General features: G+C 76.1%; 56 protein-coding genes (1 of these 56 cut by a window edge). 29 read left to right on the top strand and 27 right to left on the bottom strand.

Annotation, left to right across the window (positions count from 1 at the left end):
* Positions 1-166 carry the start of an ABC transporter substrate-binding protein gene (locus tag ACYQBY_RS12690; RefSeq protein ID WP_459644211.1) on the bottom strand. It extends 821 nt beyond the left edge of the window, so 166 of the gene's 987 nt are visible here — the first part of the coding sequence; its start codon is at positions 164-166; the stop codon falls past the left edge of the window.
* Between the two features lie 303 nt (positions 167-469).
* Here ACYQBY_RS12690 and ACYQBY_RS12685 point away from each other — a divergent pair, with 303 nt between their 5' ends.
* The 8 genes from ACYQBY_RS12685 to ACYQBY_RS12650 all read left to right on the top strand — a co-directional run bounded on the left by ACYQBY_RS12685 (position 470) and on the right by ACYQBY_RS12650 (position 12325).
* Complete coding sequence (locus ACYQBY_RS12685; RefSeq protein ID WP_459644210.1) at positions 470-3016, top strand: alpha-L-arabinofuranosidase C-terminal domain-containing protein; 2547 nt, start codon at positions 470-472, stop codon at positions 3014-3016.
* 11 nt (positions 3017-3027) lie between these two features.
* A complete protein-coding gene (locus ACYQBY_RS12680) occupies positions 3028-4500 on the top strand; it encodes a family 43 glycosylhydrolase (RefSeq protein ID WP_459644209.1) in 1473 nt (490 codons plus the stop codon).
* Between the two features lie 206 nt (positions 4501-4706).
* Positions 4707-6425, top strand: coding sequence for a methyl-accepting chemotaxis protein (locus ACYQBY_RS12675; RefSeq protein WP_459644208.1), 1719 nt, complete (start codon positions 4707-4709; stop codon positions 6423-6425).
* A 3-nt stretch (positions 6426-6428) separates the two neighbouring features.
* Positions 6429-6857: a chemotaxis protein CheW gene (locus tag ACYQBY_RS12670; RefSeq protein WP_459644207.1), complete on the top strand. Its 429-nt coding sequence runs from the start codon at positions 6429-6431 to the stop codon at positions 6855-6857.
* Positions 6854-9046, top strand: a complete 2193-nt coding sequence (locus tag ACYQBY_RS12665) for a hybrid sensor histidine kinase/response regulator (protein WP_459644206.1) — start codon at positions 6854-6856, stop codon at positions 9044-9046. The genes ACYQBY_RS12670 and ACYQBY_RS12665 overlap by 4 nt, the downstream gene beginning before the upstream one ends.
* Entirely contained in the window at positions 9043-10065 is a 1023-nt protein-coding gene (locus tag ACYQBY_RS12660; RefSeq protein WP_459644205.1) for a CheB methylesterase domain-containing protein, read from the top strand. Before ACYQBY_RS12665 ends, ACYQBY_RS12660 begins: the two co-directional genes overlap by 4 nt.
* Positions 10062-11132, top strand: a complete 1071-nt coding sequence (locus ACYQBY_RS12655) for a CheR family methyltransferase (protein ID WP_459644204.1) — start codon at positions 10062-10064, stop codon at positions 11130-11132. The genes ACYQBY_RS12660 and ACYQBY_RS12655 overlap by 4 nt, the downstream gene beginning before the upstream one ends.
* Positions 11129-12325, top strand: coding sequence for a hybrid sensor histidine kinase/response regulator (locus ACYQBY_RS12650; RefSeq protein WP_459644203.1), 1197 nt, complete (start codon positions 11129-11131; stop codon positions 12323-12325). Before ACYQBY_RS12655 ends, ACYQBY_RS12650 begins: the two co-directional genes overlap by 4 nt.
* On the opposite strand, the gene ACYQBY_RS12645 is transcribed toward ACYQBY_RS12650, so the two are convergent.
* The 10 genes from ACYQBY_RS12645 to ACYQBY_RS12600 form a co-directional block, all read right to left on the bottom strand.
* A complete protein-coding gene (locus ACYQBY_RS12645; protein WP_459644202.1) occupies positions 12283-12540 on the bottom strand; it encodes a PspC domain-containing protein in 258 nt (85 codons plus the stop codon). The two genes, ACYQBY_RS12650 and ACYQBY_RS12645, sit on opposite strands and share 43 nt — an antisense overlap.
* 145 nt (positions 12541-12685) lie before the next feature.
* On the bottom strand, positions 12686-13261 hold the full coding sequence (locus ACYQBY_RS12640) for a hypothetical protein (RefSeq protein ID WP_459644201.1): 576 nt from the start codon (positions 13259-13261) through the stop codon (positions 12686-12688).
* A gap of 194 nt (positions 13262-13455) precedes the next feature.
* Positions 13456-13713 (bottom strand): hypothetical protein, encoded by a 258-nt coding sequence (locus ACYQBY_RS12635; protein WP_459644200.1) that lies wholly within the window; start codon positions 13711-13713, stop codon positions 13456-13458.
* 84 nt (positions 13714-13797) lie between these two features.
* On the bottom strand, positions 13798-14151 hold the full coding sequence (locus ACYQBY_RS12630) for a DUF4913 domain-containing protein (protein WP_459644199.1): 354 nt from the start codon (positions 14149-14151) through the stop codon (positions 13798-13800).
* The gene (locus ACYQBY_RS12625; RefSeq protein ID WP_459644198.1) at positions 14148-15935 is read right to left on the bottom strand and encodes a type IV secretory system conjugative DNA transfer family protein; all 1788 of its coding nucleotides are present in this window, start codon (positions 15933-15935) and stop codon (positions 14148-14150) included. The genes ACYQBY_RS12630 and ACYQBY_RS12625 overlap by 4 nt, the downstream gene beginning before the upstream one ends.
* Positions 15932-17437, bottom strand: coding sequence for an ATP/GTP-binding protein (locus ACYQBY_RS12620; RefSeq protein WP_459644197.1), 1506 nt, complete (start codon positions 17435-17437; stop codon positions 15932-15934). The genes ACYQBY_RS12625 and ACYQBY_RS12620 overlap by 4 nt, the downstream gene beginning before the upstream one ends.
* A complete protein-coding gene (locus tag ACYQBY_RS12615; protein ID WP_459644196.1) occupies positions 17434-18936 on the bottom strand; it encodes an SCO6880 family protein in 1503 nt (500 codons plus the stop codon). The genes ACYQBY_RS12620 and ACYQBY_RS12615 overlap by 4 nt, the downstream gene beginning before the upstream one ends.
* A complete protein-coding gene (locus ACYQBY_RS12610) occupies positions 18923-20365 on the bottom strand; it encodes a TrbL/VirB6 family protein (protein WP_459644195.1) in 1443 nt (480 codons plus the stop codon). The genes ACYQBY_RS12615 and ACYQBY_RS12610 overlap by 14 nt, the downstream gene beginning before the upstream one ends.
* Entirely contained in the window at positions 20365-21132 is a 768-nt protein-coding gene (locus ACYQBY_RS12605) for a hypothetical protein (protein WP_459644194.1), read from the bottom strand. Before ACYQBY_RS12605 ends, ACYQBY_RS12610 begins: the two co-directional genes overlap by 1 nt.
* A 46-nt stretch (positions 21133-21178) precedes the next feature.
* Positions 21179-21484 (bottom strand): hypothetical protein, encoded by a 306-nt coding sequence (locus tag ACYQBY_RS12600; protein WP_459644193.1) that lies wholly within the window; start codon positions 21482-21484, stop codon positions 21179-21181.
* A 455-nt stretch (positions 21485-21939) separates the two neighbouring features.
* On the opposite strand from ACYQBY_RS12600, the gene ACYQBY_RS12595 reads away from it, so the two are divergent.
* The 3 genes from ACYQBY_RS12595 (at position 21940) to ACYQBY_RS12585 (ending at position 24753) form a co-directional block, all read left to right on the top strand.
* Positions 21940-22542, top strand: coding sequence for a hypothetical protein (locus ACYQBY_RS12595; protein WP_459644192.1), 603 nt, complete (start codon positions 21940-21942; stop codon positions 22540-22542).
* The gene (locus ACYQBY_RS12590; RefSeq protein ID WP_459644191.1) at positions 22539-23669 is read left to right on the top strand and encodes a M23 family metallopeptidase; all 1131 of its coding nucleotides are present in this window, start codon (positions 22539-22541) and stop codon (positions 23667-23669) included. Before ACYQBY_RS12595 ends, ACYQBY_RS12590 begins: the two co-directional genes overlap by 4 nt.
* 148 nt (positions 23670-23817) lie before the next feature.
* On the top strand, positions 23818-24753 hold the full coding sequence (locus ACYQBY_RS12585) for a LysR family transcriptional regulator (RefSeq protein ID WP_459644190.1): 936 nt from the start codon (positions 23818-23820) through the stop codon (positions 24751-24753).
* Between the two features lie 21 nt (positions 24754-24774).
* Here the strand turns inward: ACYQBY_RS12585 and ACYQBY_RS12580 are convergent, their stop codons facing one another.
* Positions 24775-25428 carry a LuxR C-terminal-related transcriptional regulator gene (locus tag ACYQBY_RS12580; protein WP_459644396.1) on the bottom strand — a complete coding sequence of 218 codons (654 nt, stop codon included), beginning with the start codon at positions 25426-25428 and terminating at the stop codon, positions 24775-24777.
* 32 nt (positions 25429-25460) lie between these two features.
* On the bottom strand, positions 25461-26762 hold the full coding sequence (locus ACYQBY_RS12575) for a PspC domain-containing protein (protein WP_459644189.1): 1302 nt from the start codon (positions 26760-26762) through the stop codon (positions 25461-25463).
* Between the two features lie 114 nt (positions 26763-26876).
* Here ACYQBY_RS12575 and ACYQBY_RS12570 point away from each other — a divergent pair, with 114 nt between their 5' ends.
* From ACYQBY_RS12570 to ACYQBY_RS12560, 3 genes are read left to right on the top strand one after another with little or no spacing between them, the layout of a single operon-like run.
* Positions 26877-28589 (top strand): PspC domain-containing protein, encoded by a 1713-nt coding sequence (locus tag ACYQBY_RS12570; protein WP_459644188.1) that lies wholly within the window; start codon positions 26877-26879, stop codon positions 28587-28589.
* Positions 28586-28846: a hypothetical protein gene (locus ACYQBY_RS12565; RefSeq protein WP_459644187.1), complete on the top strand. Its 261-nt coding sequence runs from the start codon at positions 28586-28588 to the stop codon at positions 28844-28846. Before ACYQBY_RS12570 ends, ACYQBY_RS12565 begins: the two co-directional genes overlap by 4 nt.
* A gap of 43 nt (positions 28847-28889) precedes the next feature.
* On the top strand, positions 28890-29990 hold the full coding sequence (locus ACYQBY_RS12560; RefSeq protein ID WP_459644186.1) for an aldose epimerase family protein: 1101 nt from the start codon (positions 28890-28892) through the stop codon (positions 29988-29990).
* 25 nt (positions 29991-30015) lie between these two features.
* Here the strand turns inward: ACYQBY_RS12560 and ACYQBY_RS12555 are convergent, their stop codons facing one another.
* Positions 30016-30960: an oxygenase MpaB family protein gene (locus ACYQBY_RS12555; RefSeq protein ID WP_459644185.1), complete on the bottom strand. Its 945-nt coding sequence runs from the start codon at positions 30958-30960 to the stop codon at positions 30016-30018.
* Positions 30961-31166: 206 nt separating this feature from the next.
* Entirely contained in the window at positions 31167-31544 is a 378-nt protein-coding gene (locus ACYQBY_RS12550) for a RidA family protein (RefSeq protein WP_459644395.1), read from the bottom strand.
* Between the two features lie 162 nt (positions 31545-31706).
* Between ACYQBY_RS12550 and ACYQBY_RS12545 the strand changes: the two genes are divergently transcribed.
* A complete protein-coding gene (locus tag ACYQBY_RS12545; protein ID WP_459644184.1) occupies positions 31707-32075 on the top strand; it encodes a winged helix-turn-helix transcriptional regulator in 369 nt (122 codons plus the stop codon).
* A gap of 128 nt (positions 32076-32203) precedes the next feature.
* Complete coding sequence (gene arr, locus ACYQBY_RS12540) at positions 32204-32629, top strand: NAD(+)--rifampin ADP-ribosyltransferase (protein WP_459644183.1); 426 nt, start codon at positions 32204-32206, stop codon at positions 32627-32629.
* Positions 32630-32643: 14 nt separating this feature from the next.
* On the opposite strand, the gene ACYQBY_RS12535 is transcribed toward arr, so the two are convergent.
* Positions 32644-33114 carry a VOC family protein gene (locus ACYQBY_RS12535; protein ID WP_459644182.1) on the bottom strand — a complete coding sequence of 157 codons (471 nt, stop codon included), beginning with the start codon at positions 33112-33114 and terminating at the stop codon, positions 32644-32646.
* Positions 33115-33253: 139 nt separating this feature from the next.
* Here ACYQBY_RS12535 and ACYQBY_RS12530 point away from each other — a divergent pair, with 139 nt between their 5' ends.
* Positions 33254-33853: a GNAT family N-acetyltransferase gene (locus ACYQBY_RS12530; protein ID WP_459644181.1), complete on the top strand. Its 600-nt coding sequence runs from the start codon at positions 33254-33256 to the stop codon at positions 33851-33853.
* 12 nt (positions 33854-33865) lie between these two features.
* On the opposite strand, the gene ACYQBY_RS12525 is transcribed toward ACYQBY_RS12530, so the two are convergent.
* Together ACYQBY_RS12525 and ACYQBY_RS12520 are read right to left on the bottom strand one after the other, a co-directional pair.
* Positions 33866-34372 (bottom strand): N-acetyltransferase family protein, encoded by a 507-nt coding sequence (locus ACYQBY_RS12525; protein ID WP_459644180.1) that lies wholly within the window; start codon positions 34370-34372, stop codon positions 33866-33868.
* A gap of 47 nt (positions 34373-34419) precedes the next feature.
* A complete protein-coding gene (locus ACYQBY_RS12520) occupies positions 34420-34617 on the bottom strand; it encodes an NAD(P)H-dependent oxidoreductase (protein ID WP_459644179.1) in 198 nt (65 codons plus the stop codon).
* Between the two features lie 3 nt (positions 34618-34620).
* On the opposite strand from ACYQBY_RS12520, the gene ACYQBY_RS12515 reads away from it, so the two are divergent.
* Positions 34621-35133: a MarR family winged helix-turn-helix transcriptional regulator gene (locus tag ACYQBY_RS12515; RefSeq protein ID WP_459644178.1), complete on the top strand. Its 513-nt coding sequence runs from the start codon at positions 34621-34623 to the stop codon at positions 35131-35133.
* Between the two features lie 43 nt (positions 35134-35176).
* On the opposite strand, the gene ACYQBY_RS12510 is transcribed toward ACYQBY_RS12515, so the two are convergent.
* Positions 35177-35881: a helix-turn-helix transcriptional regulator gene (locus ACYQBY_RS12510; RefSeq protein WP_459644177.1), complete on the bottom strand. Its 705-nt coding sequence runs from the start codon at positions 35879-35881 to the stop codon at positions 35177-35179.
* A 90-nt stretch (positions 35882-35971) separates the two neighbouring features.
* On the opposite strand from ACYQBY_RS12510, the gene ACYQBY_RS12505 reads away from it, so the two are divergent.
* Together ACYQBY_RS12505 and ACYQBY_RS12500 are read left to right on the top strand one after the other, a co-directional pair.
* On the top strand, positions 35972-36418 hold the full coding sequence (locus ACYQBY_RS12505) for a hypothetical protein (RefSeq protein ID WP_459644176.1): 447 nt from the start codon (positions 35972-35974) through the stop codon (positions 36416-36418).
* 32 nt (positions 36419-36450) lie between these two features.
* Positions 36451-37110, top strand: coding sequence for a GTP cyclohydrolase II (locus tag ACYQBY_RS12500; protein WP_459644394.1), 660 nt, complete (start codon positions 36451-36453; stop codon positions 37108-37110).
* Positions 37111-37171: 61 nt separating this feature from the next.
* Here ACYQBY_RS12500 and ACYQBY_RS12495 read toward each other — a convergent pair whose 3' ends face one another.
* Together ACYQBY_RS12495 and ACYQBY_RS12490 are read right to left on the bottom strand one after the other, a co-directional pair.
* Complete coding sequence (locus ACYQBY_RS12495; protein WP_459644175.1) at positions 37172-37732, bottom strand: AAA family ATPase; 561 nt, start codon at positions 37730-37732, stop codon at positions 37172-37174.
* Positions 37733-37829: 97 nt separating this feature from the next.
* Positions 37830-38303 (bottom strand): grhN, encoded by a 474-nt coding sequence (locus ACYQBY_RS12490; protein WP_459644174.1) that lies wholly within the window; start codon positions 38301-38303, stop codon positions 37830-37832.
* Between the two features lie 142 nt (positions 38304-38445).
* On the opposite strand from ACYQBY_RS12490, the gene ACYQBY_RS12485 reads away from it, so the two are divergent.
* Both ACYQBY_RS12485 and ACYQBY_RS12480 read left to right on the top strand, forming a co-directional pair.
* Positions 38446-38886 (top strand): protein-tyrosine phosphatase family protein, encoded by a 441-nt coding sequence (locus ACYQBY_RS12485; RefSeq protein WP_459644173.1) that lies wholly within the window; start codon positions 38446-38448, stop codon positions 38884-38886.
* An 89-nt stretch (positions 38887-38975) separates the two neighbouring features.
* Positions 38976-39392, top strand: a complete 417-nt coding sequence (locus ACYQBY_RS12480) for an ankyrin repeat domain-containing protein (RefSeq protein WP_459644172.1) — start codon at positions 38976-38978, stop codon at positions 39390-39392.
* A gap of 33 nt (positions 39393-39425) precedes the next feature.
* Here ACYQBY_RS12480 and ACYQBY_RS12475 read toward each other — a convergent pair whose 3' ends face one another.
* The 3 genes from ACYQBY_RS12475 to ACYQBY_RS12465 form a co-directional block, all read right to left on the bottom strand.
* Entirely contained in the window at positions 39426-40085 is a 660-nt protein-coding gene (locus tag ACYQBY_RS12475) for a response regulator transcription factor (protein WP_459644171.1), read from the bottom strand.
* Between the two features lie 88 nt (positions 40086-40173).
* Positions 40174-41376, bottom strand: a complete 1203-nt coding sequence (locus tag ACYQBY_RS12470; protein WP_459644170.1) for a serine hydrolase domain-containing protein — start codon at positions 41374-41376, stop codon at positions 40174-40176.
* 176 nt (positions 41377-41552) lie between these two features.
* Complete coding sequence (locus ACYQBY_RS12465) at positions 41553-42776, bottom strand: sensor histidine kinase (RefSeq protein ID WP_459644169.1); 1224 nt, start codon at positions 42774-42776, stop codon at positions 41553-41555.
* A 169-nt stretch (positions 42777-42945) separates the two neighbouring features.
* Here ACYQBY_RS12465 and ACYQBY_RS12460 point away from each other — a divergent pair, with 169 nt between their 5' ends.
* Positions 42946-45195 carry a rhamnogalacturonan lyase gene (locus ACYQBY_RS12460; RefSeq protein WP_459644168.1) on the top strand — a complete coding sequence of 750 codons (2250 nt, stop codon included), beginning with the start codon at positions 42946-42948 and terminating at the stop codon, positions 45193-45195.
* Between the two features lie 130 nt (positions 45196-45325).
* Here the strand turns inward: ACYQBY_RS12460 and ACYQBY_RS12455 are convergent, their stop codons facing one another.
* From ACYQBY_RS12455 to mobA, 3 genes are all read right to left on the bottom strand, one after another.
* Positions 45326-46294, bottom strand: a complete 969-nt coding sequence (locus ACYQBY_RS12455) for an aldo/keto reductase (protein ID WP_459644167.1) — start codon at positions 46292-46294, stop codon at positions 45326-45328.
* Between the two features lie 170 nt (positions 46295-46464).
* On the bottom strand, positions 46465-47442 hold the full coding sequence (locus ACYQBY_RS12450) for an NAD(P)H-quinone oxidoreductase (RefSeq protein ID WP_459644166.1): 978 nt from the start codon (positions 47440-47442) through the stop codon (positions 46465-46467).
* Positions 47443-47511: 69 nt separating this feature from the next.
* Positions 47512-48390, bottom strand: a complete 879-nt coding sequence (gene mobA, locus ACYQBY_RS12445; RefSeq protein ID WP_459644165.1) for a molybdenum cofactor guanylyltransferase — start codon at positions 48388-48390, stop codon at positions 47512-47514.
* Between mobA and ACYQBY_RS12440 the strand changes: the two genes are divergently transcribed.
* The 6 genes from ACYQBY_RS12440 to ACYQBY_RS12415 all read left to right on the top strand — a co-directional run bounded on the left by ACYQBY_RS12440 (position 48389) and on the right by ACYQBY_RS12415 (position 56429).
* Positions 48389-51790, top strand: coding sequence for a sensor histidine kinase (locus ACYQBY_RS12440; RefSeq protein ID WP_459644164.1), 3402 nt, complete (start codon positions 48389-48391; stop codon positions 51788-51790). The two genes, mobA and ACYQBY_RS12440, sit on opposite strands and share 2 nt — an antisense overlap.
* A 90-nt stretch (positions 51791-51880) precedes the next feature.
* Complete coding sequence (locus ACYQBY_RS12435) at positions 51881-52330, top strand: roadblock/LC7 domain-containing protein (protein WP_459644163.1); 450 nt, start codon at positions 51881-51883, stop codon at positions 52328-52330.
* A gap of 5 nt (positions 52331-52335) precedes the next feature.
* On the top strand, positions 52336-52821 hold the full coding sequence (locus tag ACYQBY_RS12430) for a DUF742 domain-containing protein (RefSeq protein WP_459644162.1): 486 nt from the start codon (positions 52336-52338) through the stop codon (positions 52819-52821).
* A complete protein-coding gene (locus tag ACYQBY_RS12425) occupies positions 52802-53416 on the top strand; it encodes a GTP-binding protein (RefSeq protein WP_459644161.1) in 615 nt (204 codons plus the stop codon). Before ACYQBY_RS12430 ends, ACYQBY_RS12425 begins: the two co-directional genes overlap by 20 nt.
* A 138-nt stretch (positions 53417-53554) precedes the next feature.
* Entirely contained in the window at positions 53555-55990 is a 2436-nt protein-coding gene (locus ACYQBY_RS12420; RefSeq protein WP_459644160.1) for a chemotaxis protein CheA, read from the top strand.
* Position 55991: 1 nt separating this feature from the next.
* Entirely contained in the window at positions 55992-56429 is a 438-nt protein-coding gene (locus tag ACYQBY_RS12415; RefSeq protein ID WP_459644159.1) for a chemotaxis protein CheW, read from the top strand.
* Positions 56430-56451 lie beyond the last annotated feature (22 nt).

Raw genomic sequence — 56451 nt, 5'->3', positions numbered from 1 at the left:
TGCGCCAGCCGCTCTCGGCGCCCACCTGGGCGAAGCCCATGGTGATCTTGTCGCCACCGCTGCTGTCTCCACCGCTGCCCTGCGTGGCGGCCTCGCCGCCACCGCACGCGGCCAGGGAGCCGATCAGCACCGCGCTCGTGGCCACGGTCAGGAACTTCTTGAGCACTGTGTCTCCTCCATCGCAGATCAGGGCGTGCTCCGGCGGGGCGACCGTGCCGCGCCGGCGGACCCGTCCGGGTCCCCCTGAAGGGGAGGTCCGGGCCGCACCACCTGATGAGGAGTGTGAGCGTTAACAGAGAGACGAGTCAAGCCGTTCACGCAGATGGCGGTCGCCTTGACCATCTCGTGATGTGCCACCTATGTTCGCGCTCACAACCGGCCGCCGGGCCGGAAGCACGTGGCAGCGCTGCCATCTCGACCGGGTGGCGTACGGACCTGCCGCGTCGCCATGATGTCGAGGAGGACATGCATGCCCGCCCCACGCGCATTTACAACGTTGGCAGCTTTCTCGTTGCTCGCCGCTCCGCTGTGCGCGGCGGCGCCGGCCGTGGGCAAGCCCGCCCCGCCGGCACCGGAGTACACCGTCACCGCCGACCCCGCCGCCAGGGGCGCGGAGATCGACGACACCATGTACGGCGTCTTCTACGAGGACATCAACTACGCCGCCGACGGCGGCCTGTACGCCGAGCTGGTCCGCAACCGCTCCTTCGAGTTCCTCCCCGTCGACCGCGCCGGCTGGAACGGCCTGACCGCCTGGACGCCCACCGCGGCCGTCGGCGGCTCCGGCACCGCCACGACCGTCGACGACGCCGCCCGGCTGAACGAGCGCAACCGCACCCACCTCAAGCTCTCGCTCACCAGCCCCGAGGGCGGCTGGTACGGGGTCTCGAACTCCGGCTACAACACCGGCGTGCCCCTGAAGGCCGGCGCGAGGTACGACTTCTCCGTGTGGGCGCGCACCGACGCCCCCGCCGGCACCCCGCTGTCCGTGACGCTGCGCGGCACCACCGGCGCGCTCCTGGCCGACCCGCTGAACCTGAAGGTCACCGGCGACGGCTGGGCGAGGTACAGCGGCACCCTCACCGCGAACCAGACCACCGACGCCGGCCGCCTGCAGGTCCTCGCCGGCGGGAAGGGCACCGTCCGCCTCGACATGGTGTCCCTCTTCCCGCAGGACACCTACAAGGGCCGCGCGAACGGCCTGCGCCGCGACCTCGCCGAGAAGGTCGAGGCCCTGAACCCCGGCTTCGTCCGCTTCCCCGGCGGCTGCATCGTCAACGTCAACAGCATGTACGGCTACGACGCCGCCTCGAACTGGGAGCGCGCCCGCTCCTACCAGTGGAAGGACACCGTCGGGCCCGTCGAGACCCGCGCGACGAACTCCAACTTCTGGGGCTACAACCAGTCCTACGGCCTGGGGTACTTCGAGTACTTCCAGTTCGCCGAGGACGTCGGCGCGATGCCGCTGCCCGTCGTGCCGGCCCTGCTCACCGGCTGCGGGCAGAACCGCGCCACCGTCGACGAGGCGCTGCTGGGGCGGCACATCCAGGACACCCTCGACCTCATCGAGTTCGCCAACGGCCCCGTCACCTCCACCTGGGGGAAGCTGCGCGCCGACATGGGCCACCCCGCGCCCTTCGGCCTGACCCACATCGGCGTCGGCAACGAGGAGAACCTCCCCGACGAGTACGCCGCGAACTTCGTGAAGTTCCGCGACGCCATCAAGGCGAAGCACCCGGGCATCACGGTCATCTCCAACTCGGGCCCGGACGACCAGGGCGCCGTCTTCGACCGGCACTGGGAGCACAACCGGGCGAACCGTGTCGACATGGTCGACGAGCACTACTACAACAGCCCGGCCTGGTTCCTCCAGAACAACAGGCGGTACGACTCCTACGACCGCAACGGGCCGAAGGTGTTCCTCGGCGAGTACGCCTCCCTCGACAACACCCTGTTCAACGGGCTCGCCGAGGCCGCGTACATGACCGGCCTGGAGCGCAACGCCGACGTCGTCAAGATGGCGTCCTACGCGCCGCTGCTGGCCAACGTCGACAACGTCCAGTGGCGCCCGGACATGATCTGGTTCGACAACGACGAGTCGTGGAACTCCGCCTCCTACGAGGTGCAGAAGCTCTTCATGAACAACGTCGGCGACCGCGTCGTGCCGTCGAAGGCCACCGGCAAGGTGCTCCAGCCCACGCCGATCACCGGCGCCGTCGGCCTGTCCACCTGGGCCACCACCGCCAAGTACGACGACGTGAAGGTCACCACCCCCGAGGGGCAGGTCCTGTTCAGCGACGACTTCGCCGACGGCAACGCCGACGGCTGGACCCCGCTGGCCAACCGCGGCACGTGGTCCGCCGCCGACGGCACCTACACCCAGTCCGACCCCGCCGCGACGGACACCCTCGTCAAGGCCGGCGACATCCGGGCGACGAACTACGACATCACCCTCAAGGCCACCAAGACGGCCGGCGCGGAGGGCTTCCTCATCGCCTTCGGCGTCAAGGACTCCGGCAACTTCTACTGGTGGAACCTCGGCGGCTGGAACAACACCCGCACCGTGGTGGAGAAGGCCACCAACGGCGCCAAGGAGACCGTCTTCGCCCGCGAGGGCCACTCCATCACCTCGAACAAGGCGTACGACGTCAAGATCTCCGTGCGCGGCACGAAGGTGGAGCTCTTCCTCGACGGGCAGCCCTTCGGCAGCTTCTCCGACGACGCCGTCACCGAGCCGTTCGCACAGGTCGTGACGAAGGACGACGCCACCGGCGACCTCATCGTCAAGGTCGTCAACGCCCAGAGCACCCCCGCGGTCACGAAGGTCGACCTCGGCGGCGTGCGGGTGGCGGGCAAGGCGCAGATGACCGTCATCACCGGCGACCCCGCTGCGCAGAACACCCGCTCGGCGCAGCCGATCAGGCCGGTCACCACCACCGTCAGCGGCATCTCGTCCTCGTTCACCCGGACCTTCCCGGCGAACTCCGTCACCGTCCTCCGCATCGCGACGAAGTAGGGATGAGACACATGACCTCCGACCTGAACCGTCGTTCCCTGCTCACCGGCGGCCTGGGCGTCGCAGCGGTTAGCCTGCTGGCCGGTAACCCGGCCGCGGCTGTCGCGGCACCCAAGCCCGGTGGAGGAACCTTGACGGACGCCCAGATCTACGGCGTGACCACCCCCGACCTGCTCGTGGAGCAGCGTGCGGACCCGTTCATCACGCGGCCCACGGACGGGATGTACTACTTCACCGGGTCCGTCCCCGAGTACGACCGCCTCGTCGTCCGCGGCGCGCCGACCATCGCCGGGCTGCGGACCGCCACCGAGACGGTCATCTGGCGCCGCCCCACGACCGGCCGCACGGGCGGTCACATCTGGGCCCCGGAGCTGCACCGCATCGACGGCCGCTGGTACGTCTACTTCGCCGCCGGCGACTCGGACAACGTGTTCGCCATCCGCATGTACGTGATGGAGTCCGCCCTCGCCGACCCGCGCGACCCGGCCGGCTGGGGCGCCCCGCAGGAGGTCACCACCCCCTGGGGCTCGTTCAAGCTGGACGCCACGACGTTCGAGCACCTCGGCCGCCGCTACTACGTGTGGGCGCAGGCCGAGCCCGAGATCGCCGTCAACACCAGTCTGTACATCGCGGAGATGGCCTCCCCGTTCGCGATCAAGGGCAGCCCCGTCCGCATCTCCACGCCGACCCTGCCGTGGGAGATCCGCGGGTTCAAGGTCAACGAGGGCGCGGCGGTCCTGATCCGCAACGGCCGGGTCTTCATGACCTTCTCGGCCAGCGCGACGGACGACCGCTACTGCATGGGCCTGCTCACCGCCGACGCGGACGCGGACCTGCTCGACCCGGCGTCCTGGCACAAGAACCCGCAGCCGGTGTTCGAGACGAACGTGCAGACCGACCGCTACGGCCCCGGGCACAACTCGTTCACCGTCGCGGAGGACGGGGTGACCGACGTCCTCGTCTACCACGCGCGGGACTACGCCGGGTACCAGGGCACCGACCCCCTCTACGACCCCAACCGCCACGCGCGCGTGCAGAAGGTGTACTGGCACGCCGACGGCACCCCCCTGTTCGGGGTGCCCGTGGGGAACGGCGGGCCGATCGTGCGGCTGTCCCCGGCCGACGACGCCGCCGCCTTCGTCAGGCACTCCGGGTACGTCCTGCGCGTGGACCGCGACGTGCGCGAGCTGGCCGACAGCCAGTTCCGCTTCGTGCCGGGGCTGGCGGGCGCGGGCACGGAGTCGATCCGGTCGGTGAACTTCCCGGACCGCTACGTGCGGGTCGCCGCCGACGGCACCGTGCGCATCGACCCGCTGGAGGAGGGCGCCGCCTTCGCCGGGCAGGCGAGCTTCCGCCGCACCGCCACCGCCAAGGGGATCTCCCTGCAGCTCGCCTCGAACGCCGCGACGTACCTGCGGCACGACAAGGGCCGGCTCACCGCCGGGCCCGCCGCGGGTGCGCGCAGCACCTTCCGGCTGAGCTGACCGCACGGCGGTCGCACGGCGGCCCCTTCGCCGGGGTGCACACCCCGGCGAAGGGGCCGTCCCGCGCTCCGGCCCCGCCCGCCGGGGCACCTGCGCCCGGATCCGTCCCCCGCGCGGCTCAAGTCCGGCACCGGATCGGCCGAATGGGTGAGCGAGGCATCACCCGTGCGGCGGTACGGGCCTCGACGGGGAGTGAGGGATCGACCATGAACAGCTGGCGGCGTGCCCTGCTGCGACGCTACCGGGCCCGGCTCGTCCTCGGGCTGCTCGTCGTCACGGTGCCCGTCCTGGTGCTCATCGTCACCCTGCTGACCTGGGCCGCGGGCACCCACATCCGCACGGAGACCGAGACGGTCGTCGCCAACCGCGCCACCGCCGTCGCCGGCGCCCTGGACGACTACCTGGCCGAGCGGCGCCTCGACATGGCCGTGGTGGCCACCGCCGTCGCGGACCACCCGCTGGAGGAGGCGGGCGCCCAGCTCGCGGAGTTCGACCGCCTCAACGACTCCTTCGACGGGTTCGCCGTCGTCGGGCTCGACGGGCGCACCCTCGTGCGCGGCGACGGGGAGACGGTCGCCTTCGCCGACCCCGAGGCCACCTGGTTCCGCGACGCCGTCGCCGGCCGGCAGACCCTCAGCGAGGTCTTCGAGCGCGACGGGGCCGTGCACTGGTACGCGGCGCACCCCGTCCTCGGCCCGGACGGGCGGGTGCAGTCGGTGCTCGTCGGGCGCCTGCTCGTCGGCTCGATGGGCTCCCGGCTCGCCGCCGTGAACTTCGGCCGCACCGCGGAGGTCGTCGTCGTCGACCGCGAGCGCACCCTCGTCACGAGCTCCCGGGCCGGTGCGGACGCCACCGAGGAGGCGCTGCTCGCCTCGGGCAGCACCCGCACCCGGGCCGACACCGTGCAGGTCCGCGGCGCCCTCGCCGGCGACAGCGGCGCGCTGGCCTCCCCGGACTACCGGGGCGTGGAGGTCTACGCCGGCTACGCCCCCGCCGCCGAGGGCAGGTGGGCGGTCGTCGCGAAGAAGGACCGCGCCGAAGCCATGGAGGCCGTCCGGCAGCAGGGCCGCAGCGGCCTGCTCCTCGGTCTCCTCGGCGCCGCGATGATCGGGTTGTTCGGGTACCTGTTCGCCCGCCGGGAGAGCGCCTACCTGCGCCACGTCGTCGACGGCCTGGGAGCCGTGGGGAGCAACGTCACCACCAGCGCCACGGAGCTGTCCTCGGCCTCGGAGGAGCTGGCCGCCACCACCGCCCAGCAGAGCGCCGCCGTCACGCAGACGTCCGCCACGATGGAGGAGCTCGCCCGCACCTCCGCCGTCATCGCCGAGACCGTCGAGCGCGTCGCCGGGCAGCTCGTGAAGACCCGCGACCAGGTCGAGCTGGCGCAGGCCGGCATCACCGCCACCAGCGAGCGCACCCACTCCCTGAGCACCCGCGTGTACGAGATCAGCGGCATCCTCGGGCTGATCCGCGAGATCGCCGACCAGACCAACCTGCTGGCCCTCAACGCCTCCATCGAGGCCGCGCGCGCCGGGGAGAACGGTCGCGGCTTCGCGGTCGTCGCCGACGAGGTCCAGCGCCTGGCGGAGCGCTCCAAGGCGTCCGCCGCGCAGATCGAGAAGATCGTGCAGTCGGCGCAGGCGGAGAACTCCTCCACCGTCCTGGCGATGGAGAACGGCACCCGCCAGCTCTCCGAGAGCCTCGCCCTGATCGAGGCCGTCGCGGTCGGCGGCGACCAGGTGCGGCTCACCACGCAGCAGCAGCGCATGGCCACCGAGCAGGTCGTGACCTCCATGGAGCAGATCAACGCCGGCAGCCGCCAGGTGTCCACCACGGCACGGCAGATCTCGGCCGCCGCGGCCGCCATGACGGGCGCGGCCCGCGACCTCGGCAACGCCGCGGCCGAGACCCGAGAGCGGTTCTGAGCCGTGCAGTCGATCCTGCTGCCGGTGGGCTCCGAGACGGTCGCGGTGCCGATCGGGCAGGTGCGCGAGGTGCTGACCGCACCGGTCGTCACCCCTCTGGCCACCCCCAGCCCGGCGGTGCTTGGCCTGGCCAACCTGCGCGGCGACGTCCTGCCCGTGCTGGACACCGCCAGGCTCGTGGGCGTGACGCCGTGCGGGCGCACCGACATGCTGGTGGTCGTGGACACGGCGGCGGGGCCGGTGGCGCTGGCGGTGGCGGGCAGCGTCTCCAAGGGCGTGCTCGGCCGGCGCGTCGACGGCTGCGAGCTGCCCGGGCGGGAGGGCGTCTACGCCGGCGCGGACGGTGCCGTGGTGCTGCTGGACCTGGCGGCCGCGCTGGACGCGGCCGGTCTGGGCGCCGGTGCGGCGGGCGTGGAGGGGACCCCCGCGTGAGCGGGAGCGGGCGCGCCGGCACGGACCACTTCCTGCGCATGTTCGAGGTGGAGGCGCGCGCCGCGCTGGACCGGCTGGGCCGGGACCTGCTGGTCCTGGAGGCCGGGGGGGCGGACGGCGACCTGGTGGCCGGCATGTTCCGCGACGCGCACAACCTCAAGGGCGGCGCGGCCGTCGTCGGCCTGGTGCCGGTGCAGCGCGTCGCGCACGCGATGGAGGAGCTGCTGGAGCCGGTCCGGGCGGGCACGGCCTCCGCCGGGCCCGTGGTCGTGGACGCCCTCCTGCACGCGGTCGACGCGCTGGCGGCGGCGCTGCCGGGCCTGGTCGCGGGGTCGGGCGACGGCTCGGGCCTCACCGCCGTCGAGGCCGAGCTGGCCGCGGTGTCGCGGGAACCCGGCGCGGAGCAGCCGGGCGCGGAACGGCCGGGCGCGGAACGGCCGGGCGCGGAACGGCCGGGCGCGGAACGGCCGGGCGCGGAACGGCCGGGCGCGGAGCAGCCGGGTGCGGAGCAGCCGGGCGCAGGAGGACCCGGCGCGCGGGGGACCGCGCCGGCCACCCGGACCGCGCCGGCCACCCAGGCCCTGCCGGCCGCCCAGACCCTGCCCGTCCCCGTCGCCCGGCTCGACGACCTCATCCGGCTCGTCGGGGAGGCGGCCGCCGCGCAGCTGCGGCTGGGCGCCTACCTGTCGGGGAGCACGGACGTCGACCCGGTGCAGGTCTCCGAGTTCCGCGACCTCTCCGCCATCGTCAACGAGCTGCAGGAGAAGACCTCCGGAACCCGGATGGTCCCCGTCTCCACCGTCACCGACACCCTCGCCCGCGCGGTGCGCGACCTCGCCCGCTCGCAGGGCAAGCAGATCCGCTTCGAGGTCCGCGGCGGCGACACGGAACTCGACCTCGCCGTGCTCGCCAGGCTCGTCGACCCCCTCGTGCACGTCGTCCGCAACGCCGTGGACCACGGTGTGGAGAGCCCCGACCGGCGCACCGCGGCGGGCAAGGCGGCCACCGGGGAGGTCCGGCTGCACGCCATGCGGCTCGGGGCCGAGGTCGTCCTCAGCGTCCGCGACGACGGCGGCGGCATCGACGTCGCCGCGCTGCGGGAGCGGGCCGGCGCCGGGAGCCGCTCCGGCGCGGGCGACTCCGACCTGGCGCTCATCTTCCGCACCGGCCTGTCCACCGCACCCGCCGTCAGCGAGGTCTCCGGCCGGGGCGTCGGCATGGACGCCGTGCGCGCCAACGTCGCCGCCGTCCGCGGCCGCGTGGACGTGCGCTCCGAACCCGGCGTCTTCACCGAGATCCGCATCTCGGTGCCCGTCACCCTGGCGGTGCTGCGCTGCCTGCTCGTCTCCGCGGGCGGCGTGCGCTACGCCCTGCCGATGACGTCGCTGGTGACGGCCCTGCCCCCGCAGGCCGAACCGGAGGTCGTCGACGCCCGCGCGGTGCGCTGGGTGACCGGCCGGCCCGTTCCGGTGCGCCCCCTCGCGGAGGTCCTGGCCGTGGGCACCCGGGCCTCGCGCCCCGCCGGTCCGGTGGTGGTGGTCAGCGGGGTCACCCGCCGCTTCGCGTTCGAGGTGGACGAGCTGCTCACCCAGCGGGAGGTCGTCGTCAAGGGGCTGAGCCCCCTGCTGCCGCGCCTCGACGCGTTCATGGGGGTCAGCGCCGAGGCCGACGGCTCGGTGCTGCTGGTCCTGGAACCCACCGGTCTCATCGACCGCGCCCGCGGCGACGGCGGGCGCCACGGGGACGCCACCGCCGCCCTCCCCGCCCTCGCTCCCGCGCCTCCCGCGACCGCCGTCGCGCCCCCGCGGGCCCCCCGCGTCCTCGTCGTCGACGACGCCCTGACCATCCGCGAGCTCCAGCGCTCCGTCCTGGAGGGCGCCGGGTACCACGTCCTCACCGCCGAGGACGGCCGCGCCGCCCTGGACGTGCTGCGCACCGAAGCCGTGGACCTCGTCCTCACCGACGTGGAGATGCCGCGCATGGACGGTTTCGCCCTCACCGCCGCCGTGCGCGGCGGGCGGGGCCCGGAGGGCGGCGAGCCGCCGCGGGTCGTCATCCTCACCACCCGCGACGGGGAGGCGGACCGCAGCCGGGGCCTCGCCGCGGGCGCCGACGACTACATCGTGAAGAACGGCTTCACGGAGAGCGCCCTGCTGTCCACCGTCGAGCGGCTCGTGGGTCCCGCATGAGCCGGCTCACCGTGGGCCTGGCCTGCGCGGACGGCGTGCACGTGCCGATCCGCCGGGCGCTGGAGGCGGCCGGGGACGTGAGCGTGGTGGCGCTGCGCGCCGGCCCGGCGGGGGCTCCCGTCGCCGGGGACGTCGCCCGCGTGGACGTCGTCGTCGTGGACGTCGCCTCCCTCGGGGAGGCCGGGTACGCCCTCGTCGAGCAGGTCATGGCCGCCCACCCCCGGCCCGTCCTCGCGCTGGTGCCCGGCGCGGACGGCGCGGCGGCCCGCCGCGCCCTCGCCGCCGGCGCCGTCGACGCCCTGCCCCGCGCGGCGGACCGCCCGCCCGGTGCGGCGGACGCCGTCGCGCTGCGGCAGCGCGTCGGGCTCGTCAGCGGTGTGGCCGTCGTCCGCCGCGGCCGCGGCGGCGCCCGGCCCGTGCCGGTGGACGAGGGGATCGGCGGGCACGGCGGGCGCGGGGTCGTGGCGATCGGCGCCTCCACCGGCGGGCCCGGCGCGGTGGCCGCCGTCCTCGCCGGGCTCGCCGGCCTGCCCGCCACCGTGCTCCTCGTGCAGCACCTGCACGAGGACTTCGTGCCCGGGTTCGTCACCTGGCTCGCGGCGCTCAGCGCCCTGCCGGTCCACACCGCCGTCCCGGGGGTGCGCCCCGAGCCCGGCCACGTCTACGTCGCCCCCGCGGGCCGCCACCTCGCCCTGTCACCGGGGCACGTGCTGGTGCTGCCGGAGCACCCCGTCACGATCCACCGGCCCTCCGTCGACGTGCTGTTCACCTCCGTCGCGCAGACCGCCGGGCCCCGCTCCGTGGGTGTCCTGCTCACCGGCATGGGCGAGGACGGAGCCGCGGGGATGCTGGCGATGCGCACCACCGGCGCCCTCACCATCGCCCAGGACGAGGAGACCTGCGCCGTGTACGGCATGCCCCGCGCCGCCGTGGAGCGCGGCGCGGCCGAGCGCGTCCTGGCGCTGCCGAGGATCGCCGGCGCCGTCCGCTCGGCCGTGGTGGGCGGGGTCGCGCGGTGAGCGGCTACCAGGTGGCGGCCACCGTGCTGGAGGAGGCCGTGGGGATGCGGACCGACGGCTCGCTGCGCGACCGGCTGGTGCGCTGCGTCGACGCGGCCGCGGCCGCCGCCGGGACCACCCCCGAGCGGTACGCGGCGGGGCTGCGCAGGGGCAGCGGCGCCCTGGCCGCCCTGGTGGAGGCGATGACCGTCCACGAGTCCTCGTTCTTCCGGCACGCCGGGCAGCTGGAGGCGCTGGCGGACGCGGTCGCCGGGCACCCCGGGCCGCTGACCCTCTGGAGCGCGGGCTGCTCCCGCGGGCAGGAGCCCTGGTCGCTGGCGGTGCTGCTGAGCGAGCGGGGCCGCGGCGACGCCCGCGTCATCGCCACCGACGTCTCCTCCGCCGCCCTCGCCTCCGCCGAGCGCGGCCGGTACACCCCCGGCGAGCTGCGCGGGCTGTCCCCGGAGCGGCTGGAGCGCTGGACGGTCCCGGCCGGCGACGGCGGGCGGCGCGCCGTGCGCGACGAGCTGCGCCGGATGGTGCGGTTCACCCCGCACAACCTCGCCCTCGACGACCCGCCGTTCCCCGAGCGCACCGCGCGGGCCGTCCTGTGCCGCAACGTCCTCATCTACCTGGTGGACGGGGCCGTGGAGGCGGCGGTGGAGCGCATCCACCGCTGGCTGCCCGGAGGTGGGTACCTGTTCCTCGGCGAGGCGGAGACGCTGTGGTCGGTGAGCGAACGGTTCGAGGTGTGCCGGTTCGCCGACTCCTTCGCCTACCGCCGCGGCGAGGAGCGCCCGCGGTCCGCGCCCCCGGCCGGTGGTGCGGGCGGTCCCGGTGCGGCGGGTGGTGCAGGCGATCCCGGTGCAGGCGGTCCCGGTGCGGGCGGTCCCGAGCCGCTCGCCCTGCTGGAGGCGGCGCTCTCCGCCGCCGCCTCCGGCGAGGAGGACCGGGCGCGGCACCTGCTCCTGGCGGCGCGCGGGGCGCTGCTGCGGCCGGGGGCGCGGGGCGGCGTCGAGGGCTACGACGTGGCCTCCCTGCTGCGGCTGGTCGACGCCCGCCTCGCCGGCCCGGGAGGTGGACGATGAGGGGGGAGGTTCCCGTGGCGGACGTGCAGGTGCTCGTCGTCGACGACTCCGCGCTCATCCGCGCCGTCGTCCGCTCCCACCTGGAGGAGCACGGCTACGTGGTCGCGGAGGCCCCCGACGGCCGGCACGCGCTGGCCGCGGCCGCCGCCCGGCCGCCGGACGTCATCGTCCTGGACATCGAGATGCCGGACGTGGACGGGCACGAGGTCCTCGCGGCCCTGCGGGGCGAGGAGGACCTCGCCCACATCCCCGTGATCGTCCTGTCCGGGCGCTCCGACGTCGGCCACGTCGTCGCCGGCCTGGAGTCCGGCGCGCACGACTACCTCGGCAAGCCGTTCGAGGCGGGGGAGCTGCTGGCGCGGGTCCGGGCGGCCGCACGGGTCAAGCGCCTGAACGACGAGGTGCGCGAGCGGAACCTCGACCTGGAGCGGACGGCGGCGCAGCTGGCCGAGCGCAACGCCGCGCTGACCGAGGCGAACACCGCGCTGAGCGCCGCGAACCAGCTGAAGCTGGACCTGATGGGGATGCTGAGCCACGAGATCGGCCGGCCCCTGACGCTGATCCTGGGTTACGCGGAACTGCTGCAGGAGATGGTCGGCGGGACCGACCGGGACGTCGGCGGCTGCACCACGATGATCATGCGGGGTGCCCGGGAGCTGGGCCGCATGCGCGAGGAGATCCTCGCGATGTGCGCCCTGGACACCGGCAGCCTCGTCGCGGAACGCTCCCCCGTGCGGGTCGCCGACGCGGTCGCCGACGCGCTGGCCGCCACGGAGCAGGACGTCCCGGTCGTCGGGGACACCGGCGCCGTGGCGCTCGTGAACCCCCGCCACCTGGAGCACGTCGTCGCCAACTTCCTCACCAACGCCGCGAAGTACGCCGGCGGCGCCACCCGCGTGGAGGTCGAGGCGTCCGGCCGCGAGGTCGACGTGCGGGTCGTGGACGCAGGCCCCGGGGTTCCCGAGGGCCTGCGCCCCAGGCTGTTCGACCGTTTCGTCCGCGGTGAGGACGAGACCAGCCGGCGCATGGGCACCGGGCTGGGCCTGTACATCGTCAGGGGCCTGGCCGAGGCGAACCGCGGGACGGTCCGCCACGAGCCGGCCCGGCCGGGGGGCAGCGTGTTCACGGTGCGGCTGGAGCAGGTGCCCGCTCAGGCGTACGGCGCGGGCGGCTCCTCGGCGGCGGGGACGTAGGAGCCGCGCTCCTCCGGCATCAGCAGCCACAGCACCGGGTAGATGACGAACTGCGTCCCGGGCAGGACGGCCAGGCTCACCACGAACAGGGCGCGCACCGCCCACGGGTCCATCCCGAAGCGCCGGGCCACGCCGGCGCAGGTGCCGGTGAGCAGGCGGCCGTCGGTGGGGCGGACGAGGCCCTGGCGGGCGAAGTTCTCGTGGACGACGTTCACGGTGCGCTCCTTCTCGGTTCCCGGTCCCGACCCCGTGTCGATCCGGTACCCCGAGGATGGCCCCGCCCGGCCCCCGGGCACATCGGGGTCCGACCCTGAGCGGACCCCGATCCCGCCCCCGGGACCACCCCCGGCGGAGGGTGGCTCAGGCGGCGTCCTGCGCCCACAGCAGCTGCCCGCCGCCGCGCGTGAGGAGCCGGTGCATGTCCAGGTCCAGGTAGGTGCGCACGAGGTCCGGGGCGAGACCGCGCTCGTCCTCCAGGGCGCGCACCGCGGCGCCGAGCGTGCCCTGGTGGCCCTCCCGCAGCACGGTCAGGGTGGTCGCGCCGATGCGCAGCTCCGCACCGCCGGGGGTCCGCACCCGCCGGGTGGCGGGGCGGGCGTCGTCGGGGCCGAGGTCGGTGAGCTCCACGACGAGCCGCAGGCGGTCGAGGTGCCCGGGGTCCAGCGCGGGGTCGAGGACCACGAGCCCGCGCTCCACCAGCCACCCCACGACCTCGTCGGTGTCGTCGCCGAGGTGGGCGCGCAGCTCCGGCAGGTACATCCCGCCGGCGAGGGCCCGCAGGACCGGCTCGTCCCGGGCGTCGCACTCGACGACGCGGCCGCCCTGGTCGACGAAGCACCGGGCCTTGCCGGGCGGGGTCTGCGCCCCGGGCGGGCCGGTCTCCTCCTCGCCCACGACCGTCCCGACCAGGTAAGCCATCATCGCCGTCCGCTGCATCCCGACCTCTCCGCCCCGTTGTGCGGCCAGTATGCAGACGCGCCGGGGAGAGGCCGCGGCCCGGTTGCCCCACCTGGCCCAGTTCCCCGCGCGCCGCTGACGCGCTGTGACGCCCGGGTTCCGGTGGGTCCCGACCTCCGGGTTCCGGCGGGTTCCCGCGGGTTCGCGGCGGTCCGGGAGGTCCTGCGGGGAGGTCAGAACAGCATGCCCGGTTCCGCCTCCGGCAGGGCCCCGGCCGCGGAGGCGGCCGCGTTCAGGCAGCGGTGGCACCGCTCGCGGTCCGGCTCCTCCCCGGCGGGGCGGTGGCGCAGGTCGACCTGCACCCACGTCCCGCACAGCGCGGGCCCGGACGGGGGCGGGCCGGTGCCGGGGTGGGGCAGGGCGTGCAGGAGGCGGCCGCGGTGGCTGCGCTGCCACACGACCTCCTCCGTGCGCCCCCGTCCGGTCGCCACCACCGGCCCTCAGCGCACCGCGGTCCACCCGCTCATCCCCCGAGCCTGCCAGCACGACCGCCGCCGGGGAAGCCGGGCCGCGGGTCAGGACAGCGCGCCGGGTGGCGGGTCGCCCACCGGCAGCGGTGCCAGCCGTTCCTGGTGGCCCTTGTCGGGCGAGCACCCCCGGAACGGGCCGTCCGGGTCGAACAGCACCGCCATGTGGTGGTCGGCGTGGTCCCGGAACCACACCGACACCCCGGTCCCGGGGTCCGCCTGCAGCGCCTCGAAACCCCGCCACAGCGCACCGAGCCGCGCGACCGCCTCCGGGTGCTCCCACCAGTGGGGGCACCACGTGCGGTTCCTGCCGTCCACGGGGCGGCGGTACACCTGCGCGAGGTAGTTCCGCACGAAGTCCGGCAGCGACCCGTAGAGGGGTTCGCAGAACTCCCCGCTCACCGGCGCCACCACCTCGCGCGCCGGTCCGCGCCCACGGCGGGCAGCGGTTCCACCGGCCCCGCCGCACCCGCGCCGCCGGCCGGGTCGTGCGCGCGCAGCGACGCCCGCACCGCCGCCGCGTGCGGCCCCTGCGTCCACGGCAGCGTGCGCGCCAGGGTCGGGGGCGTGCCGGAGGCGACCACCACGGCACGCCCCCTCGGCAGCGCCCCGAGGTCCGCCACGTCGAGGACGCGGTCCCGGCGCGTGGAACGGCTCACCGAGCGCCCGCCCCTGCCGGAGGAGACCGACACCGCCCCGGCGTCGAACTCCCCGACGAGCTGGGACAGCTCCGACAGGAACTCCACCTCCGACACGCCCCCGCCGTACACCTTCACGTTCGCCGCGGACCACAGCTTGCGCATCCCCTCCCGGCCCCACACCTCCACGCCCTGCGACCACGACTGCAGGATCGTCATGACGCAGATCCCGCGGGAGCCGTAGTGGCTGTACAGGTTCGGCAGGTCCTTCCAGCGGCACACGTTCGCGGCCTCGTCGAGGACGGCGACCAGCGGCACCGGCAGCCGCCCGCCCGGGGAGCGCTTCGCCAGGTCCTCCGCGGCCTCCGTGACGGCGACGGTGAGCGCGGTGACCAGCGGGCCGGCCGAGCCGCTGCCCTCCCGGGAGAGGCTGTAGAGCGTGGAGCGGGTCCGGACGAACGCGTGCGGGTCGAACCGCGCCCGCGGGTCCGCGGGGCCCGCCGGTGTCACCCACGCCACCGCCCTGCGGTTGGTGAGGAACGCGACGAACTGCTTGGCGGTGCCGTACACCCCGGCGCGCTGCTTCTCCGGGGAGTTCACCGCCTCCGCCACGGACGCCGCGTTCAGCGGGAAACCGTGCCGCCGCAGGATCTGCACCGGCTCGTCCTCGGTGGGGTCCGTCAGCCACAGCAGCACCTGCGTCAGCGGGCGGCCGTCCAGCGCCGCCGCCAGCAGCACCCCCGCCAGCAGTTCGCGCCCCGCGGGCTCGAAGAACGCGTCGGTGCGGGCGCCGGGCTCCCGGCCCGCGCCGGCGAACACCTCCGCCAGCGCCGCCGCCCGCACCTCGTCGGTGACGTACGTGAGCGGGTCCCACCACCAGCCCGCCGGTTCCTCGGCGATCCCCTGCGGGTCGAACACCCACACCTGCCCCGAGGCGGCGCGCGGGTCGCGGGTCGCGTCGACGAGGTCGCGCTTGTTCGACGTGGCCAGCACCGCCCCCGGTGCCTCGAGGACCGCCGGGATCGCCCGGGACGTCGTCTTGCCCGTGCGCGGCCCCCAGATGTCCACGGACACGTCCTCCCAGGAGGAGTACAGGACCTCCCCGTCGGCGAGGGACACCGCCACGGGCAGGCCCGGTGCGCCCCGCACGCCGAGGCGCTCGGCCGTCGCGGTGGCCCCGCGCCGCGTCAGGTGCCGCAGCTCCCCGGCCCGGGCCATGCGGCGCGCGGCGCGGTCCACCCGCGAGCCGCCCGCCCGCACCCGCCGCACGAGCGCCCACACGCCCGCCGCGGCGCCCGCCGCGAGGACGGCGAGCGCGGCGAGCACGTACGTCGCCGTCGCGGGCCACGGGACCTCCCCCCGGAACACGGCCACCGTCAGCGCCACCGGGTTGGCCGGCAGCGCCCCGGGGACCGCGCCGAGGGCGGCGGCACCCCGCAGGGCGGCCGTCACGGCGCCCGACACCACGACCACCGCGCCCACCGCGCCGAGGGCCAGGACCGCCTGGGGTTCCGGCCCGGCGCGCTCCCCGCGCCCGGTGGCGCTCACGCCGCCCCCTCCGCGCCCAGCACACCCGCGCGGGACGCGCTGTGCCACAGCTTGTTCGTGTCGTTGATGCTGCGCTCCGCCGACGTCAGCGCCACCTGCACCGGGATGCCCGGCCTGCCACCGACCTTGACGAGGAACTTCCCGCGCCCGGGTGGCTCGGCGTCCCGCCCGGCGGTGGAGTCGAACGCGGGCGGGTCCTGCCAGCCGATGAGCAGGTCCTGCTCGGCGCGGGAGAACGGGACCGCCGTGTTCAGCATCGGCATCTCCGCCGCGGGCAGCCCACCGCAGATCACCATGCCCGAGCGCTCCACGAAACCCCTCGCCTTCATGCGGTCCTCCTCGCCGGGGAGGGAGAGGAGGTCGCTCATCGTGTGGGTGATCATCGCCATGCCGACACCCCGCTGCCGGTTGAGGCGGGTGAGGGCGTCGACGCGGTCGACGATGCCGCGCCCGGCGCGCAGCGCCCGCCACAGCTCGTCGAGGATGACGAAGTAGTGCCGGCGCGGCTCCAGCCCGGCGTCGGCCAGGGCGTGCGCGACGTTCACCGCGCCGAACCCGTAGGACCAGCACGCCAGCAGCACCGCGGCCTGCAGGTCCATCTCGGAGTCGTCGATGCTGCTGACGTCGAACACCACGGGGCGGTCCCGGCGCATCGGGACGCTCGTGGGCCGGGAGAAGATCTCGCCCAGGCGGCCACCGCCGGCCAGGCCGATGAGCGTGGCCTCCAGCCCCTCGGTGATCTCCTGGTAGCGCGACAGGTCCCCCCGGTCCAGGGCGACGTGGCGCACGTCCTCCGGTGCCTCCTGCACCACCCGCAGCAGGTCCCCCAGCACCGGGACACCGTCGTGGCGCTCGTCCAGCACCCGCAGCGCCCGGTCGAGGATGGTCTCCTCCCGGTCGGTCGGGGGCGCCGAGCGCATGATGGTGACCAGGGAGGACACCATGGCGTGCCGCCGGCCGTGCGCGTCGGCCAGGACGGCGTGGCGCGCGGAGCCGGTGAGCCGCTGCGCGGCGGCGCCCGCCTCCCCGGGGTCCAGGACGTTCAGGTGCCCGCGCCCCCGCCCGAGGCTGATGACCTGCCCGCCCACGGCCTCGACGAGGTCCACGTAGTCGGGTTTCAGGTCCCCCAGGACCAGGGGCAGCACGCCGTACCCGGTGAGCCCCAGCGCCATCCGCCGCACGATGGTGGACTTGCCCAGCCCCGGCTTGCCCAGGACGAACGCGCTGGGGTTGGAGATGAGCTTGGCCCGCTGGAACCAGGAGATCGGGTCGCAGCACAGCGTCGAGCCCGACAGCAGGTTCCGCCCGAGCGGCACGCCCGTCATCGGCGAGCCCGTGCCGGCCGCGAACGGCCACAGCCCGCACACCTGCACGGTGGTGCCCCGCCACTCGTCGGGGGCCTGCACGTACGTCGAGGAGCCCCCGCCGCGCCCGGCCCAGCCGCGCGGACCCGGGACGGGGGCGCTGCGCGGGCGGGCCTTCCCGCGCCTGCCGGTGCTCACAGGGACTCCCTGATCTCGGAGGGGACCCTCAGGTGGGCGGGCAGCACCAGGCCCAGCGGCAGCGCCGCGGCGAACGCGCTGTCCTGCGAGCCGTAGACCGGCCGCACCACCAGCCGTGCGGTCGCCGAGAGGTTGTCCACGGCGGCCACGGCGTCGGGGAGGCGCCCGACGTCGTCCACGGTGGCCGTGACGAGCATCCCGAAGTTCACGAGGTTCGCGCCGCGGGCCTCCTCCTCGGCGGTGGCCGCCGCCGACCGGGCCGCGGCCAGCGCCCGCGCCGAGGGCCGCTCCGACGTGGTCGTCCTGAAGTCGGCGTCGCGCTTGTCCTGCTCCGCGATGCGCGCGGAGCGGGCCGGGTCGAACGGCCGGTACAGCATCGTCACCCGCTTGCGGTCGACCTCCGGGTGCGGCGCCAGCAGCTGGGACAGGACGGAGGAGTGGACGGAGCCGCGGGGGGCGGACGTCATGGACCACGTCACGGACACCGCCCCGTCGTGCCGGTAGTGGTCGTGGCGGGCCTCGGCGTAGGTGGGGCCGACGTCGCCCCAGTCCAGGTCGGGCGCCTGCCCGGCGGCGTGCGCGGCGTCGACGAGCCGGGCGGCGTGCGGGTCGTAGGCGACGCGCACCACCTCGCACAGCTCGCGGGCGGCGACGGGGCGGGCCGCACCCGCCCCGGTGGAGTGCAGCCCGTGGGTGAGCCCCGGCAGGCGCGAGGCCAGTTCCCGGCCCATCTCGGGGGTGTCCCGGCGGCGCCCACCGGAGCGGGCGGTGGAGGAGAACGTCAGGCTCACCCACGCGCGGACGGTCGCGGAGCCCTCGGGGTAGCTCTGCAGGACCTCGGCGAGCATGGCGCGCGCCAGGGCGGGTGCGTCGGGGTCCACGTTCGCCGTGACCTCCCGGTGCAGGCGTGCCCCGGAGTCCGGTGCGGTCTCCACCGTGACGGCCGCCGCCACCAGGCCCGGCTCGCTGCCCAGGGCGTTCAGCCACCCGCCCCAGTGCGCCACCCAGGAGTCCACCTGCTCGGTGTCGACGAGGGACGCCCCGTCGGGTTCGGTGGCGATCACCACCGTGTGGTGCCCGGTGGCCGGCACCCGCAGCAGCGCGAAGGGGCGCCCGTAGGAGTCCTGCCACTCGCTGAGCTCGGACGCCGCGGCGAGGCCGGGGAGCTGGAAGGTGCCCCAGGGGGTCCGCCCGAGCGGGCCGGAGCGGTACAGGTTCGCCCCGGTGGCCCGCGCGTGGCGGCTGCCGAGGAACGCGCCGATGCGCTGCAGCAGGCTCCGGCCGTGCCGGTCCCGCACCACCAGCGTCCCGAGGAACAGGGCCGTGACGGCGGCGACGGCCACGGCCGCCACGATCCCGGCGAGCATCGTCGTGACGATCGTGGCGACGAGCCCGGCGAGGAGCAGCAGCGTGCCCAGGGTCCCGAGCTGGCCCAGACCGGCGGACTGCGGTCTGCGCCAGTTCCCGTAGGTGCGTGCGGGTCGTTCAGCGACTGCCACTGGGTCCCTCCCCGGTCGTGTCCCCGACGGCCGCCTCGCTGACGGTCCGTGCGCTCTCGTGGGCCTTGTGCGCGGCCTGCGCGGCCTTGGCGGCGACGGCGGCGGCCGCCCCGGCCGGTCCGGCGGCCGCGGCCGCCCCGCCGGCGGCGGCACCGGTGGACGCGCCGGCACCCGCGGCGCCGGCGGAACCACCGCCCGCAGCCGCGCTGCCGGCACCGGACGTGGCACCGGACGTGGCACCGGACGTGGCACCGGACGTGCCGCGGGACGTGCCGCGGGACGTGCCGCGGGACGCGGCGGGGTTCGCACTGCCGGATGCGGCGACCCGCCCCGAACCGGAGCTCGAACCGGAGCTCGAACCGGAGCTCGGACCGGGGTTCGGGCCGGGGCCGGAACGGGAGCCGGGTACGGGTGGGGCGCTGCCGGAGGGGCCCTTCCCGGTGTCCTTCGCCCCGTCCGGCAGCCACGAGCCGACGGCGCCGGAGACGGCGGCGCCGGAGCCACCGCCCGCGGTGGCCGAGACCACCGGCACGACGAAGCGCATGAGCGCGGGCAGCGCGAACAGCGCGAGGACCATCAGGGCGATGCCCGTCACGACGTCCGTGAAGCCGTCCGCCGTGACCCGCGTCATCCCCGACCGCGGGTCCACGACGCCCAGGCCGTCCTGCGTCCCGACGAGCGCGAACGCCGTCGCGTAGACGATCGCCGCGGCGGGCTTGTACAGGATGAACGCGACCAGCCAGCCCACGCACCGCTGGAACCACTGACGTCCCACCTCGGTGTTCGTGAAGGACGCCGCCAGCGGCAGGATCCCCACCAGCAGCACCAGCATGGCCCCGCGGACCACCATGAGCAGGATCTGCAGGAGGCCGGCCAGGAACGCGAGCCCGCCGAGCAGGATGACGACGAGCGGCGTCAGCTGCGGGGCCGCACCGTGCGTGAGCAGCAGCAGGGCGAGCACGTTCTCGCGGAAACCCGTCGAACCGACGGCCTGGTCGATGAGGTGGACGGAGAAGCTGTCGGCGGCCCTGACGGCCAGGCCCGCCCCCACCGTCCCGGCGGCCGTGGCCACGACCATGGTGATCAGGGACCGCAGCAGTTCCCGGCCCGGTTCGGCGCGCTGCTGCCACGCCATCCGCATCCCCGCGATGATGATCGACAGCACCGCCATCGCGCCGGCCCACCAGGACAGCTCGCCCTGCAGGAAACCGACGGCCGGCGACAGGTCCTCGCCGCCCGGCGTGCGGGTGATCTGGACGCTGGGCGCGTGCACCCAGAAGGTGCCCAGGCTGGCCAGCGCCGTCCCGAGCGCCTCCACGACGGCGCCGGCCATCGACTCCAGGGCGTCGCCGACGACGCCCTGGAGCTTCTCGGAGATCTCGGCCTGCACGTTGCACCGGAGCTGGTACCAGGCGCAGTCGTCCGCCATCACAGGCCCGACCAGTACACGTAGCCGGTCAGGTCCGGCAGACCCTGGACGCCGGCGGTGAACTCCCCGGCGTCGTCGAGGACGAGCTTCCAGTCGCCGTCCTCCCAGCGCAGGGTGGCCGGCCAGCTCACGTACCCGGTGCGGCCTCCGCCCTCCCGCACGGCGAAGGCGAGGTCCACGGTGGCCTCGGCCGCCGTGTAGGCGAGCACCTGGAAACCGGTGACCTGCACGCCGGGTCCGGAGGGTTCCGGCCGGACGCCCTCGGCGGCCAGGCGGCGCAGCGCGGCGTCGCGGCCGGGCCCTGCGGCGGTCAGCTCGCGCATCATCGGCCCGACGAGGGAGGGGACCCCCGTGGTGGCGAACACCCCGGCCGCTGCCAGCACGGCACCGGTGGGGGAGTGCGCGTAGCAGGTCCGCAGCCCGTCGGTCACCCTGCCCGGCCCGAAGGTCCGCGGTGCGCTCGGGACGGCCGTGCCGTCCAGCAGTTCCCACGTGACGCCCTGCGGTGCCTGGCGCGGGAGCACCTGCGGACCCTCGGGCAGGCCGCAGGTGCTCGGGTCGGCGGCCGGGGCGGTGTCCGCCGGAGCCGGAGCCGACGGTGCCGGTGGCGCCGGCGCGGGTGCCGCCGTGGCCCGCCCGGGGTCCGCGCCGCCCGTGAGCACCAGCGTCAGGCCGCCCGCTGCGACCATCGCCAGGAAACCGGCCGAGGCGAGGAAACCCGGCTGGTGCCAGGAGGGACCCGTCCCCCCGTCTGCCGTCCTGTCCACCACGTGTCCCTCCCGTCGTGCCGTCCGTCCGGGCTCTCGGCGCTGCTCAGACGAAGGCGCCGACGAGACCCGAGGCGGAACCGATGACGACGCAGCCGGCGAGGACCCACAGCAGGCGGGTGCCGTGCTCGCCGCCCCGGCCGTCGCGGGAGGCGAGGGCCATCATGGCGCCGGTCGTGATGACGCCCAGGACGCAGACGGCGAACCCGAGCCACGCGGCCCAGCCGAGGATCTTGACGAGCTCGGCCGAGCCGGGAGGCGCGGTGCCGGCGCCGGGGTTGGGGACCTCGGCCGCCAGGCCGGCCACCGGGGCCATCGCCACGGCGGCGTCGAGCGCGAGCTGGGTGAGCATTCCGGATCTCTCCTTCAACGGGTGCCGCGGATCACGGCGAGGGTGGGAACCAGCGCCCGCACGTCCCGGACCTGGCGGCGGAACTGCTCCCGGGCGGCCGGTGACCCGGCCGGCCGGAGTTCGGTGGGGCTCACCTGTGCCGTCCTCCGAGGAGTGCGTCGACCCTTCAGGCGTGACCGTGGGTCACAGGAGGGGGAGGCCTCGGCAACGTTAGGACAGGTCAGGGAACTCCCGCAGCCCTCTGCCTCCGGATGGCGTAACGCAGAGTCACAAGGGTGAGAGGCGCTGGCCTGTTCGGGGGACCGGTGCGGGCTTCCCCTCCGCCGCGTCGGCGCGGGCTGTTACGCAGAGGGGGAGGGGATCCGCCCGAACCCTCCGGAACCCGGTGCGAGGCCGGGGCGGACCCGGGACGGGACCGGGGCGGCGGGTTCGGCGGGCAGCCGAGGAGGAAGACCGTGCGAGGGCGACACCGGCAGGTGGTGGCAGGGGCGGCGGCGCTGCTCGCCGTCCTCGCGGCGGCCTGCGGAACCCCGGACGGCGGCGCGGCGGAACCCACCGCGCCCGCCGGCACCGCGGGCGTCCCCGCCGACGAGCACGACCACGACCACGGTTCCGGCCCGGAGACCCTCGAGGAGTTCGCCGGGGCGGTCGAGCAGGGGACCGACGCGTACTCCGCCGTCCACCCCGGTGCCGCTGTCGGGGACGGCGGAGCGGAACCCGTCTGGGACGACGCCTCCCGCGCCGGGGCCGTCCGGGTCGCCGGGGACCTGCTGCGCGCGTTCGCCCGCCGGGACCTGCCGGCCGGGGAGTGGTTCGACGGGATCTCCCCGATGCTCTCGCCGGTGGCCGCGCAGGACCACCTCGGCACCGACCCGGTGAACGTCCCGGTGGGCGCCGTCACCGGTGAGCCCGTCGTCACCGACTCCTCCAGCGTCTGGCTGGCGCGGGTCTCCGTGCCCACCGACGTCGGTGCCTACGAGGTGCTGCTGAGCCGGACGGGGCGGGGCGCGCCCTGGTTCGCCGAGCGCATCACGCCGCCGGGGGGAACCGGGCCGTGAGAGCGGTCCTCGTCGTCCTCGTCGTCCTCGTCGCGCCGTTCCTCCTCCTCGGTGGTTGCGGTGCGCTCGTCCTCCTCAGCGTCGTCACGGCCCCCGCGAGCGGCTGCGGGGCCTCCGCGGTGGCCGTCCCGGTCGACGTCTCCGGCGTTCCGCAGGGCCCGGTCGGCGAGGGCGGCTGGCGCGGCGTGCAGCTCGTCAACGCGGCCCACGTCATGAACGCCGCCGCCGCCCTGGGACTGGACCGGCAGGCCCAGCAGATCGGGGTGATGACCGCCATGGGCGAGTCCACGCTGAGGGTGGTGGACCACGGGGACCGCGCCGGCCCCGACTCGCGCGGCCTGTTCCAGCAGCGGGCCAACGGCGCGTGGGGGTCCTACGCCGACCGCATGGACCCCTTCACCTCGGCCACCAACTTCTTCAGGGCGCTGCAGCGGGTGGCGGGCTGGCGCAGCCTGCCGCCGACCCTCGCGGCGCACCGCACACAGCGCAACGCCGACCCGGACCACTACGCGAAGCACCACGCGGACGCGGTGGCGGTCGTGGCGGCCCTGTCCGCCGCCGGGGTCGGGACCGGCACGCAGCCCACGGCACTCCCCGCCGCCGCGACACCCGCGGCGGGCCCCGCGGCGCCGCCCGCGGTGGTCCCCGCGGGCCCGGACGGCGCCGTTCCCTGCCCCGGCACCGACCCTGCGTTCGGGCCACCGGCCGACCTGCCCGCGGGGGCGTGGGTCCTGCCCACCGACGGGCCGGTCACGAGCTCGTTCGGCATGCGGCGCCACCCCATCTCGGGGGTGGTGAAGGTGCACACGGGTACCGACTACGGACCCGGCTGCGACGCGCCGATCCGGGCCGCCGCCGCCGGCACCGTCGTCCAGGCCGGGCCTGCCAGGGGCTACGGCAACCTCGTCGTCCTGGAGCACGCCGGCGGCGTCCTGACCCGGTACGCGCACATGTACGCGCGCGGCGTCCTCGTGCGCGTCGGGCAGCAGGTCCCCGCCGGGCACGTCGTCGGCCTCGTCGGCAGCGCCGGCTCGTCCACCGCCTGCCACCTGCACCTCGAGGTCAAGGTGGGCGGGGACTTCACCGACCCGGTGACCTTCCTCCGCGGGCGCACGAGCACCGCCTGAGGCCCACCGCGGGACACCCCGGGGGGGACCGCTCCGGCGGCCGTCCGCGGGGGGCCGGGCATAGAGCGGGGGGAGTTCTGCTTATGGTGAACGGCGGTCTGCACGGCCACGGAGACGTGGTGCGGGCCCCGGTGACCCAGGAGACCAGTTGGATCTGCAGCAGTTGCGCTACTTCGCGGTCCTGGCGGAGGAGCTCCACTTCACGCGTGCTGCGCGTCGGCTCTACCTCGACCAGAGCACGCTGTCCGCAGCCATCCGCCGCCTCGAGCGGGACTTCGGCGTGCAGCTCTTCGACCGCAGCAGCCGCCGGGTCTCGCTCACCGAGGAGGGCAGGGCGCTCGTGCCGGAGGCCCAGCGACTCCTGGCCGCCGGCGACCGCTTCACCGCCGCCGTCGGGCGGGCCCGCTCCGGCCCCGCCAGGCACCGGCTCGTCCTCGGCCTCTTCCTCGGGCCCCGGGCCGCCGCGGAGCTGACCGGGCCCATCGTGCACGCCTTCCGCGCCCGCCACCCCGAGCTCGCCCTCGACGTGCGGCCCCTGGACATCGAGGACCCGTTCGGGGCCACGCACCCCGACATGGACGTCGTCCTCGGGCGCGGCCCCGGGCTGCCCGGCGACGTCGTCACGCCCCTGTTCAGCGAGCAGCGGGTCGTCGTCGTCTCCTGCGACGACGACCTCCCCGGTGCCGGGGAGCTGGCGCTCGACGACCTGGGCGACCGCCCCTGGGTCGGGTACGAGCAGTGGCCGGAGCACGCGCAGCCGCTGCTGTCGACCGTCGACCTGCGCGCCGACGGCATCGACGTGCCCCGCAAGGAGCTGGAGGTGCAGCCCTTCGCGCAGGTGGTGGTCACCGCGGGCCAGGAGGGCCTGCTCGGCGCCAGCGTCGGCTCCGCGATGCGGCTGGCCCACCTGCCCGGGAAGGTGGCACGCCCCGTGCCCGAGCTCGGCCTCATGTCGACGTGCGTCTACGCCCGCCGTGACGACATGCGCACCCGCGCCTTCACCACCGTCGCCGTCGAGATCGCCGGCACCCTGCTCGCCCTCGTGCCGGAGGCGCAGGCCCCCGGCCGGGACGGCGGCCGCTGAGACCCCGCGGCGGCGCGCCCCTCACAGCAGGCGGCGCGCCGCCGCCCACCGGGTCAGCTCGTGCCGGCTGGACAGCTGCAGCTTGCGCAGCACCGCCGACACGTGCGTCTCCACGGTCTTGACGGAGATGAACAGCTCCCGCGCGACCTCTTTGTAGGCGTAGCCGCGCGCGATGAGCCGCATCACCTCGCGCTCCCGGGCGGAGAGGCGGTCCAGCTCGTCGTCCACGGCCGCCACCTCCCCCGAGGTCGCGCCGAACGCGTCGAGCACGAAACCGGCCAGGCGGGGGGAGAACACGGCGTCGCCCTCCGCCACCCGGTGCACCGCGGCGGCGAGCTCCGCGCCGCCGATGGTCTTGGTGACGTAGCCCCGCGCGCCCCGGCGGATGACGGCGATGACGTCGTCGGCCGCGTCGGAGACGCTCAGCGCCAGGAAGCGCACGGGGCGCTCCCCGGTGAGCAGCTCCGCGCACTGCGCCAGCACGGAGGCGCCGCCGGAGCCGGCGGTCGCGGCGGGCACGGCCCCGTCGGACTCCGGCAGGTGCACGTCCAGCAGCACCACGTCCGGCCGTTCCGCGCGCACCACCGCCACCGCGCCGGTCACGTCCGCGGCCTCGCCCACCACCTCGATCCCGCCGTCACCGGCCAGCTCCGCGCGCACCCCGCTGCGCACCATCCGGTGGTCGTCGACGATCACGACGCGAACCGTCACCGGCCCTCCTCCTCCCCGCTCCTGAGCGGCAGCCGCAGCGCCACCTCGGTCCCCCCGCCGGGGGCAGGCCGGACGTCCGCCCTGCCCCCGGCCCGCTGCATGCGCCCCAGGATGGACTCCCGGACCCCCAGGCGGTCGTCCGGCACCGACGACAGGTCGAAACCCGGGCCGCGGTCGCGCACGAACACCTCCACCCCCGAGGGGCCGTCCGCCTCCGCGTAGACGCTCACCGCCCCCCCGCCGTGCCGCGCGGCGTTCAGCAGCGCCTCCCGGCACGCCTGCACCAGCGCGACCGTGCGCCGCTCCAGCGGCCGCTCGTCCAGGTTCCCCACGACGATGACCTCCACCGTCGCGCCGTGGGCGTCCTCCACCTCCGCCGCGGCCTCCCGCAGCGCCGCGCCGAGGGTGCCGTCCTCCAGGCGGCTGCTGCCGTACAGCCACGCCCGCAGGTCCCGCTCCTGGGAGCGGGCCAGGCGTGCCACCTCCGCGGAGTCGGCGCTGCGGCGCTGGATGAGGGCCAGGGTCTGCAGCACCGAGTCGTGGATGTGCGCGGCGAACTCCGCCCGCTGCTGCTCCCGGGCCAGGGCGGCGCGCTCCTCGCCGAGCTCCGACCACAGCCGCACCGCCCACGGCGCCAGCACCAGGCCGGTGCCCGCCAGCACCGCCAGGGCCGCCAGCAGCGAGCTCCACAGCGCGGTGACGTCCGCCCCGCCCAGCAGCAGCACCACGCCGACGCCGACGAGGAGCAGCCCGGCGGCGACCCGCGCGGCGGCCATCCGGCCCGTGCTGCGGTGCAGGCCCGCACCGGCCACGAGGCGGGCGCGGCGGGTGGCGTCGAGCTGGCTCCAGGCGATGACGACGCCGGCGACGAGGGTGAGGACGGGCACGACGGTGCCGGCGGTGAGGGTCGTCCCGGTCAGGCGGATGGCGTTGGCGGCGGCCACCAGCACCAGGGCCGCGCCGAGGATGACGTCGCGGTGCTCCAGCACCCACCCGGCGGTGTCCGGCCGCAGGGGACGCCTCCCCGCGGCCCGGGCCGCGGCGTCCCGCGTGTCCGGGACCAGCAGCCAGCACACCGCGTAGAGCACGACACCGAAACCGGCGACGAGGGCGAGCAGCACCAGCGCGGCGCGCACACGGGCGACGGGCAGGCCCAGGTGCCCGGCCAGGCCCGCGGCGACCCCCGCGACGCGGCGGCCGGTCGCGGGCCGCAGGAGCAGCGCGGGCGTCCCGGGGGGCGCGGTGCCGGGGGGCGCGGTGCCGGGGGGTGCGGTGCCGGCGGGGGCGGGAGGGGGCACGACGTGATCGTGGCACGCGGACCCGCCCCGCCGGGACCCCCGCGGGGAAGGACCAGGGTCGGCTCCGGGGTTCCCCTGATGCCCGCGCGGCGGCGCGCCCGGCAGCATCGGGGCATGGACACGACCGAGGCCCGCACCGGGCCGGCCGACGCGGGGGGGACGCCCGTGCCCGGCGGTGCGGAGAAGGTGTTCGGGGCGGTCCGCCGCCTCGGGGTGCAGCGGGACGCGGACCGCTGGTTCACGGGGGTGTGCGCGGGGACCGCGCGGCGCCTGGGGGTCGACCCCGTCGTGGTGCGGGCCCTGTTCGTCGCGCTGACCGTCGCCGGCGGCCTGGGCCTGGCCCTGTACGGGATCGCGTGGGCGTTCCTGCCCGACGCCTCGGGCCGGATCGAGGCCGAGCGCGCGCTCGCCGGGGACGTCTCCGGCGCCCTGGTGCTCGCCGGGGCCCTGGTGGTCGTGGACCTGTTCACCGGCCAGGGCCTCTTCGCGTGGGAGAGCTGGGGTGCCTCGCCCGGCTGGAGCGCGCTGGTCACGGTGCTCGCCGTGGCCGGGGTGGGGTGGCTGGTGCGCGAGCGCCTGCCGCAGCGCGGGAGCACCCGCGCCGCCGCGCCGCCGGCCGCCACCGGACCGGCGCCCGCGCCCGCCGCCGCCCCGGCGCCGACCGTGCCGCCCGTCGTGCCGCTCTCGTTGCGCAAGGAGGCGCCCCGGGCGGGGTCGGCCGCCGCGCCGCAGCCCGCCGTGCTGCCGGAACCCGCCGTGCTGCCGGAACCCGCCGTGCTGCCGGAACCTGCCGACCTGCCGGAACCCGCTGCGGTGCAGCGGGAGGCGCTCGAGCGGGACCGGGCCGACTTCGAGCGGGCCCGCCAGGAGTTCCAGCGCGGCCGGGAGCAGATCGGCCGCGGCGCCGAGCGGGCCGCGCGGGCGCGCGCCGAGGCGGAGCTGCGCCGGCGTGAGCGGGCGCTGCGCCGCCGGCCCGGTTCCCCGCTGCTGACCGCGGCGTGCCTGGGCCTGGCGCTGCTCGCCGCCGGCGTCGTCGTCGTCCTGGACTCGCTCCTCCACCTGCCGGGGGACGTCGTCCCCGTCGCGCTGGCCGCCCCGGCGCTCGTCCTGGGCGCGGGTGCGGTGGTCGCCGGCCTGCGGGGACGGCGCACCGGGACGGTCGCCCTGGGCGTCCCGCTGGCCCTCGCCGCCGCGCTGAGCTCGGTCGTCGTGAACGAGGGACCCGTCGTGGTCGGCGAGGACGACTGGCGGCCCACGGGTTCCGGGGTGCACGCGCGGGACGTGCTCGTCGGGGAGCTGCGGCTGGACACCTCCGGGCTGCTGCGCCCGGCGGGCGAGGCCCCGGCGCGCGCGGAGGCGAGCGTCGCCGCCGGGCACCTGGTGGTGGCGACGGGCGCGGGGCAGGCCGTCCTGGTGCTCGGTGCGGCCGGCAACGGCGACGTGGACGCCGACCCCGGGGCGGCGTGGCCGCTGACCCGCGGGGAGGCGCAGGCGCTGTACGGCGCGGACCCCCTGCCCGTCGCGGGGGTGGAGGACGACGGGGAGGCGGAGGCGTTCGTCGTCTGGCCCGGGGTGGACGGCCCTCCCGGCGGGAGCTGGGACGCCGCCGACGCCGCGGAGATCGACGTGGTCGTGGCGGCGGAGGCGGGCGCGGGGCAGGTCACCGTGCTCGGGGAGCAGCCGGGACCGGCTCCTGAGGCGCCGCCGGTTCCGGAGGCGCCGCCGACGCCGCCTGCGCCGGTGGACCCCCCCGCGCCGGTGGAACCCCCCGCTGCGCAGGAACCGCCGGCCGTCCCGGCCGCGGCCGCCCCGGCAGGTGCCCGGTGAGCGCGCAGGAACCCCTCGCGCCCCGGGAGCCGGCGCGGCGCGAGCTGTCACCCGTGCACGTGCCCGCCGTCGTGATGGGCCTGGTGCTCCTGGCCGTCGCCGGGCACGTCGCCCTGCGCGAGCTGACCGGCACGGTGCTCGACTGGCGGTGGCTGACCGCCGGGGTGCTGCTCCTCTCCGGTGCCGCGGTGGTGCTCTCGGTGATCGTCGCCGCGGTGCGCTCCGCGCTGCGGGACGGGGACACCGACGGCGGCTGAGGTCGCGCGGCGCCCCGACCGGTCAGGCCGTAGGGTCGCCGCCATGGCGAACGGCACGACCGGCAGCGGCGCCCCCGTCCACGAGCCCGACTGGGGCCGGACCCCCGACGGCACGCCCGTCGGCCGCTGGGTCCTCACCTCCGGCGACGTGCAGGTGGCGCTGGTCGACCACGGCGCGCGCCTGCAGTCGGTGCTGCTGCCCGGCGCGGACGGCGAGGTGGCCGACGTGGTCCTCGGGTTCTCCTCGCCGGAGCCCTACGCGGGCAAGGGCCGCTCGTTCGGCGCGACCGTCGGGCGTTTCGCCAACCGCCTGCGCGAGGGGCGTTTCACCCTGGACGGCACGGCGTTCCAGGTTCCGCCCACCGAGCGGGGCAACGCCATCCACGGAGGCCCGCACCCCTTCAGCGGAAAGGTCTGGGCGGCGGAGCCGCTGACCGGTGCGGACGGGCCCGGCGTGCGGTTCTCCCTGCTCAGCCCCGACGGTGACAACGGGTTCCCCGGGAACCTGCGCGTCGCCGTGGAGCACGTCCTCACCGGCCCGCCCGGCGCCCCCGTGATCCGGACGACCTACACGGCCACCACGGACGCCCCGACCGTGCTGAACCTCACGAACCACGCCTACTGGAACCTCGCCGGGGAGGGCAGCGGCCTCGTCGACGGCCACGTCGTCACCGTCGCCGCCGAGGAGTTCCTGCCCGTCGACGCCACCGGCCTGCCGACGGGGGAGCTGCGCGCGGTCGCGGGCACGCCGTTCGACTTCCGCACCCCCCGCGCCGTCGGCGAGCGGGTCACCGACGCCGACGAGCAGCTCGAGCGCGGCAAGGGCTACGACCACTGTTTCGTGCTGGCCGGGACCCCCGCCGGTTCCCGGCCCGTCGCGGTCGCCGTCACGGTGGAGGACCCCGCCTCGGGCCGGCGCCTTGAGGTCGCCACCGACCAGCCGGGCGTGCAGCTGTTCAGCGCGGGCTCCCTCGCCGGGACCCTCACCGGGAAGTCCGGCGCCGCGTACGGGCCGCGCGCCGGCCTGGCCGTGGAGACGCAGGGTTTCCCCGACAGCCCGAACCGCCCGCAGTTCCCGTCCACGGTGCTGCGCCCGGGGGAGGAGTTCCGCTCCACGACGGAGTTCCGCCTCTCCGTGCGCTGACCCTCCCAGGGGCCGCCGCGAGCCCTCAGCCCCGCGTCAGCCGCCGCTCGGCGACCGCCAGGTGCGGCCACAGCGCCAGGCGCGACGGCAGCAGGGGACGTGCCGTGCGCACCGCCGTGCGCGCCGCCGCGGCCACGGCCCGGCGCTGTGCGGTGCGCTGCAGCCCGTAGCCGTCGGCCACCGCGGGCGGCAGCAGGTCCGCGGTGACCGCCCGGGCCAGCGTCCCCGTCCCGGGCAGCGGTGGGCTGAACCTGGTCCCCAGGACGTCCGCGGCCACCGCGCGGGCGGTGTCCGTCACCACGAGCCCCGCCACGGCGCGCGCCCAGTACCCCTCGAAGTCCCGGTGCGTCGCGGGCACCACCGCGTCCGTCACCCCGAACAGCCGCCCGAACGGTTTCATCTGCTGCCAGTAGGCCTCGCGCAGGTCCGCGCCCACCGGGCGGCCGCCGTAGCGCGCCAGGACGTCCAGGGCGGTGTGCACGAGGGTGGCGTGCACCCACAGCGCCAGGTGCGGGTCGCCCGCCCGGTACGCCGTCCCCGCGGGGTAGCCGGGCAGGTCCTGCGGTGTCCGGCCCCGCACCCGCGCGTGCTGCCGGCCCACGTCCTGCGCGGCCCCGCGGGCCTGCTCCGTGTCCCCGAACGCCACGGTCAGGACGGCGTGCAGGGTTCCCAGCAGCCGGTGGCCCGGGTCGGAGCGGTAGCCGCTGTGGTCGGCGACGCCCTGCAGGACGAGGGGGTGCGCCATCTGCAGCAGCAGGGCCGCCGGGCCGCCCAGCAGCAGCAGCCGTTCCGAGGCCACCGACCACAGCGCGTCGTGGGGGTCGCTGACGCCCGGGTCGCCCGGCCGCCCCGGAGGTGGGGGTGGGGGGAACAGCGAGCGCACGTGCGTGCGCGGGTGCCGTCCCCGCGGTGCCCGCACACCGGCCGGCGCCGCTGCGGAGGCCGCGTCGCCGGCCGTGTCGGTGCTCACCGGCCCATGCTGCCCGTGGACGGGCGCAGGGCGCCCGTCGGGGGTCCCCGCCCGGGGCGGGGTGCTGAGCCCGTCGCCGCGGTGGTCGCGATCGCTCAGGCGGTCCGCGTGCCGGCCGGGGCGACGACGTCCCGCACGAGGGTGCGCAGCCACCGGTGGGCGTGGCCCGCGGCCACCACGTCGCCGCCGTCGCCGGGACGGGCCCGTCAGTCGAGGACGGCGGTGGCCTCGACCTCCACGAGCACATCGGGCTCGAACAGATGATCGACACCGATCAGGGACGCCGGCGGCAGCGGCTGCGGCAGCCCCAGTTCCCCGGCGACCTGCTCGACGCCGGCCATGAAGGACCCGATCTTCTCCGGGCTCCAGCCGGTGACGTAGAAGGTCAGCCGGACGACGTCACCGAAGCCGGCGCCGGCGGCCCGCAGGCCGGTGGCGGTGTTGCGCAGGGCGTGGGCTACCTGACCGGTGAGGTCGCCCGGTGCCAGCGCCCGCCCCTCGGCGTCACGGGCGATCTGGCCGGCGACGTGGACGTGCCGGGCGCCGGTGCTGATCGCGACGTGGTGGTAGGGGACGGGCCGCATGAGGCCGTCGGGGCTGATCAGCTGAACGCTCACGGGTTGCTCCCTCGTTCGGGTGGGTGGGGACGGGTTCTGCGACCGGACCGGCCGGCGTGCTCGCGGCCCGCGAGCCGGTATCCCCTTGCTACCTGGTCACCGCAGGGAACTTCAACGAAACTAGGTGTCGTGACGGAAACCGCGCAGCCGCCGCACGAGGCGCTCGAGCTCACCACGCCCCACCGCGAACTGCTCGACCAGGTCCTGGACAAGTGGTCGCTGCAGGTGCTGGAGGAGCTGTGCGAGCGCCCCTCACGCTTCAGCGAGCTGCGTCGCGCCATCCCGGAGGTGACCGGGAAGTCGTTGACGGCGACGTTGCGACGGCTGGAGCGCAACGGGATCGTCGAGCGCTCGGTCGTGGGGTCGCGGCCGGTGGCGGTGGAGTACCGCATCACCGCCTTGGGCAAGACCCTCCGCGAGCCGATCGAGGCGCTGTTGCGCTGGACCACGGCGCACATGCCCGACGTGGAGACCGCCCGCGCCCGCTTCGACGGGTGACGTCCCCGCGCCGTGGCCCGGTGGGCCGGTCCCGGGACGCGGCCGCTCCCGGACTCCAGGCACCGGCGTGGACACCGCGCCCGCCGTGCGGCACGGTCTGACGTGGAGCGGTTGCACAGGAGGTGGGGATGTCCGGGCCGACGGCGTTCGAGGTGTACGAGCCGGGAGTGCTGCTGCACGGCACGAAGGCGGATCTGGCGGTGGGGGACGTCCTCGTCCCCGGGCACCGCTCCAACTTCGGCGGCGGCCGGACGGCGAACCACGTCTACGTCACCGAGACCCTGGACGCCGCGGCGTGGGGAGCCGAGCTGGCGGCCGGTGAGGGCCCCGGGCGGATCTACGTCGTAGAGCCGACGGGCCCGCTCGAGGACGATCCCAACGTCACGGACAAGAGGTTCCCGGGCAACCCGACCCGGTCGTACCGCACCCGGGAACCCGTGCGGGTCGTCGGCGAGCTGCGGAACTGGGTGGGGCACCCACCGGAGCAGCTGCAGGCGATGCGGGACGGCCTGGCCGAGCTGGAGCGGACGGGCCGCGCGGTCGTCCACGACTGAGGCCCGCGCCGGTGTCAGACCGGGGCGCCGGCCTCCTGCGCCGTGGTCGCGCACTCTCCGCGGCCCCCCGGTGTCGCCGCCGGATCCATCCAGACGACCTGCCAGCCGTGGCCGTCGAGGTCGAAGAAGCTGCGCGAGCACATGAAGCCGTGGTCCTCCAGGCCGTCCGCCTCGACACCGCCGGCGGCCAGCGCGGCCCCGGCGACCGCGTCGACCTCCTCGCGGGAGGACACGCTGAAGGAGTAGAGCGCCAGCGCGTGCGTGGCGGCGTCGGCCATCGGCAGCTTCGAGTGCTCCGCGAACTTCTCGTGGCCGAGCAGCATGACGGTGGCCTGCTCGCCGACCAGCATGCAGGCGGCGCTCCCGTCGCTGAAGCGAGGGTCGAAGCCGAACCCGAGCCGCGAGAAGAACGCCCTGCTGCGCTCGGGGTCGACGACGGGAAGGCTCACGAACAGGGTGCGGCCGGGGTGCGCGGGGGTGGTCACGGTGGGCCTCCGGGTCGGTGGTGTGAGAGGTGTGTCCTGGTGGACCCGGCGCGGGGGTGGAACTCATCGGTGACCGGGCCGCGCGTCGCCGTCCGGTGCGGGCCGCCGCTGGTGGGCCGCCTGCTGGCATGCTGGCGGGATGAGCGGCTGCGGCGGCGATGTCGGTGACCCGCTGGACGCCGTCCCGTGGCCGCTGCGCACCGAGCGCCTGACGATCCGCCGGGTCCGCGCCGCGGACGGGGAGGCGATGTGGCACTACCGGTGCTCGGGCGAGGTGGCCCGGTGGACGGGGTGGCAGCCGGTCCACCGCGCGGACTGGGAGGACCTCCTCGGCAGCCGGCTGGGCCGCACCCTGGTGGTCGAGCACGACGGGCGGATCGTCGGTGACCTGATGGTCAGGATCGAGGACGGCTGGACCCAGCGCGAGAGCGCCGAGCGGGCCCGCGGGGTGCAGGCCGAGCTCGGGTGGACGCTGGACCCGGCCTTCCGCGGCCGCGGGCTCGCCACCGAGGCCGTGCGCGAGCTGCTGCGCACGTGCTTCGAGGACCTGGGCCTGCGCAGGGTCACGGCGAACGCGTTCGCGGCGAACGAGGCGTCGTGGCGGCTGATGGAACGGATCGGCATGCGCCGGGAGCTGTACGGCGTCCGCGACTCCCTGCACCGCGACCTGGGCTGGCTCGACGGGGTGGGGTACGCCCTCCTGGCCGAGGAGTGGGCAGCTCCGGGCGCGGAGGCCTGATCCCCTGCGGCGTCAGGGAACCGCCGCGGAACGGACGAGGCGCACCGCCCGGACGCCGCCCTCGGTCCTGCTGTGCCCGTCGGGCGCGAAACCGTGCCTGCGGTAGAAGGCCTGCGCGCGGGGGTTCGGGTCGGCGACCCACAGGGCGGCCGGCGCCGCCGGGTCCAGGACGGCGTCCAGCAGCGCCGGCCCCGCCCCGCGGCCGTGGTGGGTCGCGTCGACGTACAGCACGTACAGCTGGGCGCCCCAGGTCGCGTCGGTGTCCTCCGCCGGTCCGGACATCGCGATGCCGATCACGGTGCCGTCCAGCTCGGCGACGGCGACCCGGTTGCCGCCGAACCGCTCGTCGGTGAGGGCGCCGGTCCAGAAGCGCTCCCGGGCGGGCAGGAGTTCCGGATCGTCCAGCACCGCGTCCGGCATCAGCCCGCGGTACGTCTGCCGCCAGGAGGCGACGTGCACGCGGGCCATCTGCGGGGCGTCGGCGGCCACGGCCCGGCGGACGGTGACGTTCGGGACCACGCGGTGATCCTAGGGACGGGGCGGGTGGTGGTGCGGGGGCGCGCCCCTCAGCCCGCGCCGGCCGGCCGTCGCGCCCCGCCCGGGACGTCGCGCAGCGCCGCGAACCGGCGCCGCACCCGGGTCAGCTCCCGCGCGCGGCCGGCCGGGGCGGGTTCCTCGTACGCGAAACCGGGCGTCAGGACGCGGTCCAGGAAACCCTTGGTCCCGGCGGGCATCGACATCCACCAGGTGGGGAAGACGAGCACGAGGTGGTCGGCCGCGGCCAGGCGGGCCTGGATCGCGGCGACGTCGGGGGGCGGGGGCTCGCGCAGGCGCCGGCCGCGCAGTTCGCCGTCGCCACGGTCACCGACCTCTGGTACCTGGCCCGGCGCGCCGTCCACCGGTGGGAGCGGGTCCTCGACGCGGAACTGCGCGAGGCCGTCGGCCACCCGCTCGGCACGTACGCCCTCCTGTGCGCCCTGCAGGAACCCGCCTGCACCAACCAGCAGGACGTCGCCGGGATGCTCGGCCTCACCAAGGGCAGCGTCAGCCGGCAGGTCGACGCGGCGGTGCGCGCCGGGCTCGTCGTGGCGGAGGTCTCCCCCTCCTCCCGGCGCGAGAAGCAGGTCCGCCCGACCCCGGCGGGCGAGGAGGTGCTCCGCCGCGGCGGTGGGCTGCTCGCCCGCCGCGCACCCGACGCGCCGCCCGGGGACGTCGCCGCCACCCTGCGCACGCCGGCCGGGATCGGCGCTCGCACGGGCGCCACCGCACCGGAGGGGTGAGGGGCTCCACGCAGGAGCGCGGTGTGCGGGAGCGGTGCGCCGGCTACGGGCCCTCGGTGCCGAGGACCACGCAGCAGCGGTCGGGTGCCGGTTCCAGCCGTGCGGCGAGCCGGCCGCCGGAGGTTCGCCGGGCCAGGGCGGCGACGAGGGCGAGGTTCATGCTGCAGACGAGCCGGGTGTGCTCCCGGGCGAGGGCGTGGAACGGGCAGTTGGCCAGGGTGATGTCCGCGCCCCGGAGCCGGGGCTCGAAACCCTGGGCGGCCAGTGCCCGGCAGGTGCGCTCGACCGGTTCCGCCGCGTCCGCCGCGTCGCCCCCCGCCTCCGGCGCCGCGGCTGCGCCCAGCTGCTCGCCGGTGGTCGTGGCCGCCGCGGAGAGCGCCTCGAGGACGGGGGTTCCCTCGCGCGAGGAGGTGTCGATGGCCTGGGCCATCAACTGCGCGGCGAGCGCGTAGCGGCGTTCGGGCAGGGTCACCTCCACCTCGTGGGGTGAGCGGGAGTAGAGCTTCGTCGGGCGCCCTGCGCCGGGGCCGCTGCGGCCGGAGAGGCGTCTGTGCTCGACGACGAGCAAGCCCTCCTCGGCGAGCTTGTCGAGGTGGAACTTCGCGACGTGGCGGGCGATGCCGGCGGCCTCGGCGGCCTGGTCCCGGCTGACGGGCTCGGGGCTGGCCGCGACGAGGAGGTAGAGCTGCCGCCGGGTCGGGTCGGCCAGTGCCGCCACCCCGGACACCTGCTGCGCGAAGTCGCGCACGGCGCACCTCCCTCTAAAAGACAGATTGATTGACGTAAGACCGGCGAACCTCTAGCGTCAACTCTATCGTCCTTTAGAGAGAGGCCCCTCATGGCGCTCCACGCCCGCACCCCGGCCGCCGCGCAGCCCACCCGCACGGATCGGGCGGCCACCGCCTCCCGGCAGTCGTTCCTGCTGCTGCGCACCGCCTTCACCGTCGCGCCGATCGCCTTCGGTGTCGACAAGTTCCTCGGCGTCCTCACCGACTGGGACCGCTACCTCGCGCCGCAGCTGGACCGGCTCGTCCCCGGCAGCGCGCACCAGGCGATGCTGCTCGTCGGCGTCGTCGAGATCGCCGCCGGGCTCCTCGTCGCCGTGCGGCCCGCCATCGGCGGCCTCGTCGTCGCGGCCTGGCTCGCCGGGATCATCGCGAACCTCCTCCTGATCCCCGGGTACCACGACGTCGCCCTGCGCGACGTCGGGCTCCTCCTGGCGGCCGTCGCGCTGTTCCGCGCCGCCACCGCGCACCGGCGACCGGTCACCGGAACCCACCCGTGAACCCCGCCCCGGCCACCCTCCCCGCCGCCCGCATGCCGCTGCCGTCCGTCTCGCCGGGGGTGGTGGTGCGCACCCGGGTCCGCGTCCCGCTGCGCTTCGCCGACGGCTACGCCACCACCGGTGACGTCTTCACGTTCAGCGGTCTGTCCGACGGGCGCGAGCACCTGGCCCTGGGCCTGGGCGACTGGCGCGGCGCGCTGGCACGCTCGGCCACCGGTGGACCCGCCCCCCTGGTCCGCCCGCACAGCGAGTGCCTCACCGGAGACGTCTTCGGCTCCCAGCGCTGCGACTGCGGCCCCCAACTGCGCGAGGCCACCCAGCGCATCACCGACGCCGGCGGCTTCCTGCTCTACCTGCGCCAGGAAGGACGCGGCATCGGGCTGTACCCCAAGCTCGACGCCTACGCCCTGCAGGACCAGGGCCTGGACACCTACCAGGCCAACCTCGCCCTGGGCCACGGCGAGGACGAACGCGACTACACCCCCGCCGCCCAGATGCTCCACACCCTCGGCGCCACCCGCATCACCCTGCTGAGCAACAACCCCGACAAAGCCACCCAGCTCAGCGCCCACGGCATCACCATCACCGCCCACACCCCCACCGGCGTCCACCTCACCGCCGCCAACAGCCGCTACCTGGCCACCAAACGCGACCACACCGCGCACACCCTGGACCTGAGCCCCACCGGCTGACGGGGCGGAGGAACCTCACCCGGCACCGTGCCCGCGCCACGGGTGCGCCCGGGAACCGCGCTCAGCGGGGGCCGGCCGGGTGTCCGGAGACGTCCGGGAGCGAGGGCCAGCGGGCGCAGGCCCACGCCGACCAGGTGCCGTACCCCGGCGGCGGCGGGGGCACCGCTCCGCCCTGCAGCTCGTCGGCGCTCGGCTCCTGGAAACTGCGGCGCCAGCGCCCGAGGTCCTCGGCGCTCATCGCGACGGTCTGCCCGGGGGTGCGGGCGTAGCGCTCCCGGACCCGGGCCAGCTGCGTCCCGGCGTCCAGGTCCAGGAACTCCAGGCGGCACTCGGCGCCGACCGAGGCGAACAGCCAGCGCAGGGCGGAGCGCTCGTCGCGGCTCCACAGCCCGAAGTCGACGACCACGTCGAGGCCCAGCCCGGCCACCCGCAGCGCGGTCTCCAGCAGCCGTCCCTCCAGGACGTCCCGCCTGCCACCGGCCTCGGGCTCGCCGAAGAGGGGGAGCATCCACTCGTCGGGGGTCAGGCGCAGCGCCCGCCGCTGCTGCTCCAGCTCCCGCGCCCGCACCGTCTTGCCGACGCCGGGGAGCCCCACCATCAGGAACACCGTCGCCCTCGTCAACGCTCCCGGCTCCCTCGTCCCGGTGGGCAACCGCGACCCGGTCCACGGGAGACCCGTACGCCCGCCGGGCGGTGCCGTCCCCGGACCGCCCCCGCGGTCAGCACGGCGGGCCCAGCACCAGGACGCTGCGGTGCGCGGCGAGTTCCTCGTCACCTGGCCGGGCCCCCGCGGGAACGCGCAGGGCGATCCTCTCCGGGGTGATGCCGGCGTCGAACGCGGCGCGGAAGACGGCGCCCACGCCCGCGGGGTCCTCGACGAGCGTGACGTGCACCGGCGTGAGGCGCCCCCGGGCGAGCAGCGTCGCGTCCGCGCCACCGCGGAAGTTCACCCGCCACGGTGCGCCCGTGAAGACGACGTCCCGCCCGCCGACGCGGTGCACGGCGACGGGCACGTCGAGGTGGCGACCGCTGCGCCGCCCGGTGAACCGGAGGACCGCGACCGGCATCCGGCGCCCGAGGCGGGTGGGGGCCAGGCGCCGGACCACGGGGTTCACCAGGTGGTCGACGAGCCACCGGGGCGGTCGCCGGTCCCGGACCGTCCCCGCCGGCCGCGCTGCGTCGCTGTGGTCCACGCCTCTTCCTACCGCACCCCCGCACCCCGGGGAGGCCCGCCGCCCCCGGGGTGCGGGGGTGCCCCGGTGGGCGCCGGGGCACCGGGGCGGCTCCCGGACCGGTAGCCCGTCCCCGACCGCCGCCCGCGCCTACCGTGGTGCGGTGGACGGGTCGTGGGACGAGCGGGCACCCGGGGTGCTGCTGCTGCCCAGCGGGCGGTCGGTGCGCGGGCGTGCGCTGCGCCGTCCGCCGCCACCGGGTCCCGGCCCCGGTTTCGGTCTGTACCTGCTGGCCCGGGAACCCGGTGCCGTGCCGTGGCCCTGGCGGTGGCTGCGCTGGCCGGACTTCCGGCTCCCAGCGGACCGGGAGGCCGCGGCGACCGCGCTGCGGCTGACGTGGCGGCTGGCCGCGGAGCGGCGGGTGGAGGTGGCCTGCGGTGGCGGGACGGGCCGCACGGGCACCGCGCTGGCGTGCCTCGCCGTGCTGGACGGGGTTCCGGCGCACCAGGCCGTCCCGTACGTGCGGGCGCGCTACCACCGGCGTGCCGTGGAGACACCGTGGCAGCGGCGGTACGTCGAGAACTTCGCGGCCGCGACCCGCTGAGGGCCGCCCGGTGCGCGAGCCCGGGACCGGTCACCGGCGCCGGCGCCCGGACCCGCCGCGGCGCGCGGGTCAGGCCCTACGCTCGTGCGGTGAGCGAACCGACCACCCCGCACGACCTGACCGCCGAGCAGCTCGACCTGCTCCGGGCCGCGTTCGACCTCGCCCGCGGCGGGCACACCGAGCGCCTGGCCGAGCTCCTCGACGCCGGCCTGCCCGTCAACCTCACGAACTCCTCCGGCGACACGCTGCTCCTCCTCGCGGCGTACCACACGCACGCCGGGACGGTCCGGATGCTGCTGGAGCGCGGGGCGGACACCGCCCGCGTCAACGACAAGGGCCAGACGGCGATCGCGGCGGCCACGTTCCGCCGCTCCGCCGAGGTCGTGGCGGCCCTGCTCGCCGCCGGGGCGGACCCGCAGCTGGGGGAGCGCTCGGCGGTGTCGATCGCGACGTTCTTCGACCTGCCGGAGATGCTGGAGCAGCTGCGCGGGGGACCGGCGGCCTGACCCCTCCCCGCGCCGCCGACCGCCGGCGGCGGCTCACACCCGTCCCGGTGTCCCGTCGAGGTAGCGCAGGACCGCGGCGACCCGGCGGTCGGTGTCGTCGGCGGGGGACAGGCCCAGCTTGGCGAAGATGCTGCGGATGTGCTTGTGCACGGCGCCCTCCGTGACGAACAGCCGCCGCGCGATCGCCGTGTTCCCGAGCCCCTCGGCCATCAGCGCGAGGACGTCGCGCTCGCGGGGGCTCAGGCGTTCCAGCTCCCCGGCGCCGCGGCCGCGGGTGAGCAGCTGCGCGACCACCTCCGGGTCGACCGCCGTGCCCCCCGCCGCCACGCGGTGCAGCGCGTCGAGGAACTCCTCCACCCTCCCCACGCGCTCCTTCAGCAGGTACCCCAGGCCGGCCGTGCCCCCGCCGAGCAGTTCCGCCGCGAACGCCTGCTCGACGTGGGCGGACAGCACCAGGACGGCCAGACCGGGCACCCGGCGCCGGGCCTCCACGGCCGCCACGATGCCCTCGTCGGTGTGGGTGGGGGGCATCCGCACGTCCACGACGGCGACGTCCGGCCGGTGCGCGTCCACGGCCGCGAGGAACTCCTGCGCGTCCGCGACGGCGGCCACCACGTCGATCCCCTCGGCCCGCAGCAGCAGGGCCAGGCCCTCGCGCAGCAGCAGGTCGTCCTCGGCGATCACGATCCGCACTGCGGTCCCCCGGTTCCCGGCACGGCGCCATCGTGCCGCACGCCCGGCCCGGTGGCGGTACAGCAGGCTGCACCGCCACCGGGGGAGCTCAGCGGCAGAGGGCGGCGTCCACGGCGTCGACGACGTGCTGGTGCCCCGCCTCGGGCTCGCGCAGCGCGCCCGGCAGCGCGGTCACCGCGACCGTCACCGCCCGGCCGTCCTCGGTGACCCCGCCGCGCGTCTCGTACCCGGGGATGTCCCCGCCGTGGCCCCACGCCAGCCCACCGCAGCTCAGGGGGGTGCTGAAGATGCCGAGGCCCGCGCGGTCCCCGGGCGTCACGTTCGGGGCGGGGACGGTCCGGCGCATCTCCGCCAGCTCCTGCGGGCGCAGCAGGTCCCCGTCCAGCAGGGCCAGGAACACCCGGTTGAGGTCCGAGGGGGTGGAGACCACGTCGCCCGCCGCCCACGCGACCGAGGCGTCGAGCTCCGTGGCGTCGACCATCTCCCCGCCCGGCGCGGACGCGTGGTAGCCCCGCGGGTGCTTCCCGCGGATCCCGCGCTCCCCGAGGTCGGGCACGTACGTGCCGCGCAGCCCCAGGCGCCTGATGACGCGCTCGGTGGTCTCCACGGCCAGGGGACGGCCGGTGACCTTCTGCACGAGCAGCCCGGCGACGACGTAGTTCGTGTTGCTGTAGCTCCAGCCCTGCCCCGGGGCGAACTCCGCCGGCTGCGCCAGGGCCAGGTCGAGCAGCTCGTGGTGCTCCCAGTGGGCGTTGCCGAACTCCAGCAGGTCGCTCACGCCGAGGAGCGCGGTGTAGTTCGGCAGCCCGCTGGTGTGCTGCAGGAGCTGGCGGACGGTGACGGCCCGCCCGTCGCCGCCCGGCCCGCGCAGCAGCCCGGGCAGGTACGTCTCCACCGGCTCGTCGAGACGCACCTTCCCCTCCCCGACGAGCTGGAGCACGACGACGGCGGTGAAGGTCTTGGTGTTGCTGCCGGCGCGCACCCGCCCGTCCACCGGGACCCGCGCACCGGTCGCCAGGTTCCCCGTGCCCGCGGTGAGGTTCACGACGCGCCCGGAGCGGTCGCGCACGGAGGCCAGCGCGGCGGGGAACCCGTCGTCGGCCACCAGCCGGTCCAGGTTCCGCTGGACGGCCGCGGACGGCGGTGCCGCGGAGGCGGCGGGAGCCTGCGGGGCGACGGTGAACGCGGTGCAGGCGGTGGCCAGCAGCGCCGCCGCCGTTCCCGCGCGGCGGCGTGCGGTGCGCGCGGTCCGGGCGGGGCGGTTGCCGTCGGTGCGGTGGGTCGTGGGCACGGGAACCTCCTGGTGGGCGCCCCTGCCGGGGCGTCGTCGTGCGGTCGGTCCCAGCATCCGCAGCCGGGGTTCCCCCCGCGATGGGGTGCGCGGGAGTTCCCGGGGGGGTGCCTGCCCCACCCCGCCGGTTCCCGCAGGCACCACCACGGGTCCGCCGGGAACCTGCCGGGGACCGGTCAGGAACCCACCGGGATGCCGACCTCCAGCACGGTCGGGCCACCCGGTGGGCTCTGCACGCCCAGGGTCCCGTCGAGCGCGCCGACCCGGCGGCGGATGCCCGTCAGGCCGCTGCCGCGCCCCTCCTGCGCGCCGCCGTGCCCGTCGTCGCACACCTGCACCACCAGCCGCTCCCCGGTGGCGTGCAGGCGCACCCGGACGGCGCGGGCCCCGCTGTGCCGGGCGCAGTTCGTCAGCGCCTCCGCGACGGCGAAGTACGCGGCGGCCTCCACCGCGGCCGGCAGCGGCGGCAGGGGCGCCGCCTCCACCGTGCAGGGGAGGGAGCAGTGCGCGGCGAGGCCCGCGAGGGCGTCGGTCAGACCCCGGGCGGACAGCACCGGCGGGTGGATGCCGCGCACCACGGAGCGCAGGTCGCCCAGGGCGTCGTCGGCCGCCTGCCGCGCGGTGAGCACCATCGGCAGCGCGGCGGCCGGGTCGCGGTGCAGCGCCCGCTCGGCCATCCCCAGGTGCATCACGACCGCGACGAGACGGTTCTGCACCCCGTCGTGCAGGTCCCGCTCGATGCGCCGCAGTTCCGCGCCGTGGGCGTCCAGGGCGGCCGCCCGGGTCGCGGTGACCTCGGCGATCCGCTCGACCAGCGCCGTGCGCGGCGGTGCGAGCAGCGCGGCGCCCGCCCGCAGGTACCAGGAGGCCAGCGGAGGCAGCAGGAGCGGTCCCGTGGCGGCGTACCCGGCCGCGACGAGCAGCGCCACGCCCGCCTGCGACCAGTTCCCCACCGGGGTGTTCACGGTGGTCACCAGGTCCGGGACGAACGGCCACACCAGTGCGATGGCGGTGTTCTGCACCGCGCCCAGCGGGCAGCTCAGCGCCACCACCCCCGCCAGCGTGCCGACCGTCGCGTGCAGCAGCAGCCACGCGGCGTCCCGGCGCAGCACGGGGTCCACCAGCACCGCCAGCGGCCCGCCGCCCGGCGCCGGCGGCGGGTCGGGGATGCGCACGCCCAGGTACCCGGCGGTGCGGCGCCGCTCCAGGGCGGCGAGGGCGTGCGCCGCGCGCGCCGCCCGCGGCAGCAGGGGCAGGGTCACGAGGGGGAGCGTGCACAGCAGGAGCGCCGCGAGGACGAACCACGCCGCCACGCCGGTGCCCAGGCCGTCGACGAGGAAGCGGAAGTTGCGCAGGTGCCGCTGCCACCGTCCCGTCCCGGCGGTGCGGGCGTCCCTCACGCGGGGATGGTGCCACAGGTGCCCGTGCGGCGCCCTCGACCTCCCCGGAGGTGGCGGCGGGCGGGAGCCGGTCCGTGAAGGTGAAACGATAAAACTGCCCATTGCCAGGCGCGCTCGTGCGGTGGCATCCTTCCCGGCAATCGCTTTCCACCGCTTCGCTGGAGGAACCGTGCGCCGAGGACGTCGCGCAACCCTGTCCGCAGCCACCTGCCTCGCCCTGGCCGGGACCGGCCTCGCCCTGGCCGCCGCACCCACCGCCGCCGCACCGGGTGACGCCCCCGTCGTCCTGCGCCAGGCCGAGCACCTCGACCGCGGGACCGTCGCGGTGAAGACGGCCGACGGCGTCCTCGTGAGCTGGCGCCTGCTCGGCACCGAGCCGCAGGCCACCGGCTTCCACGTCTACCGCGACGGGCAGCGCCTCACCGCCCAGCCCGTCACCGAGAGCACCAACCTCCTCGACGCCGCGGGCACCCCCGGGGCGAAGTACGAGGTCGCCGCCGTCATCCGCGGCACGGAGCGTGCCCGCAGCGCCCCCGTCGCCGCCTGGGCGGGCACCTCCCGCGACATCAGGATCGACAAGCCCGCCGACGGGACCACGCCCACCGGCGCCACCTACACGTACCGCGCCAACGACGCCAGCCTCGGCGACCTCGACGGCGACGGGCAGCCCGAGATCGTCCTGAAGTGGGACCCCAGCAACTCCCAGGACAACTCCCGCGCCGGCTACACCGGCGAGGTGTTCGTCGACGCCTACGAGCTCGACGGCACGAAGCTCTGGCGGATCTCCCTCGGCCGCAACATCCGCGCCGGAGCCCACTACACGATGCTCGTCGTGCAGGACTTCGACGGCGACGGCCGTTCCGAGGTCGTCATGAAGACCGCCGACGGCACCCGCGACGGCAAGGGCGTGGTCATCGGCGACGCGAACGCCGACCACCGCAACAGCGGCGGCTACGTCCTCTCCGGCCCGGAGTTCCTCACCGTCTTCGACGGGCGCACCGGTGCCGCGCTGGACACCACCGAGTACGTCCCGCCGCGCGGCAGCGTCGCCTCCTGGGGCGACGGGTACGGAAACCGCGTCGACCGCTTCCTCGGGGGCGTCGCCCACCTCGACGGCGAACGCCCCAGCATCATCATGAGCCGCGGGTACTACACCCGCACCGTCATCGCCACGTTCGACTTCCGCGACGGCAAGCTCGCCCAGCGCTGGGTGTTCGACTCCGACCAGGCGGGCGCGCAGTACCGTGGGCAGGGCAACCACAACCTGTCCGTGGCGGACGTCGACGGGGACGGCCGCGACGAGATCGCCTTCGGCGCCATGACGATCGACGACGACGGCAAGCCGCTGTTCAACACCCGCCTCGGCCACGGCGACGCCATGCACCTGTCCGACCTCGACCCCACCCGTCCCGGGCTGGAGCAGGTCAACGTCCACGAGGACAGGAACTCCGCGTACGGGCTGGAGATGCACGACGCCCGCACGGGGCAGATCCTGTGGGGCGTCAAGACGGGCAAGGACACCGGCCGCGGTGCCGCCGCCGACATCGACCCGGCGCACCCCGGTGCCGAGGCGTGGGCCGTCGACGGGGCCTGGAACTCCCGCACCGGCTGGATGTTCACCGCGCAGGGCAAGCTCCTCGGCAACACCATCCCCGCCGCGAACCACGTCATCTGGTGGGACGGCGACCTCGGCCGGGAGATCCTCGACCACGACTTCACCGAGCTGCCGAACCGCACCGGCGTCGGCCGCATCGACGAGTGGGACCCGGCCACCTCCACCACGAAGAACCTGCTCATCGCCACGGGAACCCAGTCGAACAACGACACCAAGGGCAGCCCCACCCTGCAGGCGGACCTGCTCGGCGACTGGCGCGAAGAGGTGATCTGGCGCACCGACGACTCCACCGCGCTGCGCCTGTACACCACGCCGTTCCCGACGTCGCACCGGTTCCCGACGCTGCTGCACGACCCCGTGTACCGGGCGGGCATCGCGTGGCAGAACATCAGCTACAACCAGCCGCCGCACACCAGGTACTTCCTCGGGTTCGGCACGAAGGCCGCCCCGGTGGAGCTGCTGCAGACCCCCAGGGCGACCGCCGTCGACGTGAAGGTCACCCCGGACACGTGGGACCTGCGCGGCAGCGGCCAGGCGGAGATCCGCGCCCAGCTGCGCCCGCCGGCCGGCGTCACGCCCGAGCAGGTCACCGGCATCCGGCTCGTCGTGAACGGCACCCCCGTCGAGGCCACCGCGCTCGACACCCCGGGCAACGCCCCGTGGCGGGCGGTGTTCGACGGCGCCGCCGTGCGCGCCGCCCTCGCCGGTAGCACCGCGGCGAAGGCACAGGTCACCGCCGTGCTGCACACCGCCGACGGGCGCACCCTCACCGGTGCCGACACCGTCGTGGTCGAGCGGGGCTGATCCCGGGCGGGGGGCGTCCCCGCTGCCCGCACTCCCGAGGAGGGGGACGTTCCGCCGCGACACGCCCGCGTGTCGCGTGCGGGACGTCCCCCTCCCGCTGTGCGCTTCCGGGAGAACCACGAGCTCCCGGTCAGAAACCCGCGACCTCGTGCGGGGAGTACGGCGCCTCCAGCTCCGCGACGTCCTCCTCCGTCAGCGCCAGCCCCAGCGCCGCCACCGCGTCGTCCAGGTGGTGCAGCTTCGTGGCCCCCACGATCGGCGCGGTCACCACCGGGTTGCGCAGCACCCACGCCAGCGCCACCTGCGCCCGCGGAACCCCGCGGCGCTCCGCGACCCGCGCCACCGCCGCCACCACCTCAGCGTCCGACGCCACGTAGAGGGAGCGGCCGAACTCGTCGGTCTGCGTGCGCTCCGTCGCCGCGTCCCAGTCCCGGGTCAGCCGGCCACGGGCGAGCGGGCTCCACGGGATCACGCCGATCCCCTCGTCCGCGCACAGCGGCAGCATCTCCCGCTCCTCCTCGCGGTACAGGAGGTTGTAGTGGTCCTGCATGGTCACGAACCGCGTCCAGCCGTTCAGCTCCTGCAGGTGCAGCGCCTTGGCGAACTGCCACGCCCACATCGACGAGGCGCCCAGGTAGCGGACCTTCCCCGCCTGCACCACGTCGTGCAGCGCCTGCAGCGTCTCCTCCACCGGCGTGGCGGGATCCCAGCGGTGGATCTGGTAGAGGTCGACGTAGTCGGTGCCCAGGCGCCGCAGGCTGTTGTCGACCTCCGTGAGGATCGCGTGCCGCGACAGCCCCGCCCCGTTCGGGCCCGGCCGCATCCGGCCGTGCACCTTCGTGGCGATCACGACCTCCTCGCGCCGCACCGCCTTCAGCAGCACCCGGCCGAGGATCTCCTCGCTGCTGCCGGCGGAGTAGACGTTCGCGGTGTCGAAGAAGGTGATGCCGAGGTCGAGTGCGCGGTGCAGGAACGGCGCGGCCTCCGCCTCGGGCAGCGTCCACGGGTGGCCACCGCGGGCCGGGTCCCCGTAGCTCATGCAGCCCAGGCAGATGCGGGAGACCTCCAGGCCGGTGCGGCCGAGCTTGGTGTAGTCCATGGCGGGCAGCCTGCCGAGCGTGCTGCCCGGGCGCCACCGCGCCGCTGTCCCCGCCCATCTCCGGGTTCCGGCGGTCCGGGAGGGGGCCCGGTGCGCCCGAACCCGGAGATGGGCGGGCTGGGGACGGGCGTGGTGCGCCCGAACCCGGAGATGGACGGGGGCGGGGGGGCTCAGGTCGTCAGCAGCACCTTGCCGACGTGGCTCGACTCCTCCAGCACCCGGTGCGCGGCCGCCGCCTCCGCCAGGGGGAACGTCGCGTGCACCACCGGCCGCACGCGGCCCCCGGCCAGCAGCGGCCACACGTGCTCCCGCACGCTCCCCACGATCGCCGCCTTCTCCTCCAGCGGCCGGCTGCGCAGCGACGTGCCCAGGATCGCGCCCCGCTTCGCGAGCAGCAGGCCCAGGTCCAGCTCCGTCCGGGTGCCGCCCTGCAGGCCGATCACCACGATGCGCCCGTTGGGGGCCAGCACGTCGAGGTTGCGCGCCAGGTACGGCGCGCCCACCACGTCCAGCACCACGTCCGCGCCGTGCCCGCCCGTCGCGGAGCGCACCACCTGCACGAAGTCCCGCTCGCGGTGGTTGACGAGGACGTCCGCGCCGAGGGCGGCGCACCGGTCCAGCTTGTCCTCCGACCCGGCGGTCACGGCGACCCGCGCCCCGGCGGCCTGGGCCAGCTGGATCGCCAGGGTGCCGATGCCGCTGGCGCCGCCGTGGACGAGCAGGACCTCGCCCGGCCGCAGCCCGGCGAGCATGAACAGGTTGCTCCACACCGTGCACGCCGCCTCCGGCAGGGCCGCGGCCTCCACGAGCCCCACCCCCTCGGGCACGGGGAGCAGCTGGCCGAGGGGCACCGCGACGAGCTCCGCGTACCCCCCGCCGGACAGCAGCGCGCACACCGGGGTCCCCGGGGGCGGGCCCTCCACGCCCTCGCCGAGGGCCTCGACCGTGCCGGACACCTCCAGGCCGGGGTGCTCCGGTGCGCCGGGCGGCGGCGGGTAGTGCCCCTGCCGCTGGAGGAGGTCGGCACGGTTGACGCCCGCGGCGGCGACCCGCACCAGCACCTCCCCGGGGCCGGGCACCGGGTCGGGCAGGTCGGTGGGGACGAGGGCGTCGGGGCCGCCGGGGGAGGGGACGGTGATGGCTCGCACCCCCGGCAGGTTAGGAGGTGCCCGTGCGCCGGGCGCGGTGGGACGCAGCGCCGGGCGCGGTGGGGCCGGTCAGGCCCCCGGGTCGCGGGCGTGCAGGCGCGCGGCCTCCAGGTCGGCGACGGTGTCCACGTCGAGCAGCTCCCGCGCCGTGACCGGCACGAGGACCTCCGGCCCGGCCAGCACCTCGCGCAGCGCCCGGCCCGCAGCCGGGGCCGAGCGCAGCCGCGCCGCCAGGGCCGGCACGCGGTGCGCGCCGGGCAGGGGCTGGTGGCGCCCGTCCGGCCCGACGGCCACGGCCCGGTCCGCGCCGGGGTCCCGGGCCAGCGCGGCGAGCAGGCGCGGCACCACCGGGCCCGCGAACGGCTGGTCGCCGCCGAGGACGACGGCGACACCGGTGCCGGGGGGCAGGGCGGCCACCGCGGCGGCCAGGCCGGCGACGGGCCCGCCTCCCGGCGGCTGCTCCCGCACGGTGGTCACCGGGCGGGCCGTCGGCCGCCGCGGCCCCACCACCACGACCGGCAGGTGTGCGGGGGCACCGGCCAGCAGGTGGTCCAGGAGCGTCCGCCCGGCCAGCAGGGCGGACACCTTGTCATGGTCCGACTCCGGTCCGTCAGCGGTTCCGGTGAACCGCCGCGAGGTGCCGCCGGCCAGCACCACGAGCACGGCGGGTGGTCCTTCGTCACAGGGGGTCGATGTGGCGGGATCGACTGCACCGGAGGGCGTCACGGTGCCTATCGTGACCCCGGCGACAGCGGTGCGGCTGCTCCGCCGGGCGGTGGCGGGGCGTGCCGCCGGACCGCCGTCCGGACCCGGCGCCGGTGCTGCTCCGAACAGGTGGAGCACCGGCACCCGGCTCAGGCACCTCAGATCGCCCTCCGATCTCCCGAAGGATCGGTGGACCGCCCGCACCCGCCCGATCGCCGCCCGTTGCCCCTGGAAGGTCGTCATGCTCCGGAACCTGAGCATCAGAGCCAAGCTGCTCGCCCTGCTGGCCGTGCCGCTCGTGCTCCTCCTGGCGGTGGCGGCCGTCCTCAACGTGCAGGTCGTCCGCGAGGGGCGGGAGCTGTCCGCCCTGGCCACCTACGCCGGTGGGGCCCGGGACGTCAACGCCGCCGCGAGCGCGCTGCAGCGCGAGCGGCTGTGGAGCGTGCAGTTCCTGCTCGACGGCACCCCCGAGGCGCGCCGCACGCTGGACACCACCCGCCGGGAGCAGGCGCAGGCCCAGGAGCGGGTCGACGCCCTCCTCGCCGGCTCGGGCCTGGACCTGCAGGCGCAGGGCGTCGAGGCGGTCGTGCGGGACCTGCGCGCCCTCACGACCTCGGAGCTGCCCGCCCTGCGCAAGGCGGTCGACGGGCGCAGGACGTCGCCCTACCTCGCCATGACCCGCTACGACCAGATCGCCGACCGCTTCGGGGACCTGGCGCCCGCGCTCGCGGACGGCACCGCCCGGCGCGACCTCGCCGCGGACCTGCGCGCCTTCGGGCTCACCGGCAAGCTCACGGACGCGGTGCTGCGCGAGCAGCTCGCCGGCGTCCTCGTGATCCGCGGGCAGGACGCGCGGCAGTCCACCGTCGCCCGCCAGGCCGCCGTCGTGGAGCAGGGCCTCTACCGCCGGCAGCTGAACGCCACCGCGCGCCCCGCCGACGTCGCCGCCCTCGACACCGCGCTGGCGCAGTTCTCCAGCGCCCAGACCACCCTCACCCAGGCGCGCCGGGAGTTCGACGCCAGCGGCGGGACGGGCGCCGCGGTCGCCGAGCTGGACTGGCTCAGCGCCTCCAACCAGATCGGCAACCTCTACGAGGCCCACGCCGTGCGGACGGCCGGGACCCTCGCCGCGACGGCGGAGCAGGCCCGCGAGGACGCCACCCGGCGCACGCTCCTCGTCACCGTCCTCAGCCTGCTCGTCCTCGGTGGCGCGGTGGCGCTCGCGCTGTGGCTGGCCCGCGGCTTCGCGACCCGCCTGACCCGCCTCGCGGCCAGCGCCACCGCCGTGCGCGACGAGCTGCCCCGCATGGTCGAGCGCATGCAGACCCCCGGCGAGGGCCCCGGCGTGGAGTTCACCCCGCTCGACGACGACAGCACCGACGAGGTCGGCCAGCTCAGCCGCGTCGTCAACGACCTCAACGCCACGACCGTCTCCATCGCCCGCGAGCAGGCCGCCCTGCGCGCCTCCATCGCGGAGATGTTCGTCAACGTCGCCCGCCGCGACCAGGCCCTGCTCGCGCGCCAGCTGGCCTTCCTGGACCAGCTGGAGCGGACCGAGGAGAACCCGGACACGCTGAAGAACCTCTTCACGCTGGACCACCTCGCGACGCGCATGCGCCGCAACGCCGAGTCCCTGCTCGTCCTCGCCGGCATCAACACCGGCCGCCGCCTGCGCCGCCCGCTGCCGCTGTCGGACGTCGTGCGCACCGCCGCCGGCGAGATCGAGCACTACGAGCGGGTGGACCTGGCCCTGGAGGCGGACCCGCCCGTGGCCGGCCACCAGGCCCTCGCCGTCGCCCACCTGATCGCGGAGCTGCTGGAGAACGCCACCAACTTCTCCGACCCGACCTCCCGCGTGCAGGTCGCCACCCGCGAGGGCGGCCCCGGCATCGAGGTGTGCATCACCGACTCCGGCCTCGGCATGAGCGAGGAGGAGCGCACCACCGTCCTGCGGCGCATCAGCACGGCCCGCGCCAGCGACGTCGTCGGCGCCCAGCGGCTCGGGTACTTCGTCGTGGGCCGCCTCGCGAGCCGCCTGGACGTCCGGGTCGACATCGCGAGCGAGGAGGGCAGGGGCACCACCGTCACGCTGGGCCTGGCGCCGGCGCTGTTCGTCCCCGGCTCCGTCAGCGCCCCGGCCGTGGCCGCCGGGGTGGAGGCCCCCGCGCGCGCGGAGATCGAAGCCCGTCCCGCCGACGCCCCCGCAGACGTTCCGGCCGCCGCCGCTCCCGCCGCCGCCCCGGTCGTCGAGGTGCCGGCCGTGGAGGTCCCGGCCGTGGAGGTGCCGGCCGCGGAGGTCCCGGCCCGGCCGGTGCCGGCCGCGCAGGCGGCCCCGGCGGACGCGCCCGCCGCCCAGGTGCCCGCCGGGGGCCCGCTGCCGGCCCGCCGTCCCCTGCCCACCCGCCAGCCCACCGGCTCCCACCGCGCCCAGTCGGTCCCCGAGGTGCCCGTGATGCCGCAGGTGGAGCTGCCCACCACGCCGGCCTGGACGCCGGAGAACCTCCCCGCGTCCGGCGAGACGTCCCCGATGCCGCGCCGCAGGCCCGTCGAGGGTGCCGCGGCCCCGCTGCCGGGCGCGGCGCAGGACATCCTGCCCAGGCGTGCCGCCGGCCGGGGGCGCCCGCGCCGCGACTCGGCCGTGCCGCCGCGCACGGCCGCCGAGGCGCTGTGGACCGCCCGGACCCGCCCGGGGACACCGGACCCGGGTGCGGCGCCCGTGCCCACCCCCGCCCCCGGCCGCACCCCGCTGGTCCCGCCGATCGCGCCCGCCCCGTCCGGGGCGGGCGGCACGCTGCCGCAGCGGCGCCGTCCCGCCCCCGCGGCGGACGCCCCCGCGGCGCAGGCCACCGCAGCACAGGCCCCCGCGGCGTCCGAGGCCGTCGGCCCCGAGGTCGTCAGCCCCGAGGCCGCCCCGGTCGCCCCGGCGTTCCCGCTGGCCCCGCCCGTGGAGCTCCCGGCGCCCGCCGCCGGGCAGGTCGCGGACGAGCCGGTGGCCGAGCCGGTGGCCGAGCCGGTGGCCGGGCCGGTCCCGGTGCCGCTGGCGTTCCCGGTGGCCCCGCCCGTGGAGGTCCCGGCGCCGGCCGCCGGGCAGGTCGCGGACGAGCCGGTGGCCGAGCCGGTGGCCGGGCCGGTCCCGGTGCCGCTGGCGTTCCCCGTGGCCCCGCCCGTCGAGGTGCCGACGCCGGTCGCCGCGCAGGACACGGACGAGCCGGCCGCCGCGCGGGACACCGCCGAGCAGCCCACCCGCACGCCGGGGGCGCCGCTCACGGTCGCCGAGGCGCTCCGCCAGCGTGCCGCGCAGAGCGGCGGCCCGTCCGCCCCCGCGCCGTCCGCCCCCGCGCCGTCGGCCGCCCCCGCCGCGAGCGCGTTCCAGCCCACCATGGCCGCCGGGTCCCAGCCGCTCACCCGGCGCACCGCGGGGGCCACCCCGGCCGCCGCCCCCAGCGAGCCGGCCCGGAGCGGTTCCCCGACGCGGCAGCGCCGCGCACCGGCCGACGTGCGCTCGATGCTCAGCGGCTTCCAGGCCGGGGTCAGCCGCGCCCGCGAGGAGGGCGCCACCGGCGAGCTGCCCCGCGTGCAGGCCGACGCGCCGCCGCCCCAGGCACCCGCGGAGGGCGACGCCGGTGAGCACCGCGACAGCTGAGCAGCCACCGCCGGCACCCGCCGGCACCCCCACCACCCGGCCGGGCCGTCCGCCCCGCTCCCACCGCCCCGACACCGGAGGAACCGCACCGTGACCACGATGAGCTCCGAGGCCGCCGACTTCAGCTGGCTCCTCGACAACTTCGTCCACAGCACCCCCGGCGTCCGCCACACGGTCGTGGTGTCGGCCGACGGCCTGCTGATGGCCATGTCGGAGCACCTCGACCGCGAGGCCGGCGACCAGCTCGCGGCCATCGTGTCCGGCATGGCGAGCCTGTGCCGGGGGGCCGCGCGCCAGCTCGCCGCCGGTGAGGTGCGCCAGGCCATCATCGAGCTCGACGAGATGTTCTTCTTCCTCGTCAACATCTCCGACGGCTCCGTGCTGGCCGTGGCCGCCGAGGCGGGCTGCGACGTCGGCCTGATCGGCTACGAGATGGCGATGCTGGTGCAGCGCTGCGAGGCCACGCTGACCCCGCAGCTGGTGTCGGAGATGCGGGCCCACCTGCCCGTCTCCGCGGCACCGGCTCCCACGGGGTGGTGAGCGCCGTGACCCCCGCGCCCGACCCGCCCGGGCCCGTGCCCGGCCCGCCCGGGCCCGTGCCCGGCCCGGCCGGCGACCCCGGGAGCCACGACGCCCGTGCCCGGGACCTGTACGCGCACGAGACCGGGGACGGGGACCACGAGGGCGAGGAGTTCACCCTCCGCCCCTACACCGTCACGGGTGGCCGGACCCGGCCCACCTCGGCGGACATCCCCGTGGAGGCCCTCGTGGAGGCCGTGGTGAGCCCGGAGCTGCGGATGACACCGGAGCGGCGGCGCCTGCTGGAGCTCACCACGGGGCAGTACCTTTCGGTGGCCGAGCTGTCCGCGCACCTCCGCCTGCCCGTGGGCGTGGTGCGGGTCGTCGTCTCCGACCTGTCGGCCGACGGCCAGGTCCGCATCCACGGCATGGCACCGGCCACGACCACGGCGGACCCCGCCTCCACCATCAGCGTCCTGGAGAGTGTTCTCAATGGCATTTCCTCGCTCTGACGTGAGCCAGCCGACGCCGGCGGGGACGTCCTCGGCTCCGGCGACGGCCCCCACCGTCGTCAAGATCGTCGTGGCCGGTGGCTTCGCCGTGGGCAAGACGACGTTCATCGGGTCCATCTCCGACATCGAGCCGCTGCGCACCGAGGCCGCCATGACGGAGCACTCCGTGGGCGTCGACGACGCCGGGGTCAACGCCTCGCGCAAGACCTCCACGACCGTGGCGATGGACTTCGGCCGCATCGCCCTGCCGGGCAACCTGTGGCTGTACCTCTTCGGCACCCCGGGGCAGGACCGCTTCCTCTTCATGTGGGACGACCTCGTGCGGGGCGCCATCGGCGCGGTCGTCCTCGTGGACACCGACCGGCTGGACCAGTGCTTCCCGGCGGTGGACTACTTCGAGTCGCGCGGCATCCCGTTCGTCGTGGCGGTCAACTGCTTCGACGGCATCGCCCAGCACGACCTGGAGTCCGTCCGGGAGGCGCTGGCCGTGGGCGCGCACGTGCCGTTCGTCTACACCGACGCCCGCAGCCGTGCCGCGACCAAGCACAGCCTCGTCACCCTCGTGCAGCTCGCCCTGACCCGCCTCGCCGGCTGACCCACCCGGCGGCCCCGCCGCCCCGAGCAGCGCCCCGCCCCGCGGCGGGGCGCTGTTTCAGTTCCACCCCGCGCCTGCCGATGAGGTCTACAGGCGCGCCGCCGTGCGAGCGATCACCGACAGCCGGGAGTGGACCACATGGACGACATGGACGAGATCGTCCAGGAATTCCTCGTCGAGAGCTACGAGAACCTGGACCAGCTCGACCGCGACCTCGTCGCCCTCGAGCAGCAGCCGGAGTCCCGGGAGCTGCTGGCCAGCGTCTTCCGCACCATCCACACCATCAAGGGCACCAGCGGCTTCCTGGCGTTCGGTCGCCTCGAGGCCGTCGCCCACGTCGGTGAGAACCTCCTGGCGCGCCTGCGCGACGGTCAGATCGTCATGACGCCGCTGACCACCGACGTGCTGCTGCGCATGGTCGACACCATCCGCGCGCTGCTCGACCGGATCGGTGAGACCGGCGCCGAGGGCGACGTGGAGGTCGACGCGGTCGTCACCGCCATCCGGGCCGTCCTCGACGGCGAGACCCCCGTCCTGCCGCCGTCGGCCGGTGCCGGCGAGGAGGCCCCCCGGCCCGCGGCCCCCGCCCCGGTGGTGGCCGAGCCCGTCGCCGAGACCCCCGCCCCCGTGGCGGAGGTCCCCGTGGTCGAGGCCGCCGTCGTCGAGGCCATGGTGGAGGCCGCCGTGGCCGAGACCGTGGTGGAGGCCGCTGCGGAGGCCGTCGTGGCCGCCGAGCCCGTGGCCGAGCCCGTCGCGGAGCCCGAGCCCGTCGCCGAGGCCGCTCCCGCGCACGTCCCCGCACCCGCCGTCCCGGCGCCCGCCGAGGCCCCCGCCGGCCAGCCCGGCCAGTCCGGCCAGTCCGGCCACAACGCCGACGCCACCGTCCGCGTCGACGTGGAGCTCCTGGAGACCCTCGTCCGCCTCGCCGGCGAGCTCGTCCTGGCCCGCAACCAGATCCTCCAGCGCGCCGGCTCCCTGCGCGACGAGGACCTCACCCGCGCCTGCCACCGCCTCAACCTCGTCGCCAGCGAGATGCAGGAGGGCGTCATGCGCACCCGCATGCAGCCCATCGAGCACCTCTGGTCCAAGCTGCCCCGCGTCGTGCGCGACCTCGGCAACATGCTCGGCCGCAAGATCAAGCTGGAGATGGAGGGCAAGGAGACCGAGCTCGACCGGACCCTCCTCGAGGCCGTCAAGGACCCGCTGACCCACATCGTCCGCAACGCCGTCGACCACGGCATCGAGCCGCCGGAGGTCCGCCTCGCCGCCGGCAAGAACGAGACCGGCACCCTGCGGCTGCGCGCCGCGCACGAGGGCGGTCAGGTGCTCGTCGAGGTCCGCGACGACGGCAAGGGCATCGACCCGGCCGTCATCGGCGCCAAGGCCGTCGAGAAGGGCCTCGTCTCGCAGGCCAAGCTCGAGACGATGACCACCAGCGACATCCTGCAGTTCCTCTTCATGCCCGGCTTCTCCACCGCCGCGAAGGTCACCAACGTCTCCGGCCGCGGCGTGGGCATGGACGTCGTGAAGACGAACATCGAGCGCATCGGCGGCTCCGTGGACGTGGAGTCCACCCCCGGCCACGGCACCATCTGGCGCCTGCGCATCCCGCTGACCCTGGCGATCGTCCCGGCCCTGACCGTCGAGTGCGCCGGCGAGCGCTACGCGATGCCCCAGGTGAACCTGCTGGAGCTCGTCAGCCTGGACACCGACCGCATGGCCAACGCCATCGAGGACGTCGCCGGCGCGAAGGTGTACCGCCTGCGCGGTGCGCTGCTGCCGCTGGTCCGCCTCGACGAGGCCCTCGGCCTGCAGCGCCCGGTGGACGAGCCCGAGCCGACCCGCCTGGTCATCGCGGTGCTGGAGTCCGACGGCCGCCGCTTCGGCCTGCTCGTGGACCGGGTCCTCGACACCGAGGAGATCGTCGTCAAGCCGCTGTCGGGCGTGCTGAAGAGCATCGGCAGCTACGCCGGCGCCACCATCCTCGGTGACGGCCGGGTCAGCCTGATCCTGGACGTGCAGTCGCTGGCGCGGCGCACGATGCGCTCGGAGGGACTGGAGCACGCGGTGGCCGCACAGGCGCAGAGCGCGGAGACCGCGGGCGACGACCAGCGCCTGCTCGTGGTGGGCCTCGGCGGCAACCGCCGCGTGGCGATCCCGCTGGAGGTCGTCACCCGCCTCGAGGAGTTCAAGGTCGAGAACATCGAGCGCGTCGGGCGCCGGGAGGTCGTCCGCTACCGCGGCGAGATCCTGCCGCTGGTCCGCCTCTCCGACCACCTCTCGGGCAGCTACCGCGGCTACGACGAGGCGGAGCCGGAGTCCCTGCCGGGTGTCGTGTACTCCGCGCGCGGGCGCAGCGTGGCGATCGTGGTCGACGAGATCGTCGACATCGTGAGCCAGCAGACCGCGCACAGCGACATCGACGACGCCGGCCTGGTCGGCTCGGCCGTGATCCGCGACCGCGTCACGGAGCTGCTGGACGTCCGCTCCGCGATCCTCGCGGCCGACCCGAACTTCTTCTCCGCGGAGGCTCGCGCCGAGTTCGCCGCCGCTACCAGCAGCCTGGGGGTCTGACGTGTCCACGCAGTACGCCACCTTCCACCTGGCCGGGCACCTGTTCGGCGTGGAGGTCCGTCGCGTGCAGGAGGTGCTCACCGAGCAGCCCCGCACGCCCGCGCCTCTGGCGCCGTACGCCGTCGCCGGCCTGATCAACCTGCGCGGGCAGGTCGTGACGGCCCTGGACCTGCGCCGCCGGCTGCGCCTGCCGGACCGCGGCGAGGGCCAGGTCGCGATGAACGTCGTGGTCCGCGCCGCCGAGGAGGTCTGGAGCCTGCTGGTGGACTCCATCGGCGGGGTCATCGAGGCCGCCGACGCCACGTTCGAGCCGCCGCCGGACACGCTGAACGGCCCGGTGCGCGAGCTCATCCGCGGCGCGTACAAGCTCGACGGCGCGCTGCTGCTGGTGCTGGACGTGGACCGCGTCCTCGACATCGAGGGCGTGGTCGCGGTCTGATCCGCACCGCCTCCCCGGACGG

The organism is Kineococcus anabasis (assembly GCF_054590795.1).
This window is presented reverse-complemented; position numbering and strand designations above follow the sequence as displayed.

Bases quoted from the DNA above. Each gene is read 5' to 3' on its own strand.
- ACYQBY_RS12685 (WP_459644210.1), top strand. From the start codon at position 470: ATGCCCGCCCCACGCGCATTTACAACGTTGGCAGCTTTCTCGTTGCTC.
- ACYQBY_RS12680 (WP_459644209.1), top strand. From the start codon at position 3,028: ATGACCTCCGACCTGAACCGTCGTTCCCTGCTCACCGGCGGCCTGGGC.
- ACYQBY_RS12675 (WP_459644208.1), top strand. From the start codon at position 4,707: ATGAACAGCTGGCGGCGTGCCCTGCTGCGACGCTACCGGGCCCGGCTC.
- ACYQBY_RS12660 (WP_459644205.1), top strand. From the start codon at position 9,043: ATGAGCCGGCTCACCGTGGGCCTGGCCTGCGCGGACGGCGTGCACGTG.
- ACYQBY_RS12650 (WP_459644203.1), top strand. From the start codon at position 11,129: ATGAGGGGGGAGGTTCCCGTGGCGGACGTGCAGGTGCTCGTCGTCGAC.
- ACYQBY_RS12640 (WP_459644201.1), bottom strand. From the start codon at position 13,261: ATGCAGCGGACGGCGATGATGGCTTACCTGGTCGGGACGGTCGTGGGC.
- ACYQBY_RS12610 (WP_459644195.1), bottom strand. From the start codon at position 20,365: ATGGCGGACGACTGCGCCTGGTACCAGCTCCGGTGCAACGTGCAGGCC.
- ACYQBY_RS12600 (WP_459644193.1), bottom strand. From the start codon at position 21,484: ATGCTCACCCAGCTCGCGCTCGACGCCGCCGTGGCGATGGCCCCGGTG.
- ACYQBY_RS12580 (WP_459644396.1), bottom strand. From the start codon at position 25,428: ATGGTGCGCAGCGGGGTGCGCGCGGAGCTGGCCGGTGACGGCGGGATC.
- ACYQBY_RS12570 (WP_459644188.1), top strand. From the start codon at position 26,877: ATGGACACGACCGAGGCCCGCACCGGGCCGGCCGACGCGGGGGGGACG.
- ACYQBY_RS12560 (WP_459644186.1), top strand. From the start codon at position 28,890: ATGGCGAACGGCACGACCGGCAGCGGCGCCCCCGTCCACGAGCCCGAC.
- ACYQBY_RS12550 (WP_459644395.1), bottom strand. From the start codon at position 31,544: ATGCGGCCCGTCCCCTACCACCACGTCGCGATCAGCACCGGCGCCCGG.
- arr (WP_459644183.1), top strand. From the start codon at position 32,204: ATGTCCGGGCCGACGGCGTTCGAGGTGTACGAGCCGGGAGTGCTGCTG.
- ACYQBY_RS12530 (WP_459644181.1), top strand. From the start codon at position 33,254: ATGAGCGGCTGCGGCGGCGATGTCGGTGACCCGCTGGACGCCGTCCCG.
- ACYQBY_RS12505 (WP_459644176.1), top strand. From the start codon at position 35,972: ATGGCGCTCCACGCCCGCACCCCGGCCGCCGCGCAGCCCACCCGCACG.
- ACYQBY_RS12500 (WP_459644394.1), top strand. From the start codon at position 36,451: ATGCCGCTGCCGTCCGTCTCGCCGGGGGTGGTGGTGCGCACCCGGGTC.
- ACYQBY_RS12455 (WP_459644167.1), bottom strand. From the start codon at position 46,294: ATGGACTACACCAAGCTCGGCCGCACCGGCCTGGAGGTCTCCCGCATC.
- ACYQBY_RS12440 (WP_459644164.1), top strand. From the start codon at position 48,389: ATGCTCCGGAACCTGAGCATCAGAGCCAAGCTGCTCGCCCTGCTGGCC.
- mobA (WP_459644165.1), bottom strand. From the start codon at position 48,390: ATGACGACCTTCCAGGGGCAACGGGCGGCGATCGGGCGGGTGCGGGCG.
- ACYQBY_RS12425 (WP_459644161.1), top strand. From the start codon at position 52,802: ATGGCATTTCCTCGCTCTGACGTGAGCCAGCCGACGCCGGCGGGGACG.
- ACYQBY_RS12420 (WP_459644160.1), top strand. From the start codon at position 53,555: ATGGACGACATGGACGAGATCGTCCAGGAATTCCTCGTCGAGAGCTAC.